Here is a 57671-nt window from a genome sequence, read left to right as displayed (position 1 = left end):
GGACGTCGCCCGGATGACGGAAAACCCTGGGGCACAGTCACATCCGACAAGTGGGGCACCTTCGGCGCAGGCGACGACCTACGCACCATCCCCACCCTCCCAGGCGACTATCCAGCCTTTTACGCGGGAATGGCGGCCGCCCTCCTCGACGGCGCCCCGGTCCCCGTCGACCCTCTCGACGCCGTGGAAACCCTGCGCATCCTGGAATATGCCCGCCACGTGGCAGAGCCTGCCGAAGCCTGAACCAAACGTACCGACGGAAAACGGGCGGAGCGAATAACGCCCCGCCCGTTCAGGTCTCAGAGCTTGCGTGAACGCAGCTCGTGCCCCTTGGATGTCTTGCAGCGCCCCGATTCCAGATCCCACTGCCACCCGTGCAGGTTGCAGGTGAGGTTATTGCCTTCCACCACACCGAATTTGGAGAGATCGGCCTTGAGGTGGGGGCAGCGGCGCTGGACTTCCCAGCCGTCGAGTTCGGTGACGGCGGAGTCGTCGTGGGCCTCGGAGAACCAGCCGTCGGCGTAGGCGATGCGCTCGTCGGTGAGGCACTTGAAGAAGGTGTAGAGGAATTCGTTGTAGCCGCCGATGCGCCACGCCTGGAAGCGGGTGGACAGGAAGATGGTGTTCACCCAGTCCGGCTCGTTGTCGCGCAGCACGGTGCGCACGAGTTCGGGGGCGATGCGGAAGCCGTAGCGGTAGCGGCCTTCGCCTTCGAGGGGCTCGCGCACGGTGCGGTGCGGGAAGTCGAGGACGATGGTCTCCTCGCCGATCACCAGGCCTACGGGGTAGCCGATGCCGTCGCTGATCAGCGCGCTCTGCTTCATGATCGGTTCGAACAGCTCACGCAGCGGCTCGAGCAGCGAACCCTCGCCGGTCTCCCACGACGCCTTCTCCGCGGCGAGCACCGGCGCGAAACGCTGCGCCATCTCTTCGATATAGGCGGCCTTGTCGCCGTAGATGTCAGCGGGGTCGAAGGGATGCGCGAGGTCGAGTTCCTTGCCGCGCACATCGGCGACCGAGCCGGGGATCATCAGGATCCCGCCAGGGTTGCCGTGAATGCTCATCTGATCGAGGAACACCATCTGATCAGGGAAGATGTTGCCTTCGTCGCCGCGATCGTCGTTGAGGTAGCGCAGGTCCTCGTCGAGGAACACCGGCGGACCGGCCGACGGCACCACCCAGGTCGCGCCGACCTGCTCGATGTAGGAGCGCGCACGGTCCATGCCGCGCTGACGCTTCTGCTTGCCGAAGTTGGCCTTGGTGCGCGCCGGGATGTCGTACACCGCCGGGTACCAGATGGCTCCCGAGTACTGCAGCAGGTGGATGTCGATCTCACCGAACGCGTCGTGGATCACGTCCATGTCGACCGGCCGCGCGTCGTTCATGTTGAAACAGGTGGTCTCACCGTCGGAGATGAGGATGCCCGAATCGCCGATCGGACCGTCGGCGGGCGCGCGCAACGCCACGATCATGAAGTCGAACGAACCCTTCGGCCCGGTGATCGTGTGCTTGACGGAGTCCTCGGACTCGAAGAACTTGGTGAAGCCCAGCGCCTCGAGCTCACGGCGCAGGTCGAGCACCGGGTAGTCGGGCAGCAGGATGGTCGCGTCCTTGTTGACGTACTTCGCCAGGTGGGCGGCGTCGAAGTGATCGCGGTGCAGGTGCGAGACGTAGAGGTAGTCGACATCGCCGAGGGTCTCCCAGTCGAGTTGGGAGTTGTCCGGGAACGGGAACCACGACGCGAAGTACGCGGGGTTCACCCACGGATCGCACAGGATCGTGCCGGCCTCGGTTCGGATGTGGAAGCCGGCATGTCCGACGCTGGTGATCTGCACGAGCTGTTTCCTCCTACCAGGATCTGATTCGCCGGATCAGCGGCGAGTAACCGCCTCAGTGCCCCCTGATCTGCTTGCGGCGTATCAGCCAACCAGGGTAACGGCTAAATCGTTACGTCACCGATGCAATAGCCCTCAGCTGTCGTTATAACCGTGAAAGTGCGCGTCCGCGTGCCGCCGGGTGCGACGGTCACGGGCACGGAAACTGCCAGGTAGTCGCCACGAACCTGCTCGGATCGTAACTCTTCGTCGGCGAAGGAGGTGACATTGCCTACTTTGCCCGAGTCGCCTGTCAAGGGGGGCGCTACCGGGTTGCCGGTGCCCTGCGGATCCCAACTGGCGGGAGAGGCCTTGCAGGTCAGCGGATGGTCTGCTTCGATGTCGGCCGGATCGAGGGGTTTGCCGGTGGCGCGGGCCAGGTAGCGGCGCACGGTGTGGCGGGCGTCGGCGTCGTCGTAAGCGGGCTCGACACCTGCGGCGAACACCCGTCCGCAGGCGTAGCCCGAGGCGATGGATTTGCGGTCGACGGTGACGGTGGTGGTGCTGTTTCGCCAGGTCACGGCGTCGACGGTCGCGGTGCCGGGGCCGGTCAGCGCGGCGAGAACCGTCTGCGGGTCGGCGTACATCGCGGCGACGGTGTTCGGCGGGATGGTCCAGCATTTCGACTCGAGTTCTTCGAGCGTGCTGGTCTTCAGGTCGGCTGCCCAGCGGCGTACGGCGGTCACCGCGTCGGCATTGCCCGCAACGGCGCCGACCTGCGGTGCATCGGCCGGTAACGAGGGGGTTGCCCGGGTCGGCGCTGGTTCGCCCGGTGCGACGGCCTGGGTGGCCGTGGTGGCGGGTGCGGCCGTCGTGGTGGCGGTGGTGATCTCGACCGGATCGCCGGGGATGCCGGATACCGAATCGCACCCGGTGACCAGGGCCGCGGTGACGGTCAATCCGGCGACCAGCGCAGACGCGCGGCGCGGGCGGATCAGGGCGAGCTGAGCGCGTTCCACTACGACGTTCCTCAATTCCTAGGTCGTGGCACCCGGCGGGGTGAATCCGCGGGTGGAGACTGTCGGGGCGAGCGGACTCGCCGGATGTAGACCGGTGTGCGCGAAGCGGATTGGCTACGCGCGCGAACGCCGCGATTCTACGGTGACCTTGCCCGCCGATGGCACCCCAGCCGAGCGGGGGATCTACGACTACGCTTGCGTAATTGTGGAACCCCTCTACTTCTCGATCATCGGCGTGGCCCGAACCCTGTTCTTCCTCGAAGGTCTGAAGTTCACCGTCAAGGGAGCGGAGAACATCCCCGCTACCGGCGGCGCGGTGCTGGCGGTCAACCACACCGGCTACATGGACTTCACCTACGCGGGTCTGCCGGTGCGCACCCCGCGGCGCTACATCAGGTTCATGGCCAAGCAGGAGGTGTTCGACAACAACATCTCCGGCCCGATCATGCGCACCCTCAAGCACATTCCCGTCGACCGCACCGCGGGCGCCGACTCCTACGAATCGGCGGTGCAATACCTGCGCGACGGTGAACTCGTCGGCGTGTACCCCGAGGCCACGATCAGCCGCAGCTTCGAGATCAAGGAATTCAAGTCCGGCGCCGCCCGGATGGCCATCGAAGCCGACGTGCCGATCATCCCGATCACCATCTGGGGCGCCCAGCGCGTGTGGACCAAGGGCTTCCCCAAGCGCCTCGGCCGCACCAACACCCCCATCTCGATCGCCGTCGGCGCCCCCATCCAGCCTTACGAACCCGCCGCCGACCTCACCGCGCAACTCCGCTCCACCATGCAGGAAATGCTCGCCGACCTGCAAAAAGACTACGACCACGAGCCCGGCGCTTACTGGGTCCCCAAGCGCCTCGGCGGCAGTGCGCCTTCCCTCGAAGAGGCCACCGCTCTCGACGAGGCCGAAGCGGCCGAACGCTTCGCCCGCAAGGCCGAGAAAAAGCAGGAGAACGAGGGCTGACGTTTCGCCCTGCTGCGGCATACGCTCGATAGATGACCACCGCGGCGGAGTTGAAGGCCCTGCAAGCTCCGGTGAAACAGCGCTACCGGGACGACCCGGCCGCCGCGGTTACCGCATTGCGCGCCGCGGGCTCGTTCACCGACCCCGGCTTCACCTGCACGGTGCGCACTTTCGCGGGCCCGGTCCGCGCGGGTCTGCACCGCGCCACCGGCGGCGACGGCACCGACGCGTGCTCGGGTGACATGCTGCTCGAGGCGGTGGCGGCCTGCGCCGGGGTGACCTGTCGCAGCGTCGCGACCGCGATGGGCCTGCCGATCACCGGGGCCGACGTCGAGGCGGCAGGTTCCTTCGACGCCACCGGCACCCTCGGCATCGATCGGACCGTGGAGGTCGGGGTTTCGCCGATCGCCGTGACGATCACCGTCACCACCTCGGATGCCGTCGACGACACCGCGCTGGCCAAGCTCGGCGAACTCACCGAGCGGTATTGCGTGGTCGGTCAGAGTCTGCGGCATCCGCCGACGATCCGGGTGGTGAGCGTACCGGCGTCGTGATCGCCGCTGTGCCCCAAGCGGTCTCGCGTGGATGCCCCGCCTCAGCGGGGGAGCCGACAGCGGGTCGGTGCCGGGAGATTGCCGCGGAGGTAGGCGGCGGGCGGCACGCCCATGAGGGTGCGAAAATCCGCGGTGAGGTGGGACTGGTCGTAGTAGCCGGTGGTTGCCGCGAGGTGTGACCACGGGGTGTTGCCGGCGTAGGCGAGGACGCGGCGCAGGCGGTCGATGCGGGCGAAGTGCTTGGGGGAGAGGCCGGTTCCGGCGGTGAAGAGGTTGCGGAGCTGTCGTTCGCTGACGGCGAGGCGGGCGCTGAGTTCGGGCAGGGCGGGGGCGTGGTCGGCGGTCAGCGCGGAAATCGCTTCGCGCAGCACGATCCGGTGGGCGCGCTCGGTGTCGGATTCGGAAAGGTGCTGAGGTAGTTCGGCTTCGAGGTGCTCGATCGCCTCGTCAGCCGGGCGCCCGGTCAACTTCGGGGCGAAAGTGCCCAGCGGGCCGGGCAATTCGTCCAGGCGTACAACGCGATCGGTGAGCTCGCCCGCGGTGACGCCCAGGAGTTGCCGTGTCACACCGGGTTCCAATCGCAACCGCACACACCCGGCAGGCTCCTCGGGTTGCGAATAGGACGCCTTCGTCTGCGCACCGACAACGAACGCGCTACTGCGGCCGGACTTTTCGGTGCGCACGACGACCGTGGTCGTCGCGACGGGCAGGTGCGCGAACGGTTGAGCGAGATCGTCGAACATCGGCGTGCTGGTGAGTTCGGTGAGCCAGGGGCGCAACGATTCCGGGGTCGTCACAAGGGTCTCGATCTGCGCCGAGGTCAGGTACCGCACGCTCCCAACGATAGACGCAGCGGTCCGGATCGTCCGTGCCGATTTTTCCTATATTCGCAGGTAGCCCGGCGGCCATGCTGATCACATGATCCTGATCACCGGTGCGACAGGCACCATCGGAAGCGGCATCGTCGCACAGCTCGTAGCCGAAGGCGTCGCGGTCCGCGCGGCGACCCGTGACCCGAAGAACGCCGCGTTCCCGGCCGGGGTGGAGGTGGTCCGGGTGGACTATCGCGACCCGGCCACCTTCGGACCCGCGATGGCGGGAATCGAGGCCGCGTTCCTCGTCGGCGTTCCCGGCCCGGACGACACCGGCACCGACGCCGCGCTGGTCGCCGCCGCCCAGGAAGCGGGGGTGCGACGCGTGGTGAAGCTGTCGGCCGTCGGTACCGGCGACCCGCGGCTGGGCGTACCGGGCTCCTGGCATGTGCCGGGCGAGCAGGCCGTGCGTGACTCGGGTCTGGAGTGGACTATCTTGCGCCCCAACACTTTCGCCTCGAATACGTTCAGCTGGATCGAACCGCTGAGCAGCGGCCACCCCGTCCCGAACCTCACCGGCGACGGCAGGCAGGCCGTGGTCGACCCGCGCGATGTCTCTGCGGTCGCGGTGGCGGCGCTGCGCTCGAACGAGCACCACGGCCGCATCTACACCCTGACCGGCCCCGACCTGCAAACCGGCCGCGACCAAGCCGCCGTCCTCGCGAAGATCCTCGACCGCCCGATCGCCGTCACCGATATCCCCGAGGCCGACGCACGCACCTTCATGGTGTCCGCCGGGCTGCCTCCCGCTTTCGTCGAAGGCGCGCTGACCGGCCAGGCCTTCATCCGCGCCGGTCACAACGAGCAGCGCACCGACGACATCGCCACAGTTCTCGGCCGCCCGCCGCGTGGTTACGCCGAGTGGGCGGCCGACCATCGGGCGGCCTTCGATGCGGTCGGCGTCGCGGGTTAGCGACACGTTCTGCGCGGACTTGGGTCCGTACGACGCGGGCCCGGAACGGATTGTTCCGGGCCCAGCGCGTTCAGTTCATCGTCAGCAGCCACGAGCCATTGCAGCCCTGCCGCTTGTTCATGTTGCGGTCGTAGACCCAGTCGAACCTGATCGGCGGGTTCGTCCGCACGTTCCAATTCCCGGACGGCGAGGTCACCAGCTTGCCCTTGTGCGTCAGCACGCCGATCTGGTTGTGCCTGAACTGCCATTTCCCACCGCTGGCCGGGTAGTTCAATCGCAGTGTCACCCGCCCGCCCGTGTGGTTCTGCACCACCAGACACGACCCCGGCTCGGTGCGGCTGACCGCGTACTCCCCGAAGCTCTCGTCCTCCACGTTCTCGCCGTTGTCGGTGACCTCCACCTGATCGGTGAAGTCGGCCTGCGCGGGCCCGGCCCCCAGCACGGTGACCGCCGTCACCGCGACGCCTGCCGCGATCATCCCCAAAGTCTTCAAGCTGTTTCTCCCATGATTCCCGCGGTCGCAGCCGCCCTGCGAAAAACTTTGCCCGGCACCCGTTTCCACAACCTTGTGACCTGCTTAACGATGTCCGGCACGGCGGGGTCTCACCGCCGATTCCGGTCGCGAGTGAGCCCGGATTTCGTAGTTCGGCGGTTACGCGCTAGAGTTCCTACTCGCACCACGAAGTTCTCCGGAGCCTCGAGATGCACGCGGATGTGGCGCAGTGGTAGCGCATCACCTTGCCAAGGTGAGGGTCGCGAGTTCGAATCTCGTCATCCGCTCAATGAAAAGCCCGGCCATCGTGCCGGGCTTTTTCTCGTTCGTCGGCATCGACTCCGCCGGATCACGATGACAACCGTTGCACGACAACAGATTCCGATTAGTGCGCGCAGGTAACGGTTCTATAGCGTTCTGTGAGCTAAGTAAACGACTTCGCATCCGCCACCGATTTCCCCTTGATGGGTCGGGAGTACAGAAAGCGGAGCAATCGTGAAATCAGTAGTCGTGGCAGCCGCGTTCGTGGCGCTGACCGGGGTGCTCACCGCCTGCACCGGGGGCGATCAGGGGTCGGGCCCGGTGACCGTTGTCCAGCCGTCCGGCGCGCCGAGTCAGTCCTCGGGTGCACCGAGCACGGGCCTGCCGTCCGCGCCGGATGCCGGTTCGCCGGGTGGTGGTTCGCCGGCAGGCGAGGCGCCGGGCACCCAGGCTCCGACGGCCGCGCCGGGCACCGGTTCGGCGCCGACCGATGGCCGCTTCACACCCGTCGATGCGAGCAAGTATCGGATCGACGGCAGCTACCACTTCCAGTCGCCCACCGGCAACATCAAGTGCGGCGTCCTAGCCATGGCGCCGCTAGGTGTCGGCTGTCAGCTGATCAAGGCCAATATCATCACGCCGAAACTGCCGAACTGCACCGATGCGCCCGACCGCAAGGTCGCCACGCACCTCTATGAGGGCAAGTCGGAGTTCTGGTGCACCAGCCAGGGCATCTTCATCGGCTTCCCGACGGACGGCGTCTCCGGCGGCAAGGTGTTGAACTACGGCGAATCCCTGACTGTCAACGGCTACACCTGCACCTCGTCCACGCAGGGTGTCCGCTGTGTGGAGGGCAGGCACGGCTTCGCCATCTCGGCCGACGACCAGCACATCTTCTGAGCGCGAAAAGGGCGGGGCGGCAGATCTTCTGCCTCCCCGCCCTTCGCGTGTGAGCTACTGCGCCGTCGACTTGAACCGGCGCAGCCGCAGGCTGTTGCTCACCACGAAGACCGAGCTGAACGCCATGGCAGCGCCGGCCAGCATCGGGTTGAGCAGGCCCGCCATGGCCAGCGGGATCGCCGCCACGTTGTAGGCGAAGGCCCAGAACAGGTTGCCCTTGATCGTGGCCAGGGTGCGGCGCGACAGGCGGATCGCGTCGGCGGCGGCGCGCAGGTCGCCACGGACGAGGGTGAGGTCGCTGGCCTCGATGGCGACGTCGGTGCCGGTGCCCATCGACAGGCCGAGGTCGGCCTGGGCCAGGGCGGCCGCGTCGTTGACACCGTCACCGACCATGGCGACGACCTTGCCCTCGGCCTGCAGCCGCTTCACCGTGTCGACCTTGTCCTGCGGCAACACCTCGGCGATGACCTCGTCGATGCCGACTTCGTCGCCGATGGTGCGGGCCGCGCGGGCATTGTCACCGGTGAGCAGGATCGGGGTGAGACCCAGCTCGCGGAACTGCGAGATCGCCTGCGCCGAAGTCGGTTTCACCGCGTCGGCGACCACGAGCACGCCGCGCGCCCTACCATCCCAGCCGATCGCGACCGCAGTCTTGCCTGCCGATTCCGCTTCCGTCAGAACAGTTTCCAGGTTCTCGTCGAGGGGCTGTGACCAGTCGGCCAGCAGCCGCGCCCGGCCCACGATCACCGCGTGCCCGTCGACCACACCCTGCACGCCGAGACCTTCGACATTGGCGAAGCCCTCCACGGGCAGTAGCGTGCCGAACTCGTCGCGTGCACCCTTGGCAATGGCCTGGGCGATGGGATGCTCCGACGAATCCTCCAGCGCTCCAGCGAGTTCCAGAACCTGATCGCGCTGTTCACCCTCGGCGGGGATCACCTCGAGCAGGGTCATCTTGCCGGTGGTGACGGTGCCGGTCTTGTCCAGGACGATGGTGTCGACCTTGCGAGTCGATTCCAGCACCTCGGGGCCCTTGATCAGGATGCCGAGCTGCGCGCCGCGTCCGGTGCCGACCATCAGCGCGGTCGGGGTGGCCAGGCCGAGGGCGCACGGGCAGGCGATGATCAGCACCGCTACGCCCGCAGTGAAGGCCGCGGCGATGGAACCGCCTGTGCCGAGCCAGAATCCGAGCGTGGCGACGGCCAGTGCGATAACGATCGGGACGAAGATGCCGGAGATCTTGTCGGCTAGTCGCTGCGCTTGCGCCTTGCCGGTCTGCGCGTCTTCGACGAGTTGCGCCATCTGGGCGAGCTGGGTATCGGCGCCGATCCTGGTGGCGCGCACCACGAGTCGACCGCCGACGTTCACGGTGGCGCCGGTGACGGCGTCGTCGACACAGACCTCCACCGGCACCGACTCACCGGTCAGCATGGACGCGTCGACCGCCGACGTGCCCTCGGTGATCACACCGTCGGTGGCGATCTTCTCGCCCGGTCGCACGATGAACTCGTCACCGACGGCCAACTGCTCCACCGGAATTCGCGTCTCGACGCCGTCGCGCAGCACCGCGACATCCTTCGCGCCGAGCTCGAGCAACGCCCGCAGCGCCGCGCCCGCCCGCCGCTTCGACCGCGCCTCGAAATACCGTCCGGCCAGGATGAACGTGGTCACGCCCGCCGCGGCTTCGAGGTAGATGCTGCCGGTGCCGTCCATCCGCGCGATGGTGAATTCGAACGGGTGCTTCATGCCGGGCGTGCCCGCCGTGCCCCAGAACAGCGCGTACAGCGACCAGCCGAACGCGGCCAGGGTGCCCATCGACACCAGCGTGTCCATGGTGGCGGTGCCGTGCTTCAGGTTGGTCCACGCGGCCTTGTGGAAGGGCAGCGCGCCCCAGATCACGACCGGCGCGGCCAGGGTGAGCGAGAGCCACTGCCAGTTGGTGAACTGGAGTGCGGGGATCATCGCCATTGCGATCACCGGGACTGTGAGCAGGGTCGACACGATCAGCCGGGTGCGCAGCGAGGCCGTCGGGTCAGGCTCGGCGGGGGTCTCCTCGGGCTTCTTCGGGGCGGGCAGTGCTGCGGTGTAACCGGCCTGCTCGACGGTGGCGATCAGCTCGTCGGGGGAGACGTCGCCGGTGAAGTCGACGCGCGCCTTCTCGGTGGCGTAGTTGACGGTGGCGGTGACTCCGTCGAGCTTGTTGAGCTTCTTCTCGATCCGGTTCGCGCAGGAAGCGCAGGTCATGCCACCGATCACCAGTTCTACCTGGCCGGTGCCCGGTGGGTGCGTCACGGTGGTCATGGGTGCTCCTTCGTTGCTGGTGTCGATTCTTGCTGAGGGGTTGCGTGGTGGGTAGGGACGGCTGGGGGTTTACCGGGGCTGGGTGGTTTTGGCTGGCGGTTTACCGGGTCGGGGTGGGTGTACCTTTTGCTGTGTTTTTGGAGCGCTGGCGCGCTCGAGCGGGCCCCGGAGGGCCCCGATCTTCCCTCCCTGCGGGTACTCCTTCGTCGCACCCTCCGGTCAGTCCAGATCGGGGCGGGCCCCTTTGGTAGAGACTGCCTGGTGGATACCTGACCCAGAGATGTGATCAGTTGGTCGCTACGCTCCGGTGCTGACCCGACCCAGGGTGTGGACATCGGTGGTCGCTACGCATCCACCCGACCCAGGACCGTAGGCATCGGTGGTCGCTACGCATCCACCCGACCCAGGACGTGGGCATCGGTGGTCGCTACGCATCCATCCGACCCAGGGTGTGTCGGCATCGGGGGTGGCGTGGCGGGGTCAGTGGCCGTGGTCGGGGGTGCCGTGGTCGGCGGGCGCGGTGGTCGGGGCCGGGTTGCTCGCACCGGTCGCGTTCGGCGTGGCGACCTTCACGGTGAACTCCGCCGTGCGGACCACGTTCTGGTGCTGGAAGTCGAGGAACAGGCGGTAGTCGCCTGCGCTCGGTGCGTTCACCACGAAGTCGATGCCGGGGCCTGCGGGGGTGACTCCGGGGGTGCCTTCGGGGTGAACGTGCAGGTAGGCGAGGTCGGTGGCGCGGAGGGCGACCAGGTGACCGTAGGCGCCGAGGTAGGGCTGTAGGTCGGTGACGGGGGTGCCGTTGCGGCTTACCGAGAGCGTCACCTTCGACGCGGTACCCGGTGTGACCGTGCCGTTCAGCGCGACGGTGTACTCGCCGACCTGAGCGGTGGCGGCCGGGGCGGGTAGCGCCTGGACGTCGTAGTTGCCTGCCACGCGCAGATCGGCGCCGAGCGTCAGGTTCGACCCGCCTTCGGGAGTGAAGTCCGCGTAGACCCGGTAGTCGCCTGCCCGGCTGAGGTTCAGCGGAACGGTCCAGGTCCCGGTCGGATCGAGGACGGGGTGGACGTGCTGGAAGCCCACCATGTCACGCCGGACGACGATCAGGTGCAGGTCCTTGTCGTGGCTGTTCACGTACTTCGTGACCGGTGCGCCGTTCGCGTCGAGGATGCGAAAACTCGTCGGTGACTGCGGTGCGGTGGTGGTGTTGGGCTTGTCCAAGGCGAGGGTGTAGCCCTGGTCGGTGGCCAGCAGACCGCCGGGGAGTTCGGGGGCCGCCGCCGCGGTCGAGTGCTCGTCGTGCCCGGCCGGTTCGGAAGGTTCCGGACCGACCAGGGCGCCGACGGTGAGAGCGATCCCGAAGACCGCCGCGAGGCCGAGGGTGAATCCGGCGAACTTGCCTGTTGCGTTCATCGGGATGCTCCGTTTTCAGTCTGCGAGGTGGAAGCCGGCCGCGGTGACGGCGTCGGCGAGGGCGGTGCGTTCGGGTTCGGCGCCTTCGATGGTCACCTTCTCGTCGGCCAGGTCGACATCGACGCCGGTGACACCGGGCAGGGCGCCGACCTTGTCGCGGACCTTGTTGACGCAGCAGCCGCAGGTCATGCCGGTGACGTTGACGGTGGTGGTGCTCATGGAACTCTCCTCGGTTCGCTCTTGGTCATTACCATACCCCCCTAGGGTACGTTGTCAAACGTTCGCGTCGGCCGTGGCCGGGGTGCGCATGACCGCTGCGGTGATGCCCGCGCCTGCCAGTGCCAGCACGCCCGCGCCGAGGAACGCCGCGGAGTAACCGTCGGTCAGTGCCGAGGCATCACCGAGCTCGCCCGCGCCGAACGCGGCAGCCACCGCCGTCATAGCGGCCAGTCCGAGCGCCGATCCCACCTGATAACTGACGTTGACGATGCCCGAGGCGAGCCCGCCTTCCTCGGGGCGCGCCGCCGAGATCGCGGTGCCGAGCGAGGGGATGAAGGCCAGCGACATACCCCCCGCGGCTATCAGCGAGGCAGGCAGCACGTCGACCCAGAAATTGCCGGTCGGTCGCACCAGCGACATCACTGCGAGTCCGAGACCGAGCACGATCAGCCCGGTGACGATCATCGACTTCGCACCGAACCGCTGCATCGCCTTCGGGGCAAGCACCACCATGCCGAGCATGATCAGCGTGGTCATCGGCAGCAGCGCCGCACCCGAGGGGAACGCGCTGTAGCCGAGCACCTGCTGCAGGTACAGGTTGAGGAAGAACCACATCGGCACCCACGCGGCGGCCAGCGCGAACTGGGCGAAGTTGGCGGCGGCCAGATTCGGCGCGCGGAAGATGCTCAACCGCATCAACGGCTCACCGCGCCGGGACTGGATGGCGACGAAGCCGCCGAGCAATGCGGCGGCCAGCGCCAGCACACCCCAGGTCTCACCCGATGTCCAACCGACCTCCGGCGCCTGCACGATCGCATACACCGCGGCCGCCAAACCGGCTGTCACAGTGACAGATCCAGCGATATCGATGGACCCCTTGCGCGCCGGAGCGGCGGGCATCAACAGCGGCACCGCGATCAGCGCGAGCACGGCAATCGGAATGTTGATGTAGAAAACCCAAGGCCAACTGATGTATTCGGTGATCACCCCACCGAGAAACACGCCCGCGGTCCCACCGGCAGGCGCAGCCGCACCATAGACGGCGAGCGCCTTGGTGAGTTCCTGGGGCGAGCCACCGAACAACATCATCAGCAACGTGAGCGCCGAGGGCGCGATCAACGCCGCACCACCACCTTGAATCGCCCGCCCGGCCAATTCGACCCCGACACTGCCTGCGGCACCGGCGATTACGGATCCGACCCCGAGTACCACCCAGCCCGCAGCGAACACTCGCCGAGCCCCGAGCAGGTCGGAGAGCCTGCCCCCGAGCAACAGCAGACCACCGAAGGCAACCACATAGGCGTTGAACACCCACGTCAGATTCCCCGGACTGAATCCGAGTTCGTCCTGCATCTTCGGCAGCGCGATCCCGATGATCGAGGTGTCCATGATGACCATGAACTGCGCGGCGGCGATCACCGCCAGCGCCCACCACTTCCGGGTGGATTGCGATTGCGTAGTCACGACTTCGTCCTTTCGACCGAGTGCTTCTCGTGCTCGGTACCATACCCCCCTAGGGTATAAATCTGTCAAGCGTGGACGAGTCTTGCGGATACGCGAACGCCCGGCCCGCATGAAGTGCGGGCCGGGCGTCGACCGGGCCGGAACTCAGGTCCGGCAGTTCGTTGCAGGTTGGCTAACTCGCGTGCAGATGGCGGGCGGTCGGGGAGGTGGCGACCGTGGCCGGGTCGGGGGCGGTGCCGAGCAGGCGGTCGGCGGTGTTCGTGGTGGTCACGGTGAACCAGTAGTGCTCGTTCTTGTAGTGGTGGTGGCGGTGGTTGCGCCAAATCGACCGGTAGAGAGCATGTTTCGGCTTGTAGTCGGTGTGGATGAGGTAGTGGGTCCACTCGTAGAGCAGGCCGAGGGTGGTGATGGTCAGGAGGAAGGTGAGGCCGAGGCCGGTGCGCGAGAAGGCGAGCAGGGCGATCGCGACCAGGGCGATGATCGTGAGCAGCAGCGACTTCGGGGGGATGAAGATCAGCGGGATCTCGCGGGGGTCGACGTGGTGCTCGCGGTGTTTACGGGCCAGTTCGCTGTCGATGGTCACCGGGCCGAGCTGCCTTGGGCGCCAATGTAAGACGGTGACGTGAATGATCCATTCGATGATCGGGAAAGCGGCGAGAATCATCAGGGGGACCAGGGCGTCGGTGAGCTGCCAGCCGCCGATTGTGAGACGGGCCGCCAGTGTGGCAACGAATACCGTGGCGATCATCCACGGGGACGGGTGACGCAGGAATTCTTGTGCCGCTGCGCGCAGTGTCAGGCTGCGGCGGATCGCACGGGCGGCACGGGTTCTGGTCGGCTCAGCTGGGCGCGCGATCTTGTTCTGCGCCGAGTCGCTATCCATTGGGTCGGCGGGGCTGTGTTCGCCGGCGTCGTTGTCGTGCGACGGCGTTGTCGGACGGTCTTTCATCATGGTGTTTCCTCGGGTGGATCACGCCCCGTCGAGGGCATGGATGAGGGCGGTGGTCGCCGGCTCGAGCAGTGCTCGGGCGGTATCGGCGGCCCGTTCCGGCTCGCCCGCGGCGATCGCGGCGGCCAGGTCTCGATAGGCGCCCACATTGCCCACCTCGGCGGACATGATCGGCGCCAGCGCGGCCAAAGCGGGTTCGTAGGCGGCGCGCAGCATGGAATACATCAGCCGGAAGGCGATCGAGTCGGCGAGATCGAGGATGTGGTCCCAGAATTCGAGCGCGATCACTTGCTGGGCAAACGGATCCGCCTCGGCGGCAAGCGATTCGACCGATTCGCGCAGCCGCGCCACTTCGCCCTCGAATCCGGGGTCGGCCTGGCTGGTGGCCGCCTTCCCCACCCGTGCGGCGGCGAGCTCAGCGATCTTGGGCCCGTTGTGCAGTCGCGCCTCGAGAATGCTGCGCGCGACGCCGGGGTCGATCGAATCTCCCCGAAGCAACAGTCGCGGAAGCACTTCCAGCCCCGCACTCCGCCGATAATCGAGCACCGTCGTCGCCTCCCCCTGCCGAACGGCAACCAGCCCCGCCGCGGCCAACCGCTGCAAAGCCTCCCGCACCGCAGGCCGCGAAACCCCCAACGCCTCCGCCAACTGCCGCTCACTAGGCAACGTGCTCCCCGCCACCAACTCCCCACCCAGCACCTCGGCGGCGATCTGCTCGAACACATCACCGGAAACCGACCGCTTCACCACGGGAGTCCACGCCATACCCCGATACTGCGCCCTCAGCGGTAAGAGGTCAAGTGGTCAGACCAGATATGGCTGCTATTCGGGCTTGCGTACCGTGAGTCGAACGTTCATTATTGACCCATGTTCACCTTGAATGAACGACAAGGAATGATGAACATCCTTGACGCGGCGAGACACCATCTCGATGGCCGTGGAGTGTCCTTCGAGACGTTGGAAACGACCGAGCGGGCTGGCGCCGGTTCGGATCTGATCGCACGACTGGATGCGGGCTCTCGCGGTAATCGAACATATGCCGTTGAAATCCGAAGTCGAATCACCAGTTCAGGCGCTCGTGCGCTGCGGTCGACCGAATTACCCCTGCTCTTGGTAGCACCGCATATTTCGCGCGAGGCGGCAGAAGCTCTACAGCGCCACGAGATCGACTTCGTAGACACAGTCGGCAACATGACTCTCACTTGGCCGTCACTGTATGTATCCGTCGTGGGCAATTCAGCGCGCTCCACCGCGAGACCAGCGTCTGCTCGCGCTCCTCGGGCGTTCAGTCCCGCCGGTGCGAAGGTGCTGTTCACGCTGCTCAGCTGGAGCGATGCGATCAACACCCCTTTGCGGTCCATTGCCGAACGTAGTGGGGTGTCACTCGGCACCACGCAGATCGTCATGAGCGAGCTGGAACGTAGTGGCTACGTTGTGACAGTCGGCGGACGACGGCAGCTTCTGAATGGGCGCGAGCTGCTGGACCGCTGGACAGAGTCCTTTTCCACTGCTGTGGTGCCACGGATCAGCCTGGCGGATTTCGCCGACAACTCCAATGCCTGGTGGTTGGAAGCGCGGGCCGCCCTTGTCGGAGAGAGAGCGCAACTAGGCGGTGAAGCGGCGGGTTCAAAACTGGATACCGAGCTTCGCTCTTCGACAGGCATCCTCTATGTGGACGCCCTGCCTCGAGCACTGGCCGCCCAGCGCCGGTGGCGCCGAGTCGATGGCGAACCGAATGTGATTATTCGACAGCGGTTTTGGACCCCAACTGAACCGCTCGAGCCGCTGGTGCCAAGCACTTTGATCTATGCCGACATGTGGACATCGGGCGATGCTCGCCAACGCGCTCATGCTGAAAGGATCAGAAGCGGTGACCCTCGACTTGTCGAAATCGACAGATCCTGAGATCAATGTCGCCGCAACAGTCCTTCGAGAATTGGACGCGGTCGCGAGCCGGACCGGAGTCGAGTTCCTCGTTGTCGGCGCAACAGCCCGGAATATGCGGGCGCACAGCATTACCGGTGTGACTCCCGAACGGGCAACTCACGATGTGGATATCGCCGTCGGCGTAGCCAACTGGGAAGAAGTGTGGCAGCTCGGGTCGATGTTCGGCGATCGAGGTCGGCTTTCGCACCGGATCACGATCGCTGGCATACCGGTCGACATCATCCCCTGCGGTGCGATCGAACGCGCCGACCGGACTGTGGCTTGGCCGGGCGACTTCACGATGAACACGCTGGGATTTCGCGAAGCGTTCGGGTCTGCCGAGACGGTATTGCTCCCTGGCCGACTGATGGTTCGGATTCCCTCCATCGCCGCCCAAGTGCTGCTAAAACTGGTCGCCTGGCACGATCGGCATTGGACCAGCACGAAGGACGCGGTCGACCTGCGGACGATGCTCGAATGGAGTGACGCGCCGCAACTCCTCGAGGAGCTGTACGAGAGCCATTTCGACCTGGTCGAGATGTATGACTACGACACTGCACCGGCAGGCGCCCACAAGATCGGCAATGCCATCGCGGTCCTCCTCGATCTACCTGAGCTCCACCAGATCAGGATGCTGATTCAGGATCCTCAACTACAGGTCCGGCTGGCCGGCGACATGCGTGGCGTCTTCGATCGGTCACACCAGCGGCTCATCGCGTTGATCAGGGGTTTGGGCGAGCACGAACAGCGGTTCGCGGATTCATGTTCACCGCAGGAATAGACACGCGATCGAATTGAGAGTTCAGCTGGGGTCGGAGCCCCGGATGGCGGAAAGCCAGGTGAAAGTGGCCGCGGCGACCGTGGTGGTGGCGACGAACGCGCCGAGACCGCCGTTCATGACATAGACCCAGAGCAGCCCGACCAGCGGTGCACCGACCGCCGACTGAACGTCGAGAATCAGCCGACGCCCGATCCCGTACGCGGGCGGGTCGGTAGGCCGGGACGGATTATCGATGAGTTTGCCCGCGGGCTCGGAAGTCCGAACCCGGCCCGAAGGGTAAAAGCGAGCCTCACCATCGAGAATGGCTCGACCGGTCAATTCCAGCTCGCTGGGGATGAATGTGGACAAATCCGGATCATAGAAAACCGGCTGCCAGACCATCCGATCACCACTACTGATCTCCAGCCACGACCGACTGACCAGCCGATACTGCTGCCGAACCCGCCGACCACGCACCGTGCCGGTCGCGACCAGCCCGGTCGGAAAAACGCCGAAGGCGAGGCCGAGCTGATACGCGGTGTAGGCGAGGACGGCAAGAGCGACCACAGCGAGCGCACTCAGCTGATCGATATCCGCGAACGGCACCCACGCGGCGATAACCGCGAGGGTGCCGCTGGTGACGAGCAGCGGATAGGTGAGCGCGCCCGCCGGACCGGAACTCACTTCAGACGACTCCCGTGCTCACTTCAGGAAGCCGATCTTCGTGTAATCGGCCGAGGCGAGGCCGAAAGCACCGAAATTCGCCAGGTTGGCTCGAACCGCAACAGCACCGGCCGACTGCACGAGCGGCAGCGAGAACCCTTCTTCGAAGATCATGCGGTCGGCCTTGTTGGCCAATTCGATCGCCTTCTGGGGATCGAGCTCCGCGATGGTTTCCTTGATGAGCGCGTTGAGCTCCGGCGAACCGATGCGGCCGTAGTTGCTCAGTTTGTTCGCAGGATCGTAGGCGTAGATCTGTGGCAGCGCACCGAGTGGGAAAATGCTCTTCAACCAGGCGAATTGGGCGATATCGAAGTTACCGGGGTCGATGACGTCAGTGAAGAACGCTGTACCCGGGTAGGTCTCGATGACCAACTGCACGCCGATCTCAGCCAGGTTCTGCTGCGTGATCGTGGCGACCTGAACCTGCACATCGTTCTGGGCCATCACATCGCGGATCACCAGTTTACGGCCGTCCTTTTCGCGGACATCGCCGTTGAGTTTCCAGCCCAGTTCGTCGAGCATGCGGGCTGCCTCGGCCGGGTCGAAGGACACCGATTCTGCGTTGTCCTGGAAGCCCGTCTGGCCCACCAGATACAGGTGATTGTTCAGCGGCTTCGGATCGGTGACCAACCCGTTCTGAATGGCGGTGGCGATAGCCTGTCGATTGATGCCCTTGGAGATCGCGATGCGCAGTTTCGGATCCGAGAGCAGGGCGCCGGGTGCGCCGTTGAAGGTCGTGTGCATGAACCGGTTCGCCGGGGCCCGGCGAACCGCGATGCCGGGTGTATTCGTCGCGGTCTTGATCTCATCGATGGTGCTCAACGGGTCGACCGCATCGAGTTCGTTGTTCTGCAACGCGCTGAGCTGGGCGGCGGCATCGAGGATGCTGTAGGTGACAGTGGTGAGTTTGGGTGTGTCGCCCCACCATTTCGGGTTGCGGCTCAGCACGATCCGTTGCTGGGCGCGGTCGACCGAGGTGATCATGAACGGCCCCGACGACAGCGGCATGTCGTTGCGATAGAAATCGTCGAAGGCTTGCGGTGTGGCAGTGCTCTGCTGGGGATACAGGGGATTGAACAGGCCCTTCCACTCCGCGTAATGCTCGGCGAAGGTCACGATCGCCTGCCTGTCGTCGACGCCGCGCTCGACCTTCTCGACGCTGCTGTACGCCTGGGTCGCCGAGACCTTGAAACCTGGGTCACGTCCGCTCAGCGCGTTGACTTGGGAACGCAGGTCGTTCCAGGTGATCGGGGAACCGTCCGACCACACCGCTTTCGGATTGATCGTGTATTCGATCGTTTGCGGGTTGGTGCCGGTGAGTTCCACGGAGGTGAAGTAGGTGGTGTCGGTGGTGAGATTTCCGGCGGCGTCGGCAGTGATGGTTCCCGGAATCGTCCAACCGATCACCTCGCTCACGTAGCCGTCCGAATCGACATGGCTGCTGTTGAATGTCGCCGGGAATCCGGGAATGGCCAACCGGAGATTGCCGCCCTCCTGCATGGCGTCACGGTCCTGCGGATTGATGTCGTTGATCGTGCCGATCGAGCTCGATCCCGATTCCACGTCGGTATCGGACCCACAGGCACCGAGTACCAGCGTCAGAGCGAGGACGGGGGCCGCGATCCGGAAACCCGCTCGGCGCAGGCGCCTCGCATCAGTAGTGGTCATTTCGTGAATCCGATCTTCGTGTAGTCGTACGTTGCCAAACCAGGGGAGCCGATATTGGCGAGGGTGGTGCGGGCGCCGACGCTGCCGTCGGACTGCATCAGGGGCAGGGAATGGCCTTCTTCGAATACCTTGCGGTCGACCTGGTTCGCGAGGTCGATGGACTTCTGCGGGTCCAGTTCGGTGAGGGTTAGTTCGATGAGGGCGTTGAGTTCGGGGGACCCGATGCGGCCGTAGTTGGATTGAAGGTCGGTGGGGTCGTAATAGTAGATCTGGCGGATGCTGCTCAGCGGGAACGGGTCGCCCTGGTAGATGTACTGGGCGGCGTCGAAATCGCCTGGCTGGATGACATCGGTGAAAAGGCCGGCGGCGGGCTTGGTGTCGATCGTCAGGCGCACGCCGATGGCGGCCAGATTCTGCTGGATGATCTGGGCTATCTGGACCCAGGTGGGGTCGTTGTACATGACGTCGCGGATGACGAGTTCGCGGCCGTCCTTCGCGCGGACTTCGCCGTTGAGCTTCCACCCCAGCACATCGAGTTCACTGGCAGCGGCAGCGGGATCGAAGCCGAAACTGTTGTCCTGGTAGCCCTTTTGGCCCTGCACGAAAACGTGATTGTTCAGCGGCTTCGGATTCTCGACCAGTCCGTTCTGAACGGCGTTCACGATCCCTTGGCGGTCGATGGCCTTCGAAATCGCCACGCGCACACCGGCATCCTCGAGAATCGATCCGGGCGCACCGTTGAAAGTGAGATGGCGCCAGCGATTACCCGGTGCCCGGCGCACCACCAGGCCTTCTGTTCCGCGAACGGTTGTCACGTCGTCGATGGTGGTGAGACGGACCAGATCGATCTCGTTGTTCTGGAGTGCCTGCACCCACGACGAATGGTCGAGCACGCTGTAGGTGATGGTGTCGAGAACCGGCTTGTCGCCCCACCATTTCGGGTTGCGGGCCAAGGTGATTCGCCCCTGGCCGCGGTCGGTCGCGCCCACGACGAACGGTCCCGCGGTGAGGGTGATCGCGTCGGCGAGGCCGGTATTGAAAGCTTCGGGCGTGCTGGTCACCGACTTCGGGTAGAGCGCGGTGTTGCCCGAGAACTGGCCCCGCCAATCGGCGTAGGGCTTGCTGAAGGTGAGCACGGCCTGCCGGTCGTCTACACCGCGCTCCACCTTGTCGACGAACTCGAAGCCGTTGGTGATCGCGATCAGGTAGCTCTTGTCCCGGCCGCTCAGCGCGTGCGCTTGGGACGCCATGTCCTCCCAGGTGATCGGTGAACCATCCGACCACACCGCCTTCGGATTGATCGAGTACGTCACCACCATCGGATCAGTACTGGTCAAAGTGATATCGGTGAAGAAGTCGGTATCGATGCTGAGCTCGCCCGCCGCGTCGACCTCATACGAGCGCGGCAGCATCGCGCGCACGATCTCGCCGATCTCGCCGTTGTTGCCGTCGTTGGACAGGATGTTCCAGTTGGCCGGGTAGTCGGTGGTGGCCAGGCGCAGGTTGCCGCCCTCGCGCAGGGCGTCGGTCGGCGCGGGATTGATGTCGCTGGTCGAGCCGATCTCATCGCTCAACCCGGCCGCCGACTCGTTGCCGCCCCCACAGCCCGCCACGATCATCCCGGCCGCCACTACTACGGCGGCACAGCGCAATCGGGCGGTGCGGCCTGCAGGTATTCGACGGTTTCGCATGGGGGCTCCGATCAGACGACGGGTTCCGGTACGGCCGCGATGAGCGAGCGTGTGTATTCGTGCTGAGGATCGGCGAAAATCTGCTCGGCCGGGCCGGATTCGACGATCTTGCCCTGCAACATCACCGCGATGTCATGGGCGAGGTTGCGCACCACAGACAGGTCGTGGGAGACGAACAGGTACGAAAGACCGTGCGAGGCTTGAAGATCGCGCAGCAGGTTGAGCACGCCTGCCTGGATCGACACGTCCAACGACGAGACGGGTTCGTCGAGCACCAGCAGTTGCGGGTCGAGGGCCAGCGCGCGGGCGATGCTGATGCGCTGTTTCTGCCCACCGGAGAAGTCGGCCGGGTAGCGATCGGCATGCTCGGGACGTAATCCCACCTGCAGCAACAACTCTGGCACCCGTCGGTTGACCTCTTCGCGGGACCGGCCGTCGATGCGCAGCGGCTCGGCGAGGACATCGAAGATCGGCAGCCGCGGGTCCAGCGATGCGCTGGGATCCTGGAAGACGATCTGCATCTTGCGCCGGATCTCGCGGGTGCGCGGCTTGGTGAGGGTGGCGACGTCGTTGCCGAGTACCTCGATGCTGCCCGACTGCGGGCGGACCAGGTCCATGATCTGCGACAGGGTCGTCGACTTGCCCGAACCGGATTCGCCGACCAGCGCCAGGGTGCGGCCGGCGCGTACCGAGAAACTGATGCCGTCGACCGCGCGGACCTCGCCGGTGCGACGGCGCAGCAGCACGCCGGAGGTGAGCGGGAAGGTCTTCACCAGGTCGGTGACCCGCAGAACCACCTCGTCGTCGGTGTGATCGGGATGTGCCGGGGCGGGGATCTCCTCGCGGTAGGCCTCGAACAGTCGCTGTGTGCCGACCTCGGCCGTGCGTATGCAGGCCACCGAATGACCGGGGCTCACCTTTTCCAGCGGGGGTTCGGCGGCGGTGCAGTCGCCGATCGCGACCGGGCAGCGCGGGGCGAACGAACAGCCGGGGGGCAGGGCGTGCATGGCCGGTGGGGCCCCGAGAATCGGGATCAGCGGGGTGCGGGGCGGGCCGTCCATACGCGGGATGGAACCCAGGAGGCCGACTGTGTAAGGCATGCGAGGTGCTGCGAAAAGCTCTGCGACAGGAGCTGTTTCGACAACCTTGCCCGCGTACATCACCGCGACGCGGTCGGCGACGGTTGCCGCGATGCCCATGTCGTGGGTGATCATGATGACGCCCGCACCGGTGATGTCTCTGGCCTTGCGCAGCAGCGCCAGGATCTGCGCCTGCACGGTCACGTCGAGCGCGGTGGTCGGTTCGTCGCAGATGATCAGGGCGGGATCGTTGGCGATGGCCATGGCGATCACCACGCGCTGGCGCATGCCGCCGGAGAACTCGTGTGGAAACGCCCTCGACCGGGCGCGCGCATCGGCGATACCGACGAGCTCGAGCAGCTCGATCGCGCGTTCCCCGGCTTGCTTGCGGCTCATCTTGCCGTGGGCGAGAAGCGCTTCCGCGATCTGATCGCCGACCCGGTACACCGGGGTCAGTGCCGACAGCGGGTCCTGGAAGACCATGCTGATCGACGAACCGCGCAGCTTCGACATCTGCTTGTCACCGAGCCCGAGCAATTCGCGCCCACGCAGGCGCACCGAACCCTGCACCCGTGCCTGTTCGGGCAGCAGGCCGATCACCGCGAGCGAGGACACCGACTTGCCCGAACCCGACTCGCCGACAATCGCGAGCACCTCGCCGTCGGCGACGGTGTAGTTCACCCCGCGCACGGCCTCGACGCGGCCTTCCTCGCCGGGAAACGAGACCCGCAGGTCGGTGACCTCGAGCAGGGGTGCGGTCGACGCGGTCATCGCTTCTCGGCTTTCTTCAACTCCACCTGCGCCTGGTCCCTGTGCTCGACGACCTTCTTGCGATCCTTGCGCGCACCTCGGGCGCCGGGGTCGAAGGCGTCACGCAGACCGTCACCAACCAGGTTGGCGCACAACACAATCGTGATCAGCAGGCCGCCGGCGAACAGGAACAACCACGGGTAGGTGAGCGCCGATTGCGTGCCGACGGCGATCAGCGACCCCAGCGACACATCCGGTGGCTGCACACCGAAACCCAGGAAACTCAAACCGGTTTCGGCCATGATCGCCGAGCCGACGGCCAGCGTGGTGTCGATGATCAGGATCGAGGCGATGTTGGGGACGATGTGGCTGAGGATCACGGTACGGGTCGGCGCGCCCATATACCGTGCGGCGCGGACGAATTCACGGTCGCGCAGGCTCAGCGTGAGGCCACGGATGATACGTGCGGAGATCATCCAGCCGAACACGCTGAGCAGCACGATCAGGATCACGATCGAACCGGAACCCTTGGTGCGCGGCGCGAACAGCGCGACGATGATGAAGCTCGGAATCACGAGCAACAGGTCGACCAGCCACATGATCGCCCGGTCGGACCAACCGCCGAGCAGCCCCGCCACCGCACCCGCGGTCGCGGCGATGATGCTGGAGAACAGCGCCACGCAGAAGCCGATGATCAGCGACTTCTGGAGTCCGCGCAGGGTCTGGGCGAGGACGTCCTGGCCGATCTTGGTGGTGCCGAACGGGTGCTCGAGGCTGGGCGGTTTCAGCAGCGCCTTGTAGTCCATCTGCTGGTAGTCCCACGGCAGCAGCGGCGGCAGTGCGAAACTGGCCACCAGCAGCAGTAGCAGGATCACCGAGCCGACGACGGCGGGTTTGTTGCGCAGGAAACGACGCCACACGAGCCTGCGGCGCCCGGCCGCGACCACCTCCGGTGCGCCGACGACGATGAGTTCGGTATCGGTCACGAGACACGCACCCTCGGGTCGAGCAGGGCGAGCACGATGTCGGAGAGCAGACCGGAGATCAGCACCACCAGGCCGGCGAACGCGGTCACGGTCACCACCACGTAGAGGTCCTGGGCATTGACCGCGTCGATCAGCCATTCGCCGACACCGTGCCAGCCGAAGATCTTCTCGACGAACGTCGCCCCGGTGATCAGACCGCCGAGACTGTAGGCGAACAGGGTGGCCATCGGGATGAGTGCGGTGCGCAGTCCGTGTTTGTAGAGAGCCCGATTACGGGTGAGGCCTTTGGCTCTCGCCGTTCGGATGAAATCGCTGCCGAGCACGTCGAGCATGGCGTTGCGCTGGTATCGGCTGTAGCCGGCCATCGCGCTGAGCGCGAGCGCCAGGGTCGGCAGCACCAAATGCTGTGCCCGGTCGACCATTTGGTTCCAGAACCCGCTGATCTGGGTCGCCGAGGTTTCGCCGGTGTAGAGGAAGATCTGCGTGCCTGTCATCGTATTGACCTGCAAAGCACCATATTTCAACAAAGTCGCCAGCAAGAAGATCGGCGTCGACAGGATCAGCAGCGACAGCACCGTCGAGAAATAGTCGCTGAACCTGTACTGCCTGATCGCCCCCGCCGCACCGATCAGCACGCCGAGCACCGTGCCGATGATCGAACCGAGAATCAGCAATCGCAGACTCACCGCGACCCGCCTGCCCAGCTCCTCGCTCACCGGCTGCCCGGCGAGGGTGGTCCCGAAATCTCCTTGCGGGATACCGGAAAGCCAGGTGAGATAGCGCTGTGGGATCGGCTCGTTCAGGTGCAGCTGCTCGGCTTTGGCGTCGATCACCGACTGCGGCGGCCGCGGATTGCGCTGCTCGAGGCTCTCGAGCGGGTTGAACGTGAGTGAGGCGAGACTGAACGCCAAGAACGATGCCAGCAGCAGGAGCACAACGTAATTGAGGGTGCGTCGCAACAGGAAGCCGGTCATCAGTCCCCTCTGGATCGGGTAATCAGGCCCTGATCATAGGGACAGTCCGGCGTCCTCGCGTGGCGACGTGCGGCAGGATAGATGGGATGACGCACCTGCACCCGAAACCGCAGCTGGTGGCCAGCGACGTCGACGGCACGCTGATCGACGACTCCGAGAAGGTCTCCGCGCGCACCAAGGCCGCCGTCGGGGCGCTTGTCGCCGACGGCGCCACCTTCGTGCTCGCCACCGGCCGACCGCCCCGCTGGATCGAACCGGTCGTCAGTGAACTCGGGTACGCACCGCTCGCGATCTGCGGAAACGGCGCGGTTGTCTATGACAGCGCCACCGATCGGGTGCTGTCGAGCCACACCCTCGACGTCGAGACTTTGAGCTGGTTGGCCGAGGTCGCCGAGCGCGCGTTACCGGGCTGTGGGTTGGCCACCGAGCGGGTCGGGGCCAGCGCGCACGACGCTGTGACCCAGCAGTTCGTCAGCTCGCCGACCTACGAACACGCCTGGCTCAATCCCGACGACACCGTCGTCTCGCACGCCGAGGTCATCGATTCCCCCGCGATCAAAATGCTCATCCGCCTCAGTTCGGCCCGCAGTTCCGAGATGCGCGCCGTTCTGGCTCCGCTCATCGGTGATCGCGCCGAGATCACCTACTCGACCGAGAGTGGGCTGATCGAATTGGCGGTGCCGAAGGTGACGAAGGCGTCGGGGCTGGCCGAGGTCGCCCGCCGCATCGGCGTCGAGAATTCGGCGATCGTGGCGTTCGGCGACATGCCCAACGATGTGCCGATGTTGGCGATGGCCGGTCACGGCGTCGCGATGGGCAACGCACATCCCGAGGCTCGGGCGGCGGCCGACGAGGTGACGGGCAGCAATATCGACGACGGTGTCGCGATGGTGCTCGAGCGTTGGTGGCGGTAGCCGATTGAAACGGCCGGTGCCCCTCGCTCGGAGGGTGCACCGGCCGTTCTTCGCCGTGACCGGGGTCAGCCGGTCGGGGCGGGTTCGGAGACCGGCGGATCTGCCGGAACCTGTTCGACGGGTGGGGCTTGCGGTTCGGCCGGAGCCGGAACCTGTTCGGCCGGTGCCGGTCCGGCAGGTGGGGCCTGCGGATCGGCGGGAGCCGGAGCCGGTACCGCGAGCTCCAGTGGCGGAGCGGTCGGTGCCTGCCCTGGCTTGGGCTGCCCGTTCATCTCCCGCTTGTAGGTCTCGTCATAGGTCTTCCAGAACGTCGTGACGATCCCTGTGAGCTCGTTGAGCACCAGCGAACCGTGCTGGAAATCCGTGCGCACACCGTTGGGCACCACGTAGGAACTGGCCGTCGGCAACCCGAGCACGCCCGCATCGGCCCCGAGGCTCAGGTACCGGTCGAGGATCGCGCCGACCACCTCGAACACCTCACCGCCCTCGCCCGAATAGACGAAACCGTTGGCGAACTTCGCGTACTGACGCCCCTGCGCACCCGCGATCAGGTCCGACTGCGGCGCGCCGAGCGGACCGTCGACCCCGCCCTTGGCGACCCAGTGCTTGGCGATCGCGTTGTCGCTGGACAGGCCGAGGAACTTGTCGATCATCGCGCCGAGTTCGGCCATATTGCCCTGCGGTGCACGGGCTTGCTGGCTCGGTGGGCGATGCGCGGTCGCGGGCGAGCTGTAAGTGTTGGAATTGCCCGCCGCGATGCCACGGATGCGATCCATCAGCGCGTAGGCGGCGTCGCCGGGGCAGTCGGTGTTGCCGACGTCGCGGTGCGCGAACACCACCGGCAGGTCGACGGCCTCGTCCTGGGCGTAGGGCGTGAACTCGGTGCCCTCGGAGTACATCGTGGTCTCGCCCTGGGGATCGAGCCCGGCGAGCTTGGAGCGCCAGCCGATGAACTTGCCGATCGCGGTGATCGCCTCGTTGCTCGGCTGCTCGGCCTCGTAGTTGCCCATCAGCGCCACACCAACGGTGTTCTCGTTGAAACCACCCGCGTGCGCGCCCTGAACCGCCCGGTCGAGGCCACCGTAGCGGCCCTCGAAGATCTGGCCGTACTGGTCGACCATGGCGTTGTAGCCGACGTCGCACCAGCCGAGCGTTTCGGCGTGATAGGCGTAGATCGCGCGGACGATGCCCGCCGATTCGGAGCGGCTGTAGTCGTTGCGACCGGCGGTGTGGTGCACGGTGATGCCGCCGACGCCGTCGTCGTAGGTGGGTTCCTGGCAGCGGATCGACTCGTCGGCACCCCACTGCGCGCGGGTGATGACCTTCGGTCCGCCACCGGGCAGTGCCGCGGCGACGTCGTTGAGCGCGGCATCGATCGCGGCCCGGCCCGGGTTGATCAACACGGCCTTTAGCGCGGCCTCGGTGAGATGGGCCGGGTCGTGGTCGGGGCCCGCGGCGGGCTTACGGGTGACCAGCATCTGCACCGCGGTGGTCTCGCCGACGTAGATCGGTTCGGTGCCGGTGGGTGCGTCGGAGGGGGTGTGGTCGGTGGCCCTGGTGTCGATCGGATCGGCGTCATACCAGGGGCCCCAATTGCCGTCCTGCTGGCGGGCGCGGAGCTTGGTGGTGGTGTTCGTCAGGTCGCGGGCGGTCAGGGCGACCATGCTGAACGGGGTTTCCTGAGTGAGTTCCTTGACCTGCGCGCCCACCTGGTCGATGACGTCGGCGCCGACCGCACCCGGGGAGAGGGCAGGGGTGTCGGGGGTGGTGCCGGGTTCGAGATTTTCCTGGTCAGCGATGAATTTCGGTGCGGTGGAACGACCTTGGGCGATCGGAGCGCCTGCTGGTGCGGGCGGCTGGGCGGCGGGAGCTGCTTGCGCAGGGACCCCTGGAGCCGCCGGGGCCGGTGCGGCGGGAGCTGCCTGCGCTGGAGCGGCCGGTGCAGGTTCCGCCGGTGCGGGAGCTGCCTGTGCTTGCGCTGGGGCGGCAGCCGCCGGGGCCGGGGCGCTGGGAGCCGCTGGGGCCGGAGCTGCTGGAGCCGGGGCGTCTGCTCCGCCGGGAGCGCCGGGTGCAGGAGCCGCTGGGGCTTGGGCGGGTGCTCCGCCGGGAGCACCGGGTGCGGGAGCTGCCGGTGCGCCCGGAGCTGGGGTTTGGGCGCGGGGAGCGGCCGGGGGCGCGGTGGGGACCGCCGTGCTCGGGACCGGCGGGCGCGCAGGCGGTGCTGCGGCACCTGGTGCAGGCGGAGTCGCGGTGCCAGGTGCGGCCTGCTGGGTCGGGGTCGGCTGCGGTTTCGTCGGAATCTGGGGCAGCGGGATCTCGGTGGGCAGCGCCACGCCCGGGGGGAGCGGCAATCCCGGGGGGATCGGGATCGAGGGCGGCAGCTGCAGCATCCGCAGGTCGGAGAGGTGTAGGTCCGGCAGGTCGAGGCCGGTCAGGTCGCGCAGCGGGACCGTGATGTCGGGAACCGAGGTCAGCGCCACCTCGGCCAGCTGCGCGGGCACGGCCGCGACTTGGGAATCGTTGGCGCTGCGGTAATCGGTCGAGTCGCTGAGGGCGAACGCGCCGATCGGTGCGGCGACAACGAGGGTCGTGACCACCGGGAGCACGTAGGAACGTTTCGGCTTTCGGTATCGCACGTGCGACTCCTATCAGGGTCGAGCAGGTGTTTTCCGGCGGCTGGCGCCGCGTGTTCGCGGCCCAGTCGGCCTCGACCTTGCTTCCCGCCGGGTACTCCTTCGGCGCACCCTGAAGGTCAGTCCAGGTCGAGGCGGGCCGCGAACGGATTCAGTTCGTGCATTCGGTGCATGTGATGCTTGCTTCCTCTAACCTCACGCATCACACTAGTTAACATACGTCACACATCTCAACCTCAACTCGAGACTTATGTGATTGCTCGAATGTAGCCCTCGGATCCCGCTCGGCGACGACGACATGCCGACGCGAGTTCCGCCGGTAGAACCGCGAAACCGTGGGAGCGCAGTATGAGAGCGGACACCAAGATCAACCGCAGAACCGGCCGTGGCATCCGTCGCCGGGCCGTGCCGATGATCCGGACCGTGCCGATGCCGGTGCTGGTCAGCGGCACTGTGCTGGCGTTGACCGGGGCGATCGGGCTGTGGCAGATCCTGCCGGGGCAGATCACGCCGACCGTCGGTGCGGGACACGGTCGCGGCATGAGCCAGGTCGGCGCCTTCGACAACGCCAGGGCCGGTTGGTCGGCCGAGGAGATCCTCGGCCACTACTACCCCGGCGCAGACCTCGGGCAAATCGGCCCGACAACGATCGGTGTCCGGCTCCAAGCGCAAGACGACGCCACCCTCGACACCTTCGCCGCCGCGGGCGCGCAGGTCGCGGGCCGCACGATCGGCCCCGGCGACGCGGCCCACCTCACCCCACTGCCCGACGGCGGCGCGAACGTGGTCGTGACAGCCGGCTGCGACGGAGAAGTCCTGTGGCAGGCCGCCACCGACGATCCGTTCGTCTACCCGCTGGGCCACGGCGCGGGCAGACCCGCCGAGGAACACCTGACCCTCTGCGGCGGCACCGCCTATCGCGGTGCGCTCGGTGTCGCGCTCGAGGGCGAGTCTTTCCGGACCGTCAACGAAGTGGATCTCGACGACTACCTCGCCGGCGTTCTGCCCGCGGAAATGCAGGCCAACTGGGCCGACCAGGGCGCCTTCGAAGCCCTTCGCGCACAGGCGATCGCGGCCCGCTCCTATGCCCTCGCCGAGAACCGCTACGCCTACGCGCAGACCTGCGATACCACCGACTGCCAGGCCTATCCCGGTACGGTGAAAGAGGATTCGCGCTCCACCGAAGCGGTCGCCGCCACCACCGGCACCGTGCTGCTGCGCGACGGACAGATCCTGCGTTCGGAGTACTCGGCCGCTCCCGACGGCGGGCGCCCCGCCGATATCGAGACCTTCGAGGTCGGACCGTCACCGGACGAACTCGTCGAATCCGCCCCTGCCCCACCGATTCCCGCCGTACCGGCCGAGCCGGATCTGACCATCGAGGCACTGGCGGGCGAGTCGGTGATCGACACCGAGTACCGGCGGATCGGCGGCGCCAACAGTGCGGTGGGTGAGCCGATCGGCCCGGAAATGCTGCTGCCGCAACGGGCGGGCACGTACCGGCTGTACACGAACGGCGTCATCGTGGCGACGCAGACGCTCGGCGCCCAGGTGGTCGACTTCTCCACGCTGCTCCAGTTGGTACCCGAGGCGGGTGACCAGTTGCCTTCGACCGCATCGGGTCGACCCCAGCTGAAAACACCGGAAGGCAGTGTGCCTCAAGCGGTATCGCCGGTCGACCCGCAGGCACTGCAGGTCCCCACCGACGCCGAGGTCAGGGGTGAACCGGTCCACGGACCGGTGAATCCGGCCGCGTCGCCTGGCGCGCACCCCGAAAACAGCCAGCCGGACCTCGGCGCGGCGCCCGGCCCGCACGACGGGGAGTGACTGGCGTAATCACCCAAACGCCTCCGAATAATCAGAAAACTGATTAAAACGTCGCGATTTGTACGATTACGCCAGTCCTGCACTGCTCAATCGAGCGTGGTGTCGTTCAGTGCCACCGCCAGGGTGCGCAGTAGGTCGGCGAGTTGCGCGCGGTCGGTGGAGCCCAAGGCGGCGAGCAGGCGCTGCTCGTTCGCCACGTGCAGCGGTAGGAGACGGTCGACGAGTTCGCGGCCCTCGGCGGTGAGCTGGACGAAGATCGAGCGGCGGTCGTCGGGGGAGGGGACGCGCCGGACCAGGTTCTTCGCGGCCAGGCGGTCGATGCGGTTGGTGATGGCGCCGGAGGTGATCATGGCCGCGCGATTGAGCGCACCCGCGGTGAGGCCGACTTCGCCGCCGGAGCGACGCAGGGTGGCCAGCACGTCGAACTCCCAGCGCTCAAGGCCGTGACCTGCGAAGAACTGCTTCAGCTCCTGTTCGAGGACGCGTGATATCCGGTTGATCCGGCCGATGATCGCCATCGGTGAGACGTCGACGTCAGGCCGTGCGGTGTGCCAGTGCTCGGTGATCAGGTCGACCGCGTCGCGCATCTCTTTTCCCTCTCGATTGAAATTCTTAACGTTCATCTACTTGACGAAGAGATACTCCGGCGAGTAGATATTTCAATGTTGAGATTATCAATCAGGAGTGAACATGACGACCGCAACCCGCCCGTCTTACGCGGGCACCCTCGCGCTCACTGCACTCACCCCCATCGTGTGGGGCTCCACCTACGCGGTGACCACCGAACTCCTGCCGCCGGACCGGCCGCTGTTCACCGCGCTGATGCGCGCACTCCCCGCCGGATTGGTGCTGCTCGCGCTGACCAGAGTGCTGCCGCACGGCAAGTGGCTCGGCCGGGCCGCGGTGCTGGGTGTGCTCAATATCGGCGTGTTCTTCCCACTGCTGTTCCTGGCCGCGTATCGGCTGCCGGGTGGGGTCGCCGGGGTGCTCGGTGCGGTCGCGCCGATTTTCGCGCTCGGGTTCGCCGCGGTGCTGCTGGCCGAGGCGCCGTCGAGGCGCAAGGCGATCGCGGGTGTCGTCGGCGTGGTCGGCGTTTCGCTGGTGGTGCTCCGCGGCACCGCCGAACTCGACGTGATCGGGGTGTTCGCCGGGCTCGCCGGTGCGGCGTCGATGGCGGCGGGAACCGTGCTCACCCAGAAATGGGGTCGACCCGAGGGCGTCGGCCCGCTCGCCATGACCGGTTGGCAGCTCACCGTGGGCGGGCTGTTCATCGCGCCGCTCGCCCTGGTGATCGAAGGCGCGCCGCCCGCGCTCGACGGTCAGGCCGTCGGCGGCTACCTGTACCTCGGCATCATCGGCACCGCGCTGGCCTACTGGCTGTGGTTCCGTGGAATCTCGCGCGTACCAGCGACTTCGGTGGTCTTCCTCGCCTTGCTCAGCCCGGTGTCGGCCGCGGTGATCGGCTGGATCACACTGGGTCAGGCGCTGACCGCGCTGCAAATCGTCGGCTTCGGTGTCGCCCTCGCAGGCACCGTGCTCGGTCAGATCCCGTCGCGGGTCGTCGGAACTTCGACCGAGCCGATCGCAGGCGCTCCGGCACGAGTTCCCGCGAACGCTTGACCTTGACGTAGCGTCAACTTGCAGAGTGGAGATACCGACGAGAAAGGGAGCAGGTCATGGTGGGTGAATGGTCCATTCAGGACCTCGCGAAAGCCGCGGGAACCACCAGTCGCACATTGCGCCACTACGGGCAGCTCGGCCTGTTGGAGCCGAGCCGGATCGGGGCCAACGGGTATCGCTACTACGACCAGACCTCCCTTGTTCGACTGCAGCGAATCCTGCTGCTGCGCGAACTCGGCCTCGGACTCCCCGTGATCGCCGAGGTTCTCGCCGGTGAACAGGACACCGCCGGTGCGCTGCGCACCCACCTGGAATTGCTTCGGCAACAACAGGATCGGGTGGCGCGGCAGATCGAATCGGTGTCGACCACGTTGCGCAAGACAGAAAGAGGTGAACCGCTCATGGCCGCAGAGGTTTTCGACGGTTTCGACCACACGCAGTACAAGGAAGAAGTCACCGAGCGCTGGGGTAGGGACGCGTACGAGAGCGGCGACCGCTGGTGGCGTTCGCTGACCGAGGGCGACAAGAAGGCGTTCCTGCAGGCCCAGCGTGATATCGCCGCCGACTTCGGAAAGGCCGCGGCCGCAGGACTTCCCGTCGATGGGGCTGAAGTTCAGGCGATCGTCGCGCGTCACCGGGTGTGGCTCGGCGACGGTACGCAAGGTAAGCCGGTGACCAACGAATACCTGGTCGGTCTCGGCGAGATGTATGTCGCCGATCCGCGCTTCCGGAAGAACTACGACGTGCACGGTGAAGGTACTGCCGAGTACATCCTGGAAGCGTTCCGCGCTTACGCCGCAGCACATCCCGCCTGAAGAGTTGGCGGGCATGCCGCTGGACATCGAGATGACAACCGCGCCCAGGCAGCAATTGTCCGGGCGCGGTTGTCTCGGTCTCCGCCGCGACGCCGTGGGTAAGCTCCGACGCGGAGCGCTATCGCGACTGGACCATTTCGGGGGAGCAAGTGAGTTTTCAGCCAGGGCCACAAGGTTTTCCGCAACCACCGTCTGGGATGCAGGCACAGCCGATGGGCGGCGGGAATCCAAGCCGGGCGCGCCCATCGCATCCGGTGTCCCCGAGCTCGCTGGCCAGCGGGATCGCCGGGGGGTTGGCGCTTGCGACCGGAATCATGAGCGCCCTCGGTGTTGTCACCGGTGTGTACGGGCTGGTCAGTATCTATTCGGATGACTTCTTCGAGCCATACCGATCTGGGATCGTTGCCGATTCCGTATTGCGGCTTGGGCTGTTCGCCGTGTTCGCGGTGCTGCTCGGAATCGGCGGGTTCCTGTTGCTGAAGCGCAAGCAGCTCGGAAAGTGGATGGTTGTCGTGGGCGGTGAGATCGCGCTGGCAGTCGCACTCTGGTGGGCGATCATCGGCGACCGCAGCGACGATGGATTCCTGGCAATGATCGATATGGGGCTTGTCGCGGCGGCCGCGGCGATGCTGGTGGCGGCGTTGGTGCCAGCCACCGACCGCTGGATCCAGACTCCACCGAATGCCCAGCTCGCGCCGTTGAACATCCCGCGTCCGCCGGTTCCGCCGTATAACTGACGGCGACGTCGACAAATAGCGGGGACAGTGGTGGAACAGGTGCGGTCGGAGCGGCCTTCGCGTGCGGTGACCGCGGTGATCGCCGGCTGGCTCGGGGTGCTGGTCGGTGCAGCGGGAATCGTCGTCGGGACGGCGACCTCGGTGCTGCGGGCGGTCGGTCGCGAGCTCGATCTCGATTATGTGGGCGCGGGGATCGTCGGGGGGTTGGGAGTGGTGTATCTGCTGGGGGCGGTGCTGTTGTTGCGGCGGCGGATGCTCGGTAGACGCATGTTGATCACCATGACGGCGGTGATGGCGGGGGCGACTTTGCTGGTCATCGTGCTCAACGGAGCCAGTCACGGGTGGCGGTTCGGGCCGCTGGATGCGTGGTTGGTGCTCAATGTGGTGATCCTCGCGCTCAGTTTGAGTGAGCCGACCCGGCGCTGGACCCTCACCCGGTAGTGGTCGGCTCGACGCGCTTGGGCTCGAACTCGGTACGGCGCGGTCGATAACGCTACGGTCGGGGGATGGTCGTGCTGGAGACGAAGTCGAAGAGCGGTGAGGTGGCGGCGATCGTCGTCGTATGCCTCGCGGGGGTCGCCGCGCTGGCGAATCTGGTGGGTGCTGTGGTTCTGGTGCGGTCGTTCCTGAGCGATCCGGGCGAACTCGACGACTCGCTGGCGTTGTTCGCCACGCTCGGCGCGTTGGTGTCGGTGGTCGCGTTCGTCTACGGCGGCGTGCTCTTGGCGCGCCGGGACGAGACCGGGCGATGGGTGATCGTCGTCGCCGCAGCCGCGCAGCTCGCCCTCGGTCTACTCGGCCTGCTCGCCACCCTCGTGAACTACGACTCCGGATACGGGATCCACTGGTTCGCCGACGAATCCGTCGCCCGTTCGATTCTGATCGGCCTCGGTGGGGTACCCGGTGCGGTGACGGCGATGGTGAATCACAGTTGGGCAGCGGCACTTTCGAGCGCGCTGCTCGGTGGACTCGTGCTGTTGCCCGCTGCCCTGCCGTGGACCGCCGCCTACACCCTCGCTCGCCCGGAAGATGTTGTCGGACCGAACGTATAGTTTCAGCAGGTCAGCATCGCCGCGGGGCCGGGACACCAGACAGCGGCCACAGGTACAGCTCGCCAAGAGGGGGACACGATGGGGTATCCGTACGGCCCACAGCAGGGCCAAGATCCGTACGCGGGCCAGGGTTACGCACAACCCGGCTACGGGCCCGACCCGTACGGTGCCCAGCCGGGCTACGCTCAGCCCTACGGCGCGCCCGCCCACAATGGTTATGGCGCACCGGCTTACGGCGCCGCACCGTACCCCGGCTACGGCCAGCCTCGGGCCGGCGGCGGAACCGCGATCACCGCCGCGGTGATCTCGCTGATTCTGTCAGTGCTCGGACTGGGCGGCATAGGCCTTGCCGCGGCGATCCTGTTCAGCGAGAACACCGGAAGCGCCACCCCGGACGAGGTTCGATCCGCGGCGACCCTCAGCCTGCTGGTCGGGTCCGCGGCCTGCCTGCTGTGGCTGCTCGGCGCGATCCTGCTGTTCCGGCGCAAGACCTCCGGGCGGGTGATCCTGATCATCCTGTCCGGGATCGGCGTGGTGTTCAGCGTGCTCTCGACCGCGATCCCCCTGCTGAGTGGCAACGGCGCCGCGGGAGACGAAGCGACGATGGTGCTGATCGGCGGTGCCGTGGGCGGCGCGATCCCCCTGCTGATCTTCCTGCTCGTAGTCGCCCCGTCCACGGGCCGCTGGATCAGAGCGGGTCGGCCGGGCGGCTACCCGCAATACCCGCAGTACTGACAGTCGGCGCCACCTTCCGACCGGCAGGAAGATATGGCCTGGTCAGGGGGTGATCGGTGACTCCACCGGGACAATTTGCGGTCTTCCGATACGCTGGGCACCCGTGACCGCCGCATCGCCTGAGGGTAACTCCGTCAACGCAGATTCCAATGCACCGGCAAACCAGTACGACCTGATCGTGGTCGGCTCCGGTTTCTTCGGGCTGACCGTCGCCGAGCGTGCGGCGAACGTGCTGGGCAAGCGGGTGCTGGTGCTCGACCGCCGCTACCACCTGGGTGGTAATGCCTACTCGGAGCCCGAACCGCAGACCGGTATCGAGATCCACAAGTACGGTGCGCACCTGTTCCACACGTCGAACAAGAAGGTCTGGGATTACGTCACCCAGTTCACCGAGTTCACCGGGTATCAGCACCGGGTGTTCGCCATGCACAAGGGCCAGGCCTACCAGTTCCCGATGGGGCTGGGTCTGATCTCGCAGTTCTTCGGTCGCTACTTCACCCCGGAAGAGGCCAAGGCGCTCATCGCCGAGCAGGCCGCCGAGGTCGAGACCGGTGACGCGCAGAACCTCGAGGAGAAGGCGATCTCACTGATCGGCCGTCCCCTCTACGAGGCGTTCGTGCGCGACTACACCGCCAAGCAGTGGCAGACCGACCCGCGCGAGCTGCCCGCGGGCAACATCACCCGCCTGCCGGTGCGCTACAACTTCGACAACCGCTACTTCAACGACACCTTCGAGGGCCTCCCCAAGGAGGGCTACACGAAGTGGCTGGAGAACATGGCCGCCTCCGACCTCATCGAGGTGCGGGTGAACACCGACTGGTTCGACGTGCGTGACGAGATCGTCGCCGCCAACCCGGACGCACCCGTGGTCTACACCGGCCCGCTGGACCACTACTTCGACTACGCCGAAGGCGAATTGGGCTGGCGCACCATCGATTTCGAGACCGAGGTGCTGGAACAGGGTGACTACCAGGGCACCAGCGTCATGAACTACAACGACGCCGACGTCCCGTTCACCCGCATCATCGAGCCGCGCCACTTCCACCCCGAGCGCGACTACCCGACCGACAAAACGGTCATCATGCGCGAATTCTCCCGCTCGGCGCAGACCGGCGACGAGCCGTACTACCCGATCAACACCCCCGACGACCGCGCCAAGCTCCTCGCATACCGCGAGCGCGCCAAGAAGGAAACCGCCACCAAGAAGGTGCTGTTCGGCGGCCGACTGGGCACCTACCAGTACCTGGACATGCACATGGCGATCGGTTCGGCACTGACCATGTTCGAAAATGTCCTGCGCCCGCACCTGGAATCCGGCGCGCCGCTGGTGGACGAGGCATGACCAAGGCGATGCTCGAAGACGTGCAGACCGAAACCCGCGCCATCTCGCTGCTGCAGCGCGTCATCCTGCCGCGACCGGGCGAGCCCTTGGACGTGCGCACCCTCTACCTGGAGGAATCCACCACCAACGCCCGTCGCGCACACGCCACCAGCCGCACCGCGCTGTCGATCGGCGCGGAGTCGGAGGTGTCGTTCTGCACCTATTTCAACGCGCTGCCCGCCAGCTACTGGCGTCGCTGGAGCGTGCTGAAGTCGGTCGTGCTGCGACTGGAACTGGCCGGGCACGGCCGCGCCGACGTCTACCGCTCCAAGGCCGACGGTTCGCGAATCCACGTGCAGGGCAAGGAATTCGCCGTCGCACAGGGCGCGGACTCGGTGGTCGTGGAGTTCGAAACCGATCTGGGCCCGTTCGAAGACGGCGGCTGGATCTGGTTCGACATCACCACCGACACCGCCGTCACACTGCTCGCCGGTGGGTACTACGCGCCGCAGGAAGCGCCGGGCAACGGGACCATCGCGGTCGGCATGCCGACGTTCAACCGCCCCACCGACGCGGTGAAAACCCTTGGTGCACTTGGCTCCGACCCGCTCGTGCTGGAGAAGATCGCCGCGGTGATCATCCCCGATCAGGGCACCCGCAAGGTGGTCGACGAGCCCGGATTCGCCGAAGCCGCAAGCGTTCTCGGTGATCGCCTCGCCATCCACGACCAGCCCAACCTCGGTGGTTCCGGCGGTTACAGCCGGGTCATGTACGAGGCGCTGAAGACGACCGATGCCGAATTCATCGCCTACATGGACGACGACATCGAGATCGAGCCGGACTCGATCCTGCGCGCCCTTGCCTTCTCGCGCTTCGCGAAGTCGCCGGTGCTGACCGGTGGGCAGATGCTCAACCTGCAGGAACGTTCACACCTGCACGTGATGGGCGAGGTCGTGGACCGCGGCGTCTTCATGTGGAGTGCCCCGGCCAACGTCGATTACGACCACGATTTCTCGAAGTACCCGCTCAAGGATCGCGACAACTCCAAGCTGCTGCACCGGCGTATCGACGTTGATTTCAACGGTTGGTGGACCTGTCTGATCCCGCGTCAGGTCGCCGAAGAGATAGGTCAGCCGCTGCCGCTGTTCCTCAAGTGGGACGACGTCGAATACGGTCTGCGCGCCCGCGAAGCCGGCTACCCGACGGTGACGCTGCCGGGCGCGGCCGTGTGGCACATGGCCTGGTCCGACAAGGACGACGCCATCGACTGGCAGGCCTACTTCCACCTGCGCAACCGCCTGGTCGTCGCCTCGATGTATCTGCCCGGCGACGGCAAGCCGATGATCGTCAACACGGTCAAGGCAACACTGAAACACCTTCTCTGCCTGGAATATTCGACGGTCGCCATTCAGAACGAGGCGATCCGCGACTTCCTGGCCGGTCCCGAGGGTCTGCACGACATGCTCCCCACCGCGCTCGGCAAGATCCACGCCATGCGCAAGGAGTTCCCGGACGCGGTCGTCGTGCCGTCGTCCACCGAACTACCCCTGGCCAACCGCCACGGCGTCGGCGCGGTCGGCGAACCGGGCAACCCCATCGCGAAGGTCGCCCGCCTGGCCAAGGGCGTGGTGCACAACTTCCGCAAGGCCGACCCGGCCACCTACGAGACCCCGCAGCTCAACGTGCCAACGCTGGACGCGCGCTGGTATCTGCTCTCGCAGGTCGACGGTGTCACCGTGACCACCGCCGACGGGCGCGGCGTCGTCTACCGCAAGCGCAACCCGCGCCAGGCCCGCGACCTGCTCAAGGAAGCCCTGCGCCTGCGCAAGGAACTGACCGCCCGCTTCCCGGAAATGCAGCAGCGCTACCGGGCCGCGCACGCCGAGCTCACCAGCACGGCGGCGTGGGAGAAGACCTTCGGCCTGAACGGAACGACGAAGTGACCGACACCGAACTCCCCGAAGTGGAAATGGCCGACGAAGGTTGCTGCGGTGGCGGCTGCTGCGGCGACTACGAAGAGGTCCCGGTCGAGGTCGCGATCCTCAACGCCGTGCAGGGCACCATCGGCACCAGCCCTGCCGTGATCTCCGCCGCGCGCGGCATGTCGCACTTCGGCGAGCACGCGCTCGGCTGGGTCGGCATCGCCGCGGCGGGCTGGGTGGTCGACAAGCCGCGCCGCCGTCAGTGGGCCGGGGTCGCGGTGGGCGCGGTCGGCGCGCACGCCGCGTCGATCGTGATCAAGCGCATCGTCCGGCGCCCGCGGCCCAATGATCCGTCGGTGCAGGTCAACGTGTCGACGCCGAGCAAACTGAGCTTCCCGTCCTCGCACGCCACGTCCACGACGGCGGCGGCGGTGTTGCTTGGACGGCTCACCGGGCTACCCTTGCCAGCGGTGATCGTCCCACCGATGCTGCTGTCCCGGGTTGTGCTCGGGGTGCATTACCCTTCCGACGTGATCGCCGGTTCCGCTTTGGGGGCCGCGTCGGCTGCTGCCGTGCTAGCTGCCGAAAAGAGACTCCGCCCTGGCGGCGAGCTCAAAGCCCGGAGGCGGAAGCTTGCGTAACCACGCAGGGCTTGTGAGCGCCAGAATGGAACACAGTGACCGCAACTGAAAGAACTTTGGCCCAGATGAGCGAAGAACCGTCCGCCGCCGTCCTCGACGAGGGTGCTGTGAAGGGCCCGCCGAAGACTCTGCTCGGTGGTGTCATCAAGGCCATGCGCCCACGTCAGTGGGTCAAGAACGTCCTGGTGCTCGCCGCGCCGCTCGCCGTCGGACCGGAAGCGGTCGGCGACGCGGGCATCCTGCTGCACGTCGCGATCGCCTTCATCGTGTTCTGCATGGCGGCCTCCGGCATTTACCTGGTCAACGACTCGCTCGACGTCGACGCCGACCGGGCGCACCCCACCAAGCGCTTCCGGCCGATCGCGGCGGGCGTGGTTCCTGTCAAGCTGGCTTACGCGCTGGCAGCGGTGCTGCTGGTCGGTTCGATCGCCGGTTCGTTCCTGGCGTCCTGGCACCTGGCCGTGGTGATGGCGATCTACATCGGCATCCAGCTCGCCTACTGCCTCGGCCTCAAGCACCAGGCCGTGCTCGATATCTGCATCGTGTCCTCGGGCTTCCTGCTGCGCGCCGTCGCCGGTGGCGCGGCCGCGGGCATCGCGCTGTCGCAGTGGTTCCTGCTGATCATGGCGTTCGGCTCGCTGTTCATGGCCGCGGGCAAGCGCTACGCCGAACTGGCGATCGCGCTCGACACCGGCGCCAAGATCCGCAAGTCGCTCGAGTACTACACCCCGACCTACCTGCGCTTCATCTGGACGCTCGCCGCCACCGCGGTCGTGGTGTTCTACGGCCTCTGGGCATTCCAGCAGGACTCGGCTCGAGACACCCAGTGGTACTCGATCTCGATGATCCCGTTTACCATCGCAATCCTGCGTTACGCGGTCGACGTCGATGGTGGCGAGGCCGGAGAACCCGAAGAGATCGCGTTGGGGGACCGCATCCTGCAGTTCCTCGCTATTGCCTGGATCGGAGCGGTAGGTGTCGCTGTCTATCTCACCTGACGAGATGTTGGTAGCGGAGCAGGATTCAACCGAATACGAACCTCTACGCGACGACGAGTCGGCGCGCAGAGACCTGCGTAAATCGGTGCTGTCCCGCGCCATCTTCGTCGGTGGGGTGGTCGTCACCGCCGTGCTGTTCACGGTGGGCGCCTGGAATCGGCGCTGGATCGCCGACGACGGCCTGATCGTGTTGCGCACGATCCGCAACCTGCTCGCGGGCAACGGCCCGGTCTTCAATGTCGACGAGCGGGTCGAGGCCAACACCAGCACCGCGTGGACCTACCTGGTCTGGTTCTTCTCCTGGCTCACCCAGGCCCGCCTCGAGTACGTGGTGCTCGGGGTGTCGCTGGTGGTTTCGGTGCTCGCGGTGGTGTTCGCGATGCTCGGCACCGCGCGGCTGTGGGGTGGAACCAGTGGTCAGCTGCTGATTCCGGCCGGTGTGCTCGTCTACATCGCGCTGCCGCCCGCGCGTGATTACGCGACCTCCGGGCTGGAGAGCGGCCTGGTGATCTGCTGGGTCGGGCTGCTGTGGTTGCTGATGATCCGGTGGAGTCAGGCCGCGGTCGTGCGTGTGCCCTCGCTGTTGGGGCTCGTTTTCCTGGCCGGGCTCGCGCCGCTGGTTCGTCCCGAGGCCACGCTGATCGGCGTGCTCGCGCTCGGGATGATCTTCCTGGCGCCGATGCCGCAGTTCCGGTTCGGGCCGATCGTGCTGCGCGCGCTGATCGTGTTCGTGGCCGGGGTCGTGCCGGTGGGGTACCAGATCTGGCGGATGGGCTACTACGGCCTGCCGTATCCGAACACCGCGGTCGCCAAGGACGCGGGCGGCGCCAAGTGGAGTCAGGGCGCCACCTACCTGTGGGACCTGGTCGGCCCGTACTACCTGTGGATCCCGCTGCTCGTGCTGCTGATCGCCGGGGTGATCGCGGGTCTTTCCCGTGGCTTCGCCCTGCCGAAGTTCTCGGTGACCGGGATTCGCCAGTGGCTGCGGTCGCCGAGCGCGGTGATGGTGATGGTGCTGGGGTCGGGCCTGCTGCTGACCGTGTACGCGGTGCGCGTCGGCGGCGACTTCATGCACGGGCGGATGCTTCTCACCCAGCTGTTCCTGCTGCTGCTGCCGGTGGCTGTGGTTCCGATTCCGCTGCATTTCCGCAAGTCGGACTGGTCGGTCGTGGCCCTGTTGGTCGCGCTGCTCGGTTCGGCGGGCTGGTCGCTGTACGCGTCCAACACGACCGCGATCACGACCGGCACCAAGATCCGCCCCTCCGGCATCGTCGACGAGCGCATCTACTACGTGCTCAACACCGGCAAGGACCACCCGATCCGGGCCGAGGACTACCTCGACTACCCGCGCATGCGGGCCATGGTCAACGACATCGCCGCCAACCCCAAGGGCGGCCTACTGCTGAACTCGCCCGCGTTCACGTTCTGGTACCTCGACCCGCCACCGGAGCCGATCCCCGCCGAGGGGTCCGGCCACACGGTCTACTTCCTGAACCTGGGCATGACCAGCATGAACGTGCCGCTGAGCGTCCGCGTGATCGACCCGATGGGTCTGGCCTACCCGCTGGCCGCCCACTCCGACCGCCTCGCCGACGGCCGCATCGGCCACGACAAGAGCCTGCTGCCGGACTGGGTCGTCGCCGACTCGGGCATGGTCGACATCCACCCGTGGATGCCCTGGTACATGGACGAGCAATGGGTCACCCAGGCGCGCACGGCGATGTCGTGCCCGGAAACCCAGGCCTTGATGGTCTCGGTGCGTGAACCGCTCACCCTCGACCGGTTCAAGCACAACTTCCGCAATGCGCTGGCGTTCTCGAAGTACCGGATCGACCGGATCCCCAAGTACGAGATCCAGCGCTGCGGATTGGTCGATCCATTCCCCGAACCCCCGCGCTGAGCGGCCTGATCAGCCGGGTGAACCTATGAGGTACCCCGGTTGGCCAGGTCTTATTCTGTGGTGTTCGCCGCTAAATCACTTTTCGGTAACGCCAAGCTATGGATGTAGCGATATGGTCACTGGAGGAACGGCCCGTCGGCGCACTGGTGTGCCGGTATCTAGTCGGCGGTCATTGCAACCGCGGTTCCGCGCGAACCGCACGAGGAAAGGCCCATAACAGAATGCGTGGCGGACGTCTCAGAGCCCGGGGAGCCGGCTGGCTCAAACGATCGGTGCTTCTCTCCCTGGCTGTAGTGCTGCCGATCGGTGCGGCGGTGACCGGTCCCGTCGGTACCGCGAACGCGGCTTTCGATCCCACAGGTTTCGACTTCTGGGTCGACTCGGAGATGGGCCCGATCAAGTCGCGGATCTTCCGCGCGGCCGATGGCAACACCAATCGGGTTGTTTACGCGCTCGACGGTATGCGTGCGGGCGACGACCTCAGCGGCTGGGAAAAAGACACCAATGTCGCCCGCGCCCTGATGGACGCCAATATCAACGTCGTGATGCCGGTCGGCGGCCAGTCCAGCTTCTACGCGGACTGGAACGCACCGAGCAGCTACTTCGGTCTCGACGCCGGTTCGGGTGGTAGCTCCACCGGTTCGGCCGCGACCGGTTCGGCGATGACCGGTTCGTCGGTCGCGCCCACCCAGGTGGCAGGCAAGAAGAACACCTACAAGTGGGAAACCTTCCTCACCAGCCACCTGCGCAACGCGCTGTCGGCTCGACTGGGCTTCAACCCCAACAACAACGGCGTGTTCGGCCTGTCGATGGGTGGCTCCGCCGCCCTGACGCTGGCCGCCTACCACCCCGACCAGTTCAGCTTCGCGGGCTCGTTCTCCGGCTACCTGAACATCTCGGCGCCCGGTATGCGTGAAGCCATGCGCGTGGCGATGATCTCGGCCGGTGCGTTCAACATCGACGCGATGGCGCCGCCGTGGGGCCAGCAGTGGTTCCACATGGACCCGTTCGTGTTCGCTCCGCGCCTGGTCGCCAACGGCACCCGCATCTGGGTCTCCGCGGCCAGCGGTATCCCCGGCGCGGGCGATGTGTCCAACCCGATGGAGATCGTCCAGGGCGTGCCGCTGGAACTGCTCGCGATGGTGAACAGCCGCGCGTTCCAGGTCCGCATGGCCACCCTCGGCGGCGGCAACGCCCACTTCGACTTCCCGATCACCGGCGTGCACAACTGGCGCAACTGGGAAACCGAAGTCAACCGCATGATCCCGGACCTGTCCGCGAACATCGGTTAGTCACACCGCTAGACCCCCAGAACCCGCCCGGTGCTCTCGTCAGCACCGGGCGGCTTCGTGTTCTGGGAGGGTTCGGACCCCAATTAGACCCAGTTCAAACACCTGGGCCAGGTCCGCCTGGGTGTTCTCGGCGCGCCTCCGCCTCTGGACTGACCGGAGGGTGCGACGAAGGAGTGCCCGGAGGGAGGGAAGAGGCGGAGTTAAGCGCCGAGAACCGCGGCGCCAGCCGCAAATTAGGCTGAGAGTTGTGCTTCGGGTCACTTTCCAGCAACATGTAGACCATTCGTCACCGATTTATACACAGTGAGCATGCGTCGAGGTTGAATCGTCCGTTTTGCCCTGGATTGGTTCCGCGCGACGTCCGATGAGGGATCCGACTGCGTAGCTCGGGATTTGCGCGTTCGGTCTGCGAGAAAGGTCTAGTCGAATGCGAACACTGCGCCGCAAGCGTGGGCCCGTGAAGACCGCAGCCCCTGGTTCGTGGGCTCGGCGCTGGGCCGCGGGCGTATCCATGGCTCTACTCGTTCCGATCGCGACGGCCGTCTCCGGCGGTGTCGCTCCCGCCTCGGCCGGTTTCAACGGCGCCGCCTTCGACTTCTGGGTCGACTCCGGAATGGGCCCGATCAAGTCGCGCGTGCTGCGCGCGGCCGACGGCAACACCAACCGGGTCGTCTACGTTCTCGACGGCATGCGCGCACCGGAACACCTCAACGGCTGGGAGATCGAAACCGATATCCCCAATGCGCTCGCCGCGGCCAATATCAACGTGGTGATGCCGGTCGGCGGCATGTCCAGCTTCTACGCCGACTGGAACGCACCGAGCGAATTCTTCGGCATTCCCGGCCAGGGCGCACCCGCCTCCGGTTCCGGCGCGGCCAACGCTCTCTCGGGCGGACCGGGCAAGAGCTACCGCTACCAGTGGGAATCGTTCCTCACCGGCGACCTGCGCAACGCGCTGTCGGCACGCCTCGGCTTCAACCCGCACCGCAACGGCGTCTTCGGACTGTCGATGGGCGGCTCTGCCGCGCTCACGCTGGCCGCCTACCACCCGGACCAGTTCTCCTTCGCCGGTGCGTATTCGGGCTACCTGAACATCTCGGCCCCCGGCATGCGCGAGGCCATTCGCCTCGCGATGCTCGACGCGGGCGGTTACAACGTGGACTCCATGGCACCGCCGTGGGGCCCACAGTGGCTGCGGATGGACCCGTTCGTGTTCGCCCCCAACTTGGTAGGCAACAACACCCGGCTGTGGGTAGCGGCGGGCTCAGGCCTGCCGACGAACACCGACGGACCGAGCATGGCCACCGTGAACGGCATGGCACTGGAAGCATTGGCGCTGGCCAACACTCGTTCATTCGAAGTTCGGATGGCGACACTCGGTGCCCGTAACGTCCACTACTCTTTCCCGGCCTTCGGCATCCACGCCTGGAATACCTGGAATGACGAAGCGCTGCGGATGATCCCGGATTTGTCCGCCAACATCGGTTAGTCGATCCAGACATAACGCCCGGCGCATTAGTGCGTCGGGCGTTTATTTTCCCCTGGCAACGACCCTGAACCGGAGGTTCGCGGGGCTGGGTCCGAGCACATCCGACACGCCGTGCATGCGGGCATTTCACAACCGAGTTCTGTTGCCCTTGCGGTTAATTCGTGGGTCGAATATCCTCCAGCGAGCGTAAGTGTGACCAGATCGTTGTTTCCTCCGTCTGATCGACCGGGCTGTCGGGGCCGTGTCGCGGGCGGCAAGACGCGTCTGGCATGCCATAACAGCAGAAAGAGAGCGGAATTCACATGCGTTTCGGCAAGGCCGTCGCGCCGGCATCTCGTGGTTGGCGTAATCGAATTCTAGCTGTCGGCGCTGCAGCCCTCGTGCTGCCGATCGCCGCGGGAGCGGCCCCGACCGCGCTCGCCGCACCGTCGGTGTCGGCACCCGTGCTGCGCGCACCGGCCGGTGGCTACGAAGAACTCATGGTGCCCTCCAAGATGGGCCCCGTGAAGGTCCAGGTCCAGTGGGCGCGTAACGGCGGCAACGCCGCGCTCTACCTACTCGACGGCCTTCGCGCTCGTGACGACCGCAATGCCTGGTCTTTCGAGACCAACGCGATGCAGCAGTTCGCAGGCGACAACGTCACCCTGGTGATGCCCGTCGGTGGCCAGTCCAGCTGGTACGCCGACTGGACCGCCGCCAGCAACACCAACGGCCAGAAGACCACCTACAAGTGGGAGACCTTCCTGACCGAAGAGCTCCCGGCCTTCCTCGAGGGCTACGGCGTGTCCCGCAAGAACAACGCGGTGCTCGGCCTGTCGATGTCGGGCCCGGCCGCGCTGCGCCTCGCCGCGCTGAACCGCGATCAGTTCAAGCACGCGTCCTCGCTCTCGGGCCCGCTGAACTGGGGCGCCCCGGGTATGCGTGAGGCCATCCGCGTGATGATGCTCGACGCGGGCCGCTTCAACGTCGACGCCATGGCCGCTCCGTGGAGCTCGGCGTGGCTGCGGATGGACCCGATGGTGTTCGCGCCGGAGCTGCGCGGCCTGCCGATGTTCATCTCCTCGGCCAACGGTCTGCCCGCCCAGCACGACAAGCCCGCCGGTCTCGGCGGTGCCTACAACACCGCCAACGCGATGGGCATCGAGGCCATCTCGTTCGTGAGCACGCTGGCCTTCCAGCGTCGCCTCAACACCCTCGGCATCAACGCCGTGTACGACATCGGCGCTTCCGGTACCCACTCGTGGAAGTACTGGGAAGACGAGCTGTGGAAGGCACGTCCGCACATCCTGAATGCCTTGGGCGCCTAGTAGTTTCCGCTCAGCAACACCTCGAAGACCGGCTCACCCCCAGGGTGGGCCGGTCTTTTTGTTGTACGCGCCCTTCGCGTGTCGTCCCTGGTTATCCCGCGATGCTGCGGTACAACCGACGGTGATGCTGTGTCCCAATTCCGGGATGAGGAGGGTCGCGTGATGAAAAATCGTGGAGTCTCGACACCGATGCGTCGGATCCTCGGAATCGCGGTCATGGCGGCGGCCTTGCTCGGACCAGCCGTCACGGTTCCCGCGCAGGCGCAGCCAGGTGTTTCGGCCGTGCAGCGGGTGGACTGGCTCTCTGATCGGCGGGTGGCGCTGTGGGTGTACTCGGCTGCGATGAAGACCCCGATCCAGGTGCAGATGCTGCTGGCGCGGGATTGGAACAGCAACCCCGACGCGAAATTCCCGATGATGCTCATGCTCGACGGCCTGCGCGCCCAGGACGACGAGAACGGCTGGACCAAAGACGCCGACGCCGAGGGTTTCTACGCCGACAAGAACGTGAACGTGGTGCTACCGGTGGGCGGCCAGTCCAGCTGGTATTCGGACTGGCTCGCACCCGACAACGGCCTCACCTACAAGTGGGAGACGTTCCTGACCAAGGAACTCCCGCCGATTCTCGAACGTGACTGGCGAACTACGGATGTGCGTGGGGTGCAAGGACTTTCGATGGGCGGCACGGCGGCGATGAATCTCGCGGGCCGCAATCCGGGGCTGATGAAATACGTGGCCTCCTACTCGGGCCTGCTCACCACCACGACACTCGGGATGCCGCAGGCGATCACCTTCGCCAACAAGGACGCGGGCGGTTTCGACGCGAGCGCGATGTGGGGTCCCCCTGGCAGCCCCGAGTGGGAAGCCCACGATCCGTACCTGCTGGCCGACAAGCTCAAAGGCGTGAGCATGTACGTCTCCAGCGGCAGCGGGCTGGCGGGCACCCACGATCAGCTCGGTGAAGTGCCGTTGATGAGCGAGAACTGGGCGGGCACCGGGTTGGAGATCCTCTCGCGCCTTTCGACCCAGAATTTCGTCGCCAAGCTCGAGAAGCTGGCGATCCCGGTGCAGGCGAACTACCGTCCCGCGGGCACACATACGTGGCCGTACTGGGATTTCGAGATGCGGCAGTCGTGGACGCAGGCGGCCGCGGCGCTCGGCACCGATCCCGGCGGCGCCACGTGCGCGCTCGGCGGAGCGATCGCCGGTGTCGCGCAGGCGGCGAACTGGCTCGGCAACTGCGTGACCGCCGAATACCCCGCGGGCACCGGAATCGTGCAGGACTTCATGAACGGCCGGGTGTTCCATTCCGCCGCGACGGGCACGCACGCGGTGGCCGGGCGCATCGGTGGCACCTACGCCGGAATCGGTGGCGCGTCGTCGCCGCTGGGCCTGCCCAACGGTGCCGATCACGGCCTGCCCGACGGACGCGGCCGCATGCAGACCTTCGAGGGCGGCTCGATCTACTGGACCCCGCAGACCGGCGCCCAGGTGGTGCGCGGCGCGTTCCTCGACGCGTGGGCCAAGCAGGGTTTCGAGGGCGGTCCCGCCGGCTACCCGGTGGCCGCCGAAGCCCCCACGCCCAGCCGTCACGGCTCGGTGCAGGCCTTCGAACACGGTCCGATGTTCTTCAGCCCGGCCACCGGCGCGCATCAGGTGCAGGGCTTCATCCTGGACAAGTACAGCCAGCTGGGCTTCGAGAACAGCCCGCTCGGTTTCCCCGTGGCAGGCGAAGCGCCGCTGAAGGACTTCGGGCGGTTGAGCCGGTTCGAGGGCGGCAACATCTATTGGAGCCCGCTCTCGGGCGCCTGGTCGGTGCGCAACGGCGCGCTCGCCGACGCCTGGGGTGCGCAAGGGTTCGAGAACGGCAGACTCGGGTATCCGGTGAGCGACGAGTTCACCGTTCCCGGCGGAATCCAGCAGAACTTCCAGACCGGGTTCATCGTGGTGCGAGACGGCAAATCCGAAGTTCACGGGGTGTGAGCTCGGGCTGAGAACTCTCTGAGCTTCGCCGCGCGGTACCCGGCAGCGCCGATTGTCCGGCTAGCCTGGTCTGCGACCGCTTCCCTGACGAACGATCGAGGAACATCTTCATGCATCGGATCCATGGCAAGGTAGCCGGATCGGTCGCGGCCCTGGCTGCCGTGGCCCTCTTGTCCGCCTGTGGCGGCAACGACTCGACCGCGTCGCAGACGCCAACGCTGTCCTCCAGCGCCGCCGCGAAGTCGTCGACGACGCCCCCGGTCGTCATCGAGCCGCCCGCCGAGGCCCCGACGAGCACCGAGACCAGCGCGTCCGCCGAGACGCCGACGCCCATCCCGCAGACCAGCGCGGCTGCCCCCGCGACCGGCAAGGACAAGGCGTTCCTCGACGAGCTGGCCAAGAACGGCATCACCCCCGGCGACCAGACCACCGCGCTCACCACCGCGACTTACATCTGCTCGACCAAGGGCACCGGCGCCAGTGACGCCGATATCGCCACCTTCGTCGCCGCGATGGCGGGCACCGATCCGTCCTTCGACGCGTCGAAGATGGATGTCAACCAGGCAGCGCAGATCTACATCGCCGCCGCGAACTCGACCTACTGCTAGTGACGCCCCGACCGACGCGACGTTCCCGCAGGTTCTGGCCTGCGGGGTGTTTCACCGTGCTGGCGCTGCTCGTCCTGGCGATCATCGTCATCGTGCTGCTCTGGTACCTGCTCGCAGGCAGGCTGAAGGAGCCGGGGCCCACACCGCCCGGTCCGCCGCCGCCGACGTCGCAGTCGGCGGAGTGTCCCGATGTGATGCTGCTCTCGGTTCCTGGTACCTGGGAATCGGCGAGCAACGACGATCCGTACAACCCGACGGCGAACCCGATCTCGTTGATGCTCGGCGTTTCCGGGCCCTTGCGTCAGCAGTTCCCGGACAACCGGCTCGAGGTGTACACGGTCCCGTACGTGGCCCAGTTCTCGAACCCGATCGCCATTCCGCCGGACGGTCAGGCGTCCTACAACAACAGCCGCACCGAGGGCACCGCGCGGGCGACGGACGTGCTGGCCCAGCGTCACAAGGAATGCCCGTTGACGAATTTCGTGATCGCGGGCTTCTCCCAGGGTGGGGTGATCGCCGGTGACATCGCCGCCCAGATCGGCGCGGGCAACGGTCCGGTTCCGGAGGCCAATGTGCTCGGCGTGACGGTGATCGCCGACGGTCGCCGCACCGCCACCGGTCCTGGTCAACCCACCGAGATCGGTGATCCGCCACCCGCCGGGGAGGGCGCCGAGGTGGCGCTCAAGGGCGTCAATGTGCCCGGCATCAGCATGACCGGTCCGCGTCCCGGCGGTTTCGGCTCGCTGGCGCCGAAGGTGAACTCCATCTGCGTGCCCGGCGACATGATCTGTGACGCGCCGCGCGAGGCCCTCAATCCGCTCAATGTGCTCGGCAGTCTCGCCGCGCTGATCCGCTCGGCGGGCAATCCCGTACACGCTCTCTACGCCTCGAACACCGTCGACAGCAACGGCACGACGGCCACCCAGTGGACGGTCAACTGGGCCGCCGGGCTTATTGAGAACGCACCACATCCGCCGCATTCCTGACGGAGTTGTCACAGTCACAGTGGGGCCCCGATTGCCATGGTTCACGCCCCGCTGTGACATCCGCACGCCGGATTGCTCGCACGCTGTAAAGTGCGCTGGGAATTGCGCCCGAGTACACATCTCCCCAGGAGCGAAGAGTCCATGACCGAAGCTGCCGCACCCGTCGGTGAGTTGACCGCGCTGGGTACGCCGCTGCGTCCGTTCCGCTTCGGAGCGGCCGGAGAGGGCAACAAGCAGGAGGGTGGCGCGCGCAAGTTCGTTCAGACGGCGCAGGAAGCCGAAGAGATGGGTTACGACACCTTCTTCGTTCCTGACCACCTCGGCGATCAGATCGGCCCGATCGCCGCGCTGGGCGCACTCACCCAAGCCACGTCCAAGATCCGCCTCGGCACGTCGGTGCTGGCCAACGGTTTACGTCATCCGGTCGTGGTCGCCAAGGAGCTGGCCACCCTCGATGTGCTGTCCAAGGGACGGCTGGAGGTCGGGGTCGGCGCGGGCTGGATCAAGGAAGAGTTCGACAACGCGGGCATCCCGTTCGAGCGTCCCGGCATCCGGCTGGAGAAGCTCGACGAGTCGCTGACCATCCTGGACACGCTGCTGCGCGGCCAGGAGTGCAATTTCGAGGGCAAGCACTATCAGGTGCGTGGCATCAAGGGCACCCCGCGCCCGCGGCAGGGCCCGCGCCCGCCGCTGTGCACCGGCGGTGGCGGTCCGAAGATGCTGGCACTGGCGGCCAAGCACGCCGATATCGTCTCGGTCGTGCCGCAGACCACCAAGAACGGCAAGGGCCTGCTCTCGGGCATCACGCTCGAGAAGACGATCGAGAAGGTCAACATCGTCAAGGCCGCTGCCGGTGATCGCTTCGCCGACATCGAACTGAACTGGGCCATCACCGCGATCCTCATCACCGACGACCGGGAGAAGACCGCGGAGATGGCGTTGAACGCGATCAAACGCGGCCTGCACCCCGACCTCGAAGTCGACGTCGAACTGACCGTCGAGGAGATTCTGGACTCGCCGTATATCGCGATCGGCACGTTCGAGGAAATCGCCGAACAGGTCAAGCGTGTGCGACAACTCACTTCGATGTCGTATGTGGGCATCTTTCCCACCCAGATGGACGCTTTCGCGCCCGTCATTCCGCTGCTGCGGGAGGAGTGAGCGGGGGCTCTCTGTAACATGATTCTGGTTTGAAAACATCTAGCCGTTAGTGGTCACCGCGCAGACCACTCGAAAATCCGCAGGTTGTCGACGCACGTTCGTGCGAGTTCGATGGCCGGTGGCGATATAGCGAGTCGAGGCCGCAGAGCTTGTCATCGCGTGTCCTCGCAAGGAGAAGAAGGAATGGACGAGACTTTCGACGACTACCTGGACGAAACCGGGAACATCAGGATTCCCGAGGGTCGGACCCTGGTCGATCACGTCGAGGTACACACCCGTAATGACGCGAACACGCTCGCGTACCGCTACATCGACTATTCGCGGGAACGCGACGGCGAGGTGCACGAGCTGACCTGGCAGGAGTTCGGTGTACGGCTGCGCGCGGTGGCCGCTCGCCTGCAGCAGGTGACCAACCCGGGCGACCGGGTCGCGATCCTCGCGCCGCAGGGCCTGGATTACGTGATCTCCTTCTTCGCGGCGATCTACGCGGGCACCATCTCGGTGCCGCTGTTCGATCCCGACGAGCCGGGCCACACCGACCGCCTGCACGCCGTCCTCGGCGACTGCGAGCCGTCGGCGATCCTCACCGCGACCTCCTCGGCCGCCGGTGTCCGCCAGTTCTTCCGTTCGCTGCCCGCCGCGCAGCGCCCGCGCATCATCGCCGTCGACGCCATCCCGGACACCCTCGGTGACTCCTGGGTGCGCCCCGACACCGCGATCGACGACATCGCCTACCTGCAGTACACCTCGGGTTCCACCCGGGTACCCGCCGGCGTGGAGATCACCCACCGCGCCGTGGGCACCAACCTGCTGCAGATGATCAACTCGCTGAACATGAACGAGAACTCGCGCGGTGTCACCTGGCTGCCGCTGTTCCACGACATGGGCCTGCTGACGGTGATCCTGCCCGCCGTCGGCGGCAAGTTCATCACCATCATGTCGCCGAGTGCGTTCGTGCGCCGTCCCTCGCGCTGGATCAACGAGCTTGCCGCCGTTTCCGACGGTGCGGGCACCTTCGCGGCCGCGCCGAACTTCGCGTTCGAACACGCCGCCGCGCGCGGGGTGCCGAAGGCCGGTGAGTCGCTGGATCTGTCGAACGTGATCGGCCTGATCAACGGGTCGGAGCCGGTGACGGTGTCGTCGATGAAGAAGTTCAACGACGCGTTCGCGCCGTACGGGCTGCCCAAGACCGCGATCAAGCCCTGCTACGGCATGGCGGAGGCCACGCTGTTCGTCTCGGCCACGCGTGCCGAGGACGAGGCCAAGTACGTCTACGTGGATCGCCACGAGCTCAACGCGGGCCGCATGGTGCGCGTCGACCAGTCGCACGAGTCGGCCATCGCGCAGGTCTCGTGTGGGTACGTGGGGCTGTCGCAGTGGGCCACCATCATCGACCCGGAAACCGCCGACAGCGGGCAGGGTCGCGAGCTGCCCGACGGTCAGGTCGGCGAGATCTGGCTGCACGGCAACAACATGGGCATCGGTTACTGGGGTCGCCCCGCCGAGTCGACCAAGGCGTTCCGCAACAAGGTCACCGAACCGGTCGAGGGTGGGCACGCCGACGGCACCGATCCCGATGCCGACTGGATGCGTACCGGCGACTTCGGCGTGTACTTCGAAGGTGAGCTCTACATCACCGGTCGCGTCAAAGACCTGGTGATCGTCGACGGGCGCAACCACTACCCGCAGGACCTGGAGTTCTCCGCGCAGGAGGCGTCCAAGTCGCTGCGTCCCGGTTTCGTCGCGGCCTTCGCGGTGCCCGCCAACCAGCTGCCCGCCGAGGTCTTCGCGGCCGACAGCCACTCCGGCCTGAAGTTCGACGTGGACGACGCGTCCGAGCAGCTGGTGGTCGTGGCCGAACGTGGTCCCGGCGCCGGTAAGGCCGACCCAGGCCCGATCGCCGACGCGGTGCGCGCGGCGGTGTCGCAGCGCCACGGTGTGACCGCCCGTGACATCCTGCTGGTCCCCGCGGGATCCATCCCGCGTACCTCCAGCGGCAAGATCGCCCGGCGTGCCTGCAAGGCCGCCTACCTCGAGGGAACGCTGCGCGGTGGTTACACCCAGCAGGCTTTCCCCGATGCACCGGAAGAGTAATTGGCTCGACACGGACGACGCCCGGCGTGCTTTCGCATGCCGGGCGTGGAGTTCCACGGCGCGCCCTGCACACAGACAGGTAGCTTGAGGACTGATGGCTGACAACGATGGCGCCCAGAATGAAGACCGTGCGATGAACCCTTCCGGTGACAACGCGACCCCGCCGACGAGCGGTGAGCTTTCGGTGGCCGAGCTGCGCGAATGGTTGCGTCGCTGGGTTGCTGACGCGACCGGTCAGTCGGTTGACGCGATTACCGTCGACCGACCGATGGAGGAGTTCGGGCTCGCTTCGCGCGATGCGCTGGCTCTCGGTGGTGACATCGAGGACTACACCGGTGTCGCGCTCGCTCCGACGGTGATCTACCAGCACCCGACGATCGCGTCGCTGGCCGAGATCATCATCAACGGTGAGCCGGAACTGCCTGTCGAGAACGACTCGGACTACACGGCCGCGTTCGCGCCGTCCGAGGCGCACGACATCGCGGTGGTCGGCCTGTCCACACGGCTGCCGGGTGCGGGAACCACTCCCGAGTCGACCTGGGAATTCATCATGGAGCGCGGCGACGCGATCCGCGACCTGCCCGAGGGCCGTTGGTCGGAGTTCCTGAGTGACCCGGATGTGGCCGCGGCGGTCGCCGAGGGCAAGACTAGGGGCGGCTACCTCGACCAGGATGTCGTCAAGAGCTTCGACGCGGAGTTCTTCGCGACCTCGCCGATCGAGGTCGAGCGCATGGACCCGCAGCAGCGGTTGATGATGGAGCTCACCTGGGAAGCGCTCGAACACGCGCGGATTCCGGCGAGCGACCTCAAGGGCGAGTCGGTCGGCATGTTCGTCGGTTCCTCCTCCAGCGATTTCCAGATGATCGCCGCCCTCGCGGTCGGTGACCGGGACCCGAACATCCCCGCCACGGCGGAGGCGTATGCGCTGATGGGTAGCTCCAACGGCATCATCGCCAACCGGGTGTCCTATTACTTCGACTTCCGTGGTCCCTCGGTCACCGTGGATACCGCGTGCTCGTCCACGCTCGTAGCGGTGCACCAGGCTGTCCGCGCGTTGCGGGAGGGCGACGCCGACATGGCGCTCGCCGGTGGCGTGAACATGTTGCTGATGCCGATGCCGACGCTCGGTTTCGCCCCTGGCACCTCTGAGGACGGGCGCATCAAGGCGTTCTCAAAGGATGCCGACGGCATGGTCCGCTCCGAGGGCGGCGGCCTGGTCGTGCTCAAGCGGCTCGCCGACGCCGAGCGCGACGGCGACCACATCTATGGCGTGATCAAGGGCTCGGCTGTCAACAGCGACGGTCGTTCCAACGGCCTGGTCGCACCGAACCCGGATGCCCAGGCGGACGTGCTGCGTCGCGCCTACCGCGATGCCGGAATCGTCCCGTCCTCGGTCGACTACATCGAGGCTCACGGCACCGGTACCCCGGTCGGTGATCCGATCGAAGCTGAGGCGCTGGCGCGCGTGATCGGCCGCAGTCGCGATGCCGACAAGCCCGCCCTGCTCGGTTCGGTCAAGACCAACTTCGGCCACCTCGAGTCCGGCGCAGGCGTGCCCGCTCTCGCGAAGGTGCTGATGTCGTTCCAGCACAACGTGATTCCGCCGAACATCAACTACGCGGGCCCGAGCCCGTACATCCCCTTCGAGCAGGCCAACCTCAAGGTCGTCGACGAGCCCACCGAGTACCCGCGCTACAGCGGCGTCGCGACCGTCGGCATCTCCGGTTTCGGTTTCGGTGGCACCAACGCGCACGTGGTGCTGCAGGAGTACGTGCCGACCGCCCCCGTGGTCGAGGACGTGACTCCCGAGCAGGTCGCCGCCGTGGAGCTCGCCGAGGAGATCGAGGGCACGGAGACCACCGATGTGGTCGCCGAGGCCACCGCGATCACCGAGGCCGCCGCCGAGATCGTGGCGCCCACCGTCGTCGTCGAGTGGGACGGCGAGCGCGAAGAGCCGCTGCCGGTCGTCCTTGCCGTGTCCGCCTACCTGCCCTCGCGTCGCAAGCGCGCCGCCGCCGAGCTGGCCGACTGGCTCGAAGGCGCGGGCAAGGACGTGCCGCTGGCCGACGTCGCCCGTTCGCTGGCCAAGCGCAGCCACCAGCGTTCGCGCGGTGTGGTGCTGGCCAAGACGCACGAGGAGGCCGTCACCGGTCTGCGCGCCATCGCCGAGGGCAAGCCGGGCGCCGGTGTGTTCACCGCCGATTCGCCCGCGTCCAACGGTCCGGTCTGGGTGTTCTCCGGTTTCGGTTCCCAGCACCGGAAGATGGCCAAGCAGTTCTACGGCGAGAACGCGATCTTCCGCAAGACCGTCGACGAGGTCGACGAGCTGGTGCAGGACGAGGCCGGTTACTCGATCCGCGAGATGTTCCTCGACGACGAGCAGGACTACGACGTCGGCACCTGCCAGGTCGGTATCTTCACCATCCAGCTCGGCCTCGCCGCCGTGTTGCGTGCCCACGGCGCGGAACCCGCTGCGGTAGTTGGCCATTCGATGGGTGAGGTGGCCGGTTCCTACATCGCCGGTGGCCTCTCGATCGAAGATGCGGTGCGCGTGATCTGCGCCCGCTCGCGCCTGATGGGCGAGGGCGAGGCCATGCTCACCGACGACGAAGTGCGCAATATGGCACTCGTCGAACTCAGCGCCCACGATGTGGCGGAGCTGCTGCCGAAGTACCCCGACGTGGAGTGCGCGGTGTACGCCGCGCCGACCAACACCGTCATCGGCGGGCCGCGCGAGCAGGTGGAGCAGATCGTCGCCGAGGTCGAGGCGATGGGCAAGTTCGCCCGCATCCTCCCCACCCGCGGTGCCGGTCACACCTCCCAGATGGACCCGCTGCTCGGCGAACTCGCTGCCGAACTGGCGGGCATCGAGCCGACCCCGCTGAAGACCGGCCTGTACTCCACCGTGCACGAGGGCCTGTACTTCAAGCCCGGTTCCGACCCGATCCACGACGAGCCTTACTGGGTGAAGAACCTGCGTCACAGCGTGTGGTTCACCAACGCGGTGAAGGCCGCTGTCGACTCCGGGCACACCACGTTCCTGGAGCTGGCCCCCAATTCCGTTGCGCTGATGCAGGTTCTGGGCACCACCTTCGCGGCGGGCGTGCACGACGCGCAGCTCATCCCGACCTTGAAGCGCAAGGAAGACGAGTCCGCCGGTGTGATCGGCGCGCTCGCCCAGCTCTACGTGCACGGCCACGCCGTGAACCTGAGTTCGCTGCTGCCCCAAGGTGATTACGCCGATGTGCCGCGAACCGCGTTCGTGCGCAAGGAGTACTGGCCCAAGGTCTCGATGTCGTCTGGCGGTGGGAACACCCGTGTGCCCGGCGCGCACGTCGCGATGCCGGACGGCCGTCACGCCTGGGAGGTGCAGGCCTCCTCGGTGAGCGACCTGACCGAACTGGTGAAATCTGCTGCTACGCAGGTCTTTTCCGATGTCTCGGTCTCTGTTTCACATGCGCATGCCGCGCTGCCCACCTCCGGCACGCTGACCACCACGCTGACCCCGCACCTCGGTGGGGCGTCGGTGCAGGTACACGCCAAGTCGCCGGTCGGGTTCACCCTGCTGTTCGACGCGGTCGTCACCTCCGGTGCGGCACTGCCCGAACCGGTTGCCGCCGTTGCGGTTCCGGCAGCTGTCGCCGAGCCGACCGCCGCTGAGATCGCCATCGCGACCGGTGACCGGTGGAGCCCCGACAGTGGCGAGACCATCGAGCAGCGGCTGTGCGTGATCGTCGCCGAGTCCATGGGTTACGCCGTCGAGGATCTTCCGATGGAGATCCCGCTGATGGAGCTCGGGCTCGATTCGCTGATGGCCATGCGCATCAAGAACCGCGTCGAATACGAATTCGACATCCCGCAGCTGCAGATCTCGGCCGTGCGCGACGCCAGCCTCAACGAGGTGTCGAAGGTGCTGCGCTACGCGATCGAGCATCGCGACGAGGTTGCGGCGATGGCAGAGAAGCAGGCTGCTGCCAAGGCCGCTGGTGAAGATGTCGAGCTGGGTGTCGACGCCAACTTCGTCGAGGCTGCTCGGGCCGCGATTGCCGCGGGTGAGGATCCGCTGGCGGTGGCGAAGAAGTCGGAAGCCGAGCTGTCGTCGGAAGCTGTTGCCGCCGAACCTGTTTCGGAAGCTGCCGCGACGAAGGGCGCTGCCGGGGCTGGTTCGGTCGGTGCCGATAGTGCTGTTGACGTCGCGGTTTCGGAGCAGGCGCCCACCGAGTCGGCCGTCGCTGACATCGACTACTTCGCCGATGCCGCCGCAGGCGACGAGGACAACGTTCCGCCACGTGACGCGGCCGAGCGCCTGACCTATGCCACCTGGGCCGTCGTCACCGGCGCTTCACCGGGCGGCATCTTCAACACCCTCCCGATCCTGGAAGAGGCGCTCGCCGAGAAGATGGCGGCGCGCCTCACCGAGCGGGTCGGCGCTGAGGTCACCGTCGATGACGTGCTCGATTGCGAGACCATCGAGTCGCTCGCCGACATCGTCCGCAACCTGCAGGAAAGCGGCGCCGACGTGGAGGGATTCATCCGTCCGCTGCGTGCCCGCCCCGAGGGTTCCGACGCTGTCCCGCTGTTCGTGTTCCACCCGGCCGGCGGCAACACCCTGGTCTACGAGCCGCTGATGAAGCGCCTGCCCGCCGACACCCCGGTCTACGGCTTCGAGCGGGTCGAGGGTTCCATCGAGGACCGCGCCCGCGAGTACCTGCCGGAGCTGCGCAAGATTCAGGGCAACGGCCCGTACGTGCTGTACGGCTGGTCGCTGGGCGCGGTGCTGGCGCTGCAGGTGGGGCAACTGCTGCGCGAGGAAGGCGCCGACGTGCGCTACGTCGGCCTGATCGACCTCGCGATGACCGTCGAGGGTGAGGACAACAGCCCCGAGGAGCGCGTGCGTCGCCTCGAGCGGTACCAGGCCTTCGCCAAGAAGACCTACAACGTGC

Annotated in this window: 47 protein-coding genes and 1 tRNA gene (2 of these 48 cut by a window edge); 30 read left to right on the top strand and 18 right to left on the bottom strand. The window is 66.5% G+C overall.

What is annotated here, in order from left to right:
- On the top strand, positions 1–243 hold the 3' end of the coding sequence (locus ACFW6D_RS20970; RefSeq protein ID WP_379330500.1) for a Gfo/Idh/MocA family oxidoreductase. The gene continues 801 nt to the left of window position 1, outside the view; 243 of the gene's 1044 nt are visible here — the last part of the coding sequence; the start codon falls outside the window, past its left edge; the stop codon is at positions 241–243.
- Positions 244–299: 56 nt separating this feature from the next.
- Here the strand turns inward: ACFW6D_RS20970 and ACFW6D_RS20965 are convergent, their stop codons facing one another.
- Complete coding sequence (locus ACFW6D_RS20965) at positions 300–1835, bottom strand: Rieske 2Fe-2S domain-containing protein (RefSeq protein ID WP_379330498.1); 1536 nt, start codon at positions 1833–1835, stop codon at positions 300–302.
- Positions 1836–1939: 104 nt separating this feature from the next.
- Entirely contained in the window at positions 1940–2833 is an 894-nt protein-coding gene (locus ACFW6D_RS20960; RefSeq protein WP_379330496.1) for a hypothetical protein, read from the bottom strand.
- Between the two features lie 205 nt (positions 2834–3038).
- Here ACFW6D_RS20960 and ACFW6D_RS20955 point away from each other — a divergent pair, with 205 nt between their 5' ends.
- Together ACFW6D_RS20955 and ACFW6D_RS20950 are read left to right on the top strand one after the other, a co-directional pair.
- Positions 3039–3800, top strand: coding sequence for a lysophospholipid acyltransferase family protein (locus tag ACFW6D_RS20955; RefSeq protein ID WP_379330542.1), 762 nt, complete (start codon positions 3039–3041; stop codon positions 3798–3800).
- 32 nt (positions 3801–3832) lie between these two features.
- A complete protein-coding gene (locus ACFW6D_RS20950; protein WP_379330494.1) occupies positions 3833–4354 on the top strand; it encodes an OsmC family protein in 522 nt (173 codons plus the stop codon).
- A gap of 41 nt (positions 4355–4395) precedes the next feature.
- On the opposite strand, the gene ACFW6D_RS20945 is transcribed toward ACFW6D_RS20950, so the two are convergent.
- On the bottom strand, positions 4396–5187 hold the full coding sequence (locus tag ACFW6D_RS20945; RefSeq protein ID WP_379330492.1) for a helix-turn-helix domain-containing protein: 792 nt from the start codon (positions 5185–5187) through the stop codon (positions 4396–4398).
- Between the two features lie 85 nt (positions 5188–5272).
- Between ACFW6D_RS20945 and ACFW6D_RS20940 the strand changes: the two genes are divergently transcribed.
- Complete coding sequence (locus tag ACFW6D_RS20940) at positions 5273–6139, top strand: NAD(P)H-binding protein (protein WP_379330490.1); 867 nt, start codon at positions 5273–5275, stop codon at positions 6137–6139.
- 70 nt (positions 6140–6209) lie between these two features.
- Here the strand turns inward: ACFW6D_RS20940 and ACFW6D_RS20935 are convergent, their stop codons facing one another.
- A complete protein-coding gene (locus ACFW6D_RS20935) occupies positions 6210–6632 on the bottom strand; it encodes a hypothetical protein (RefSeq protein ID WP_379236433.1) in 423 nt (140 codons plus the stop codon).
- 215 nt (positions 6633–6847) lie between these two features.
- Here ACFW6D_RS20935 and ACFW6D_RS20930 point away from each other — a divergent pair.
- Together ACFW6D_RS20930 and ACFW6D_RS20925 are read left to right on the top strand one after the other, a co-directional pair.
- A tRNA-Gly gene (locus tag ACFW6D_RS20930) sits at positions 6848–6919 on the top strand.
- A gap of 208 nt (positions 6920–7127) precedes the next feature.
- Complete coding sequence (locus ACFW6D_RS20925; RefSeq protein WP_379330488.1) at positions 7128–7793, top strand: hypothetical protein; 666 nt, start codon at positions 7128–7130, stop codon at positions 7791–7793.
- A 54-nt stretch (positions 7794–7847) separates the two neighbouring features.
- Here the strand turns inward: ACFW6D_RS20925 and ACFW6D_RS20920 are convergent, their stop codons facing one another.
- The 6 genes from ACFW6D_RS20920 to ACFW6D_RS20895 form a co-directional block, all read right to left on the bottom strand.
- Positions 7848–10094 (bottom strand): heavy metal translocating P-type ATPase, encoded by a 2247-nt coding sequence (locus ACFW6D_RS20920; protein ID WP_379330486.1) that lies wholly within the window; start codon positions 10092–10094, stop codon positions 7848–7850.
- 480 nt (positions 10095–10574) lie between these two features.
- The gene (locus tag ACFW6D_RS20915) at positions 10575–11504 is read right to left on the bottom strand and encodes a hypothetical protein (protein ID WP_379330484.1); all 930 of its coding nucleotides are present in this window, start codon (positions 11502–11504) and stop codon (positions 10575–10577) included.
- 15 nt (positions 11505–11519) lie between these two features.
- On the bottom strand, positions 11520–11723 hold the full coding sequence (locus ACFW6D_RS20910; protein ID WP_379330482.1) for a heavy-metal-associated domain-containing protein: 204 nt from the start codon (positions 11721–11723) through the stop codon (positions 11520–11522).
- A 54-nt stretch (positions 11724–11777) separates the two neighbouring features.
- Positions 11778–13187: an MFS transporter gene (locus ACFW6D_RS20905; protein ID WP_379330480.1), complete on the bottom strand. Its 1410-nt coding sequence runs from the start codon at positions 13185–13187 to the stop codon at positions 11778–11780.
- Positions 13188–13359: 172 nt separating this feature from the next.
- Positions 13360–14070 (bottom strand): sterol desaturase family protein, encoded by a 711-nt coding sequence (locus ACFW6D_RS20900; protein ID WP_379330540.1) that lies wholly within the window; start codon positions 14068–14070, stop codon positions 13360–13362.
- Positions 14071–14157: 87 nt separating this feature from the next.
- Positions 14158–14901: a FadR/GntR family transcriptional regulator gene (locus ACFW6D_RS20895; RefSeq protein WP_379330478.1), complete on the bottom strand. Its 744-nt coding sequence runs from the start codon at positions 14899–14901 to the stop codon at positions 14158–14160.
- 102 nt (positions 14902–15003) lie between these two features.
- Here ACFW6D_RS20895 and ACFW6D_RS20890 point away from each other — a divergent pair, with 102 nt between their 5' ends.
- Together ACFW6D_RS20890 and ACFW6D_RS20885 are read left to right on the top strand one after the other, a co-directional pair.
- A complete protein-coding gene (locus ACFW6D_RS20890) occupies positions 15004–16041 on the top strand; it encodes a type IV toxin-antitoxin system AbiEi family antitoxin (RefSeq protein WP_379330476.1) in 1038 nt (345 codons plus the stop codon).
- On the top strand, positions 16007–16843 hold the full coding sequence (locus ACFW6D_RS20885; protein WP_379330474.1) for a hypothetical protein: 837 nt from the start codon (positions 16007–16009) through the stop codon (positions 16841–16843). Before ACFW6D_RS20890 ends, ACFW6D_RS20885 begins: the two co-directional genes overlap by 35 nt.
- Before the next feature lie 21 nt (positions 16844–16864).
- On the opposite strand, the gene ACFW6D_RS20880 is transcribed toward ACFW6D_RS20885, so the two are convergent.
- Genes ACFW6D_RS20880 through ACFW6D_RS20855 form a run of 6 tightly spaced genes read right to left on the bottom strand, consistent with a single transcriptional unit; the run spans position 16865 to position 24693 of the window.
- A complete protein-coding gene (locus tag ACFW6D_RS20880; protein WP_379330472.1) occupies positions 16865–17506 on the bottom strand; it encodes a hypothetical protein in 642 nt (213 codons plus the stop codon).
- An 18-nt stretch (positions 17507–17524) separates the two neighbouring features.
- A complete protein-coding gene (locus ACFW6D_RS20875) occupies positions 17525–19213 on the bottom strand; it encodes an ABC transporter family substrate-binding protein (RefSeq protein WP_379330470.1) in 1689 nt (562 codons plus the stop codon).
- Positions 19210–20904 (bottom strand): ABC transporter family substrate-binding protein, encoded by a 1695-nt coding sequence (locus ACFW6D_RS20870; RefSeq protein WP_379330468.1) that lies wholly within the window; start codon positions 20902–20904, stop codon positions 19210–19212. The genes ACFW6D_RS20875 and ACFW6D_RS20870 overlap by 4 nt, the downstream gene beginning before the upstream one ends.
- A gap of 11 nt (positions 20905–20915) precedes the next feature.
- Positions 20916–22754: a dipeptide ABC transporter ATP-binding protein gene (locus tag ACFW6D_RS20865; RefSeq protein WP_379330466.1), complete on the bottom strand. Its 1839-nt coding sequence runs from the start codon at positions 22752–22754 to the stop codon at positions 20916–20918.
- Positions 22751–23719, bottom strand: a complete 969-nt coding sequence (locus ACFW6D_RS20860; protein WP_379330464.1) for an ABC transporter permease — start codon at positions 23717–23719, stop codon at positions 22751–22753. Before ACFW6D_RS20860 ends, ACFW6D_RS20865 begins: the two co-directional genes overlap by 4 nt.
- Positions 23716–24693: an ABC transporter permease gene (locus ACFW6D_RS20855; RefSeq protein ID WP_379330462.1), complete on the bottom strand. Its 978-nt coding sequence runs from the start codon at positions 24691–24693 to the stop codon at positions 23716–23718. Before ACFW6D_RS20855 ends, ACFW6D_RS20860 begins: the two co-directional genes overlap by 4 nt.
- 86 nt (positions 24694–24779) lie before the next feature.
- On the opposite strand from ACFW6D_RS20855, the gene ACFW6D_RS20850 reads away from it, so the two are divergent.
- Positions 24780–25607: an HAD family hydrolase gene (locus tag ACFW6D_RS20850; RefSeq protein ID WP_379330461.1), complete on the top strand. Its 828-nt coding sequence runs from the start codon at positions 24780–24782 to the stop codon at positions 25605–25607.
- 65 nt (positions 25608–25672) lie between these two features.
- Here ACFW6D_RS20850 and ACFW6D_RS20845 read toward each other — a convergent pair whose 3' ends face one another.
- Positions 25673–28243, bottom strand: a complete 2571-nt coding sequence (locus tag ACFW6D_RS20845) for an N-acetylmuramoyl-L-alanine amidase (RefSeq protein WP_379330459.1) — start codon at positions 28241–28243, stop codon at positions 25673–25675.
- Between the two features lie 345 nt (positions 28244–28588).
- Between ACFW6D_RS20845 and ACFW6D_RS20840 the strand changes: the two genes are divergently transcribed.
- Positions 28589–30067, top strand: coding sequence for a SpoIID/LytB domain-containing protein (locus tag ACFW6D_RS20840; RefSeq protein WP_379330457.1), 1479 nt, complete (start codon positions 28589–28591; stop codon positions 30065–30067).
- An 86-nt stretch (positions 30068–30153) separates the two neighbouring features.
- On the opposite strand, the gene ACFW6D_RS20835 is transcribed toward ACFW6D_RS20840, so the two are convergent.
- Entirely contained in the window at positions 30154–30690 is a 537-nt protein-coding gene (locus ACFW6D_RS20835) for a MarR family winged helix-turn-helix transcriptional regulator (protein ID WP_379330455.1), read from the bottom strand.
- A 67-nt stretch (positions 30691–30757) separates the two neighbouring features.
- Between ACFW6D_RS20835 and ACFW6D_RS20830 the strand changes: the two genes are divergently transcribed.
- From ACFW6D_RS20830 to pks13, 20 genes are all read left to right on the top strand, one after another.
- Positions 30758–31687 (top strand): EamA family transporter, encoded by a 930-nt coding sequence (locus tag ACFW6D_RS20830; RefSeq protein WP_379330453.1) that lies wholly within the window; start codon positions 30758–30760, stop codon positions 31685–31687.
- Between the two features lie 56 nt (positions 31688–31743).
- The gene (locus tag ACFW6D_RS20825) at positions 31744–32502 is read left to right on the top strand and encodes a MerR family transcriptional regulator (RefSeq protein WP_379330451.1); all 759 of its coding nucleotides are present in this window, start codon (positions 31744–31746) and stop codon (positions 32500–32502) included.
- Between the two features lie 341 nt (positions 32503–32843).
- Positions 32844–33239, top strand: a complete 396-nt coding sequence (locus ACFW6D_RS20820; RefSeq protein ID WP_379330449.1) for a hypothetical protein — start codon at positions 32844–32846, stop codon at positions 33237–33239.
- A gap of 30 nt (positions 33240–33269) precedes the next feature.
- Entirely contained in the window at positions 33270–33680 is a 411-nt protein-coding gene (locus tag ACFW6D_RS20815) for a hypothetical protein (RefSeq protein WP_379330447.1), read from the top strand.
- A 65-nt stretch (positions 33681–33745) separates the two neighbouring features.
- Positions 33746–34291, top strand: a complete 546-nt coding sequence (locus ACFW6D_RS20810) for a hypothetical protein (protein ID WP_379330445.1) — start codon at positions 33746–33748, stop codon at positions 34289–34291.
- Between the two features lie 78 nt (positions 34292–34369).
- Complete coding sequence (locus ACFW6D_RS20805; protein WP_379330443.1) at positions 34370–35026, top strand: hypothetical protein; 657 nt, start codon at positions 34370–34372, stop codon at positions 35024–35026.
- A 103-nt stretch (positions 35027–35129) separates the two neighbouring features.
- Complete coding sequence (gene glf / locus ACFW6D_RS20800) at positions 35130–36368, top strand: UDP-galactopyranose mutase (RefSeq protein WP_379330441.1); 1239 nt, start codon at positions 35130–35132, stop codon at positions 36366–36368.
- Positions 36365–38290, top strand: a complete 1926-nt coding sequence (locus ACFW6D_RS20795; protein WP_379330439.1) for a glycosyltransferase — start codon at positions 36365–36367, stop codon at positions 38288–38290. Before glf ends, ACFW6D_RS20795 begins: the two co-directional genes overlap by 4 nt.
- 26 nt (positions 38291–38316) lie before the next feature.
- Positions 38317–38910, top strand: a complete 594-nt coding sequence (locus ACFW6D_RS20790) for a phosphatase PAP2 family protein (protein WP_379330538.1) — start codon at positions 38317–38319, stop codon at positions 38908–38910.
- Positions 38911–38975: 65 nt separating this feature from the next.
- Positions 38976–39908 carry a decaprenyl-phosphate phosphoribosyltransferase gene (locus ACFW6D_RS20785; protein ID WP_379236379.1) on the top strand — a complete coding sequence of 311 codons (933 nt, stop codon included), beginning with the start codon at positions 38976–38978 and terminating at the stop codon, positions 39906–39908.
- Positions 39909–39912: 4 nt separating this feature from the next.
- Positions 39913–41808 carry a flagellar motor control protein ZomB gene (zomB, locus tag ACFW6D_RS20780; RefSeq protein ID WP_379330536.1) on the top strand — a complete coding sequence of 632 codons (1896 nt, stop codon included), beginning with the start codon at positions 39913–39915 and terminating at the stop codon, positions 41806–41808.
- A gap of 221 nt (positions 41809–42029) precedes the next feature.
- Positions 42030–43100 (top strand): alpha/beta hydrolase, encoded by a 1071-nt coding sequence (locus ACFW6D_RS20775; protein ID WP_379330437.1) that lies wholly within the window; start codon positions 42030–42032, stop codon positions 43098–43100.
- 427 nt (positions 43101–43527) lie between these two features.
- Positions 43528–44589 carry an alpha/beta hydrolase gene (locus ACFW6D_RS20770; RefSeq protein WP_379330435.1) on the top strand — a complete coding sequence of 354 codons (1062 nt, stop codon included), beginning with the start codon at positions 43528–43530 and terminating at the stop codon, positions 44587–44589.
- Positions 44590–44891: 302 nt separating this feature from the next.
- The gene (locus ACFW6D_RS20765) at positions 44892–45896 is read left to right on the top strand and encodes an alpha/beta hydrolase (RefSeq protein ID WP_379236373.1); all 1005 of its coding nucleotides are present in this window, start codon (positions 44892–44894) and stop codon (positions 45894–45896) included.
- Between the two features lie 162 nt (positions 45897–46058).
- On the top strand, positions 46059–47879 hold the full coding sequence (locus ACFW6D_RS20760; protein WP_379330534.1) for an alpha/beta hydrolase-fold protein: 1821 nt from the start codon (positions 46059–46061) through the stop codon (positions 47877–47879).
- A 110-nt stretch (positions 47880–47989) separates the two neighbouring features.
- Positions 47990–48487, top strand: coding sequence for a DUF732 domain-containing protein (locus tag ACFW6D_RS20755; protein WP_379330433.1), 498 nt, complete (start codon positions 47990–47992; stop codon positions 48485–48487).
- The gene (locus tag ACFW6D_RS20750) at positions 48481–49473 is read left to right on the top strand and encodes a cutinase family protein (protein ID WP_379330532.1); all 993 of its coding nucleotides are present in this window, start codon (positions 48481–48483) and stop codon (positions 49471–49473) included. The genes ACFW6D_RS20755 and ACFW6D_RS20750 overlap by 7 nt, the downstream gene beginning before the upstream one ends.
- 141 nt (positions 49474–49614) lie before the next feature.
- Positions 49615–50634, top strand: coding sequence for an LLM class F420-dependent oxidoreductase (locus tag ACFW6D_RS20745; RefSeq protein WP_379330431.1), 1020 nt, complete (start codon positions 49615–49617; stop codon positions 50632–50634).
- Between the two features lie 183 nt (positions 50635–50817).
- Positions 50818–52728: a long-chain-fatty-acid--AMP ligase FadD32 gene (gene fadD32, locus ACFW6D_RS20740; RefSeq protein ID WP_379330429.1), complete on the top strand. Its 1911-nt coding sequence runs from the start codon at positions 50818–50820 to the stop codon at positions 52726–52728.
- Between the two features lie 94 nt (positions 52729–52822).
- Positions 52823–57671 carry the 5' portion of a polyketide synthase Pks13 gene (gene pks13 / locus ACFW6D_RS20735; protein ID WP_379330427.1) on the top strand. Its footprint extends 413 nt past the window's final position, so the window shows 4849 of its 5262 coding nt (coding positions 1–4849); its start codon is at positions 52823–52825; its stop codon lies beyond the right edge, outside the window.

The organism is Nocardia sp. NPDC058705 (assembly GCF_042749305.1).
Lineage (GTDB): Bacteria > Actinomycetota > Actinomycetes > Mycobacteriales > Mycobacteriaceae > Nocardia.
The sequence above is the reverse complement of the archived record's forward strand: the minus strand, read 5'-3'. Positions and strand labels throughout refer to the sequence as shown.

What these genes read in the sequence shown, in the direction of transcription:
- ACFW6D_RS20950 (WP_379330494.1), top strand. Translation starts at nt 3,833, where the DNA reads ATGACCACCGCGGCGGAGTTGAAGGCCCTGCAAGCTCCGGTGAAACAG.
- ACFW6D_RS20940 (WP_379330490.1), top strand. Translation starts at nt 5,273, where the DNA reads ATGATCCTGATCACCGGTGCGACAGGCACCATCGGAAGCGGCATCGTC.
- ACFW6D_RS20920 (WP_379330486.1), bottom strand. Translation starts at nt 10,094, where the DNA reads ATGACCACCGTGACGCACCCACCGGGCACCGGCCAGGTAGAACTGGTG.
- ACFW6D_RS20915 (WP_379330484.1), bottom strand. Translation starts at nt 11,504, where the DNA reads ATGAACGCAACAGGCAAGTTCGCCGGATTCACCCTCGGCCTCGCGGCG.
- ACFW6D_RS20910 (WP_379330482.1), bottom strand. Translation starts at nt 11,723, where the DNA reads ATGAGCACCACCACCGTCAACGTCACCGGCATGACCTGCGGCTGCTGC.
- ACFW6D_RS20900 (WP_379330540.1), bottom strand. Translation starts at nt 14,070, where the DNA reads ATGGATAGCGACTCGGCGCAGAACAAGATCGCGCGCCCAGCTGAGCCG.
- ACFW6D_RS20895 (WP_379330478.1), bottom strand. Translation starts at nt 14,901, where the DNA reads ATGGCGTGGACTCCCGTGGTGAAGCGGTCGGTTTCCGGTGATGTGTTC.
- ACFW6D_RS20890 (WP_379330476.1), top strand. Translation starts at nt 15,004, where the DNA reads ATGTTCACCTTGAATGAACGACAAGGAATGATGAACATCCTTGACGCG.
- ACFW6D_RS20875 (WP_379330470.1), bottom strand. Translation starts at nt 19,213, where the DNA reads ATGACCACTACTGATGCGAGGCGCCTGCGCCGAGCGGGTTTCCGGATC.
- ACFW6D_RS20870 (WP_379330468.1), bottom strand. Translation starts at nt 20,904, where the DNA reads ATGCGAAACCGTCGAATACCTGCAGGCCGCACCGCCCGATTGCGCTGT.
- ACFW6D_RS20865 (WP_379330466.1), bottom strand. Translation starts at nt 22,754, where the DNA reads ATGACCGCGTCGACCGCACCCCTGCTCGAGGTCACCGACCTGCGGGTC.
- ACFW6D_RS20855 (WP_379330462.1), bottom strand. Translation starts at nt 24,693, where the DNA reads ATGACCGGCTTCCTGTTGCGACGCACCCTCAATTACGTTGTGCTCCTG.
- ACFW6D_RS20850 (WP_379330461.1), top strand. Translation starts at nt 24,780, where the DNA reads ATGACGCACCTGCACCCGAAACCGCAGCTGGTGGCCAGCGACGTCGAC.
- ACFW6D_RS20840 (WP_379330457.1), top strand. Translation starts at nt 28,589, where the DNA reads ATGAGAGCGGACACCAAGATCAACCGCAGAACCGGCCGTGGCATCCGT.
- ACFW6D_RS20835 (WP_379330455.1), bottom strand. Translation starts at nt 30,690, where the DNA reads ATGAACGTTAAGAATTTCAATCGAGAGGGAAAAGAGATGCGCGACGCG.
- ACFW6D_RS20830 (WP_379330453.1), top strand. Translation starts at nt 30,758, where the DNA reads ATGACGACCGCAACCCGCCCGTCTTACGCGGGCACCCTCGCGCTCACT.
- ACFW6D_RS20825 (WP_379330451.1), top strand. Translation starts at nt 31,744, where the DNA reads ATGGTGGGTGAATGGTCCATTCAGGACCTCGCGAAAGCCGCGGGAACC.
- ACFW6D_RS20810 (WP_379330445.1), top strand. Translation starts at nt 33,746, where the DNA reads ATGGTCGTGCTGGAGACGAAGTCGAAGAGCGGTGAGGTGGCGGCGATC.
- ACFW6D_RS20805 (WP_379330443.1), top strand. Translation starts at nt 34,370, where the DNA reads ATGGGGTATCCGTACGGCCCACAGCAGGGCCAAGATCCGTACGCGGGC.
- ACFW6D_RS20795 (WP_379330439.1), top strand. Translation starts at nt 36,365, where the DNA reads ATGACCAAGGCGATGCTCGAAGACGTGCAGACCGAAACCCGCGCCATC.
- ACFW6D_RS20790 (WP_379330538.1), top strand. Translation starts at nt 38,317, where the DNA reads ATGGCCGACGAAGGTTGCTGCGGTGGCGGCTGCTGCGGCGACTACGAA.
- ACFW6D_RS20785 (WP_379236379.1), top strand. Translation starts at nt 38,976, where the DNA reads ATGAGCGAAGAACCGTCCGCCGCCGTCCTCGACGAGGGTGCTGTGAAG.
- zomB (WP_379330536.1), top strand. Translation starts at nt 39,913, where the DNA reads ATGTTGGTAGCGGAGCAGGATTCAACCGAATACGAACCTCTACGCGAC.
- ACFW6D_RS20775 (WP_379330437.1), top strand. Translation starts at nt 42,030, where the DNA reads ATGCGTGGCGGACGTCTCAGAGCCCGGGGAGCCGGCTGGCTCAAACGA.
- ACFW6D_RS20770 (WP_379330435.1), top strand. Translation starts at nt 43,528, where the DNA reads ATGCGAACACTGCGCCGCAAGCGTGGGCCCGTGAAGACCGCAGCCCCT.
- ACFW6D_RS20765 (WP_379236373.1), top strand. Translation starts at nt 44,892, where the DNA reads ATGCGTTTCGGCAAGGCCGTCGCGCCGGCATCTCGTGGTTGGCGTAAT.
- ACFW6D_RS20760 (WP_379330534.1), top strand. Translation starts at nt 46,059, where the DNA reads ATGAAAAATCGTGGAGTCTCGACACCGATGCGTCGGATCCTCGGAATC.
- ACFW6D_RS20755 (WP_379330433.1), top strand. Translation starts at nt 47,990, where the DNA reads ATGCATCGGATCCATGGCAAGGTAGCCGGATCGGTCGCGGCCCTGGCT.
- ACFW6D_RS20745 (WP_379330431.1), top strand. Translation starts at nt 49,615, where the DNA reads ATGACCGAAGCTGCCGCACCCGTCGGTGAGTTGACCGCGCTGGGTACG.
- fadD32 (WP_379330429.1), top strand. Translation starts at nt 50,818, where the DNA reads ATGGACGAGACTTTCGACGACTACCTGGACGAAACCGGGAACATCAGG.